This window comes from Paenibacillus sp. GCM10027627 (genome assembly GCF_042675505.1).
GTDB lineage: Bacteria > Bacillota > Bacilli > Paenibacillales > Paenibacillaceae > Pristimantibacillus.
Window position 1 is genome coordinate 173,014 of sequence record NZ_JBHTHB010000005.1, and the last position, 57,671, is coordinate 230,684.

Annotated in this window: 53 protein-coding genes, 1 tRNA gene, 2 riboswitches and 1 other annotated feature (2 of these 57 only partly in view); of the genes, 10 read left to right on the forward strand and 44 right to left on the reverse strand. The window is 48.9% G+C overall.

Translation table 11 applies throughout. From position 1 onward, the window contains the following. From ACFQZE_RS18210 to ACFQZE_RS18245, 8 genes are all read right to left on the reverse strand, one after another. On the reverse strand, positions 1 to 956 hold the 5' portion of the coding sequence (locus ACFQZE_RS18210; protein ID WP_379359606.1) for a TROVE domain-containing protein. 553 nt of this gene lie to the left of the window's left edge; the window shows 956 of its 1,509 coding nt (coding positions 1-956); its start codon is at positions 954 to 956; its stop codon lies beyond the left edge, outside the window. A 311-nt stretch (positions 957 to 1,267) separates the two neighbouring features. Next, positions 1,268 to 1,334 (reverse strand) — tRNA-Ser (locus ACFQZE_RS18215). A 200-nt stretch (positions 1,335 to 1,534) separates the two neighbouring features. Next, positions 1,535 to 1,939, reverse strand: coding sequence for a PH domain-containing protein (locus tag ACFQZE_RS18220; protein WP_379359608.1), 405 nt, complete (start codon positions 1,937 to 1,939; stop codon positions 1,535 to 1,537). A 190-nt stretch (positions 1,940 to 2,129) separates the two neighbouring features. Then, the gene (gene ligD / locus ACFQZE_RS18225) at positions 2,130 to 4,559 is read right to left on the reverse strand and encodes a DNA ligase D (protein WP_379359610.1); all 2,430 of its coding nucleotides are present in this window, start codon (positions 4,557 to 4,559) and stop codon (positions 2,130 to 2,132) included. 351 nt (positions 4,560 to 4,910) lie between these two features. Beyond that, entirely contained in the window at positions 4,911 to 5,240 is a 330-nt protein-coding gene (locus ACFQZE_RS18230) for a hypothetical protein (protein WP_379359612.1), read from the reverse strand. A 1-nt stretch (position 5,241) separates the two neighbouring features. Beyond that, positions 5,242 to 7,338, reverse strand: coding sequence for a PrsW family glutamic-type intramembrane protease (locus ACFQZE_RS18235; RefSeq protein WP_379359614.1), 2,097 nt, complete (start codon positions 7,336 to 7,338; stop codon positions 5,242 to 5,244). A gap of 258 nt (positions 7,339 to 7,596) precedes the next feature. Then, positions 7,597 to 8,274: a sensor domain-containing protein gene (locus tag ACFQZE_RS18240; protein WP_379359616.1), complete on the reverse strand. Its 678-nt coding sequence runs from the start codon at positions 8,272 to 8,274 to the stop codon at positions 7,597 to 7,599. A gap of 299 nt (positions 8,275 to 8,573) precedes the next feature. Beyond that, complete coding sequence (locus ACFQZE_RS18245; protein WP_379359618.1) at positions 8,574 to 9,143, reverse strand: SF0329 family protein; 570 nt, start codon at positions 9,141 to 9,143, stop codon at positions 8,574 to 8,576. Positions 9,144 to 9,435: 292 nt separating this feature from the next. Between ACFQZE_RS18245 and ACFQZE_RS18250 the strand changes: the two genes are divergently transcribed. Beyond that, a complete protein-coding gene (locus ACFQZE_RS18250) occupies positions 9,436 to 10,359 on the forward strand; it encodes a GNAT family N-acetyltransferase (protein ID WP_379359620.1) in 924 nt (307 codons plus the stop codon). 187 nt (positions 10,360 to 10,546) lie between these two features. Here ACFQZE_RS18250 and ACFQZE_RS18255 read toward each other — a convergent pair whose 3' ends face one another. The 4 genes from ACFQZE_RS18255 to ACFQZE_RS18270 form a co-directional block, all read right to left on the reverse strand. After that, positions 10,547 to 11,353, reverse strand: a complete 807-nt coding sequence (locus ACFQZE_RS18255; RefSeq protein WP_379359623.1) for a class I SAM-dependent methyltransferase — start codon at positions 11,351 to 11,353, stop codon at positions 10,547 to 10,549. A gap of 65 nt (positions 11,354 to 11,418) precedes the next feature. Next, positions 11,419 to 11,644 (reverse strand) — a binding site (T-box leader). 621 nt (positions 11,645 to 12,265) lie between these two features. Further along, on the reverse strand, positions 12,266 to 12,772 hold the full coding sequence (locus ACFQZE_RS18260; protein WP_379359625.1) for a hypothetical protein: 507 nt from the start codon (positions 12,770 to 12,772) through the stop codon (positions 12,266 to 12,268). Between the two features lie 274 nt (positions 12,773 to 13,046). Beyond that, positions 13,047 to 13,238 (reverse strand): helix-turn-helix domain-containing protein, encoded by a 192-nt coding sequence (locus ACFQZE_RS18265; RefSeq protein WP_379359627.1) that lies wholly within the window; start codon positions 13,236 to 13,238, stop codon positions 13,047 to 13,049. A gap of 11 nt (positions 13,239 to 13,249) precedes the next feature. Continuing rightward, positions 13,250 to 13,450 carry a helix-turn-helix domain-containing protein gene (locus tag ACFQZE_RS18270; RefSeq protein ID WP_379359629.1) on the reverse strand — a complete coding sequence of 67 codons (201 nt, stop codon included), beginning with the start codon at positions 13,448 to 13,450 and terminating at the stop codon, positions 13,250 to 13,252. A 462-nt stretch (positions 13,451 to 13,912) separates the two neighbouring features. On the opposite strand from ACFQZE_RS18270, the gene ACFQZE_RS18275 reads away from it, so the two are divergent. Continuing rightward, on the forward strand, positions 13,913 to 15,463 hold the full coding sequence (locus ACFQZE_RS18275) for a recombinase family protein (protein WP_379359631.1): 1,551 nt from the start codon (positions 13,913 to 13,915) through the stop codon (positions 15,461 to 15,463). On the opposite strand, the gene rlmD is transcribed toward ACFQZE_RS18275, so the two are convergent. From rlmD to ACFQZE_RS18295, 4 genes are all read right to left on the reverse strand, one after another. After that, on the reverse strand, positions 15,460 to 17,043 hold the full coding sequence (gene rlmD, locus ACFQZE_RS18280; protein WP_379359633.1) for a 23S rRNA (uracil(1939)-C(5))-methyltransferase RlmD: 1,584 nt from the start codon (positions 17,041 to 17,043) through the stop codon (positions 15,460 to 15,462). The genes ACFQZE_RS18275 and rlmD overlap by 4 nt on opposite strands. Before the next feature lie 190 nt (positions 17,044 to 17,233). After that, on the reverse strand, positions 17,234 to 18,142 hold the full coding sequence (locus ACFQZE_RS18285; protein WP_379359635.1) for a diacylglycerol kinase: 909 nt from the start codon (positions 18,140 to 18,142) through the stop codon (positions 17,234 to 17,236). Between the two features lie 119 nt (positions 18,143 to 18,261). Further along, positions 18,262 to 19,032: a sirohydrochlorin chelatase gene (locus ACFQZE_RS18290; protein ID WP_379359637.1), complete on the reverse strand. Its 771-nt coding sequence runs from the start codon at positions 19,030 to 19,032 to the stop codon at positions 18,262 to 18,264. Between the two features lie 12 nt (positions 19,033 to 19,044). Continuing rightward, entirely contained in the window at positions 19,045 to 19,335 is a 291-nt protein-coding gene (locus ACFQZE_RS18295; RefSeq protein WP_257445618.1) for a YerC/YecD family TrpR-related protein, read from the reverse strand. Positions 19,336 to 19,565: 230 nt separating this feature from the next. On the opposite strand from ACFQZE_RS18295, the gene ACFQZE_RS18300 reads away from it, so the two are divergent. After that, complete coding sequence (locus ACFQZE_RS18300) at positions 19,566 to 20,117, forward strand: hypothetical protein (RefSeq protein WP_379359640.1); 552 nt, start codon at positions 19,566 to 19,568, stop codon at positions 20,115 to 20,117. 113 nt (positions 20,118 to 20,230) lie between these two features. Here ACFQZE_RS18300 and ACFQZE_RS18305 read toward each other — a convergent pair whose 3' ends face one another. The 3 genes from ACFQZE_RS18305 to ACFQZE_RS18315 all read right to left on the reverse strand — a co-directional run bounded on the left by ACFQZE_RS18305 (position 20,231) and on the right by ACFQZE_RS18315 (position 23,212). Next, entirely contained in the window at positions 20,231 to 21,226 is a 996-nt protein-coding gene (locus ACFQZE_RS18305; protein WP_379359642.1) for an inorganic phosphate transporter, read from the reverse strand. A 25-nt stretch (positions 21,227 to 21,251) separates the two neighbouring features. Further along, complete coding sequence (locus ACFQZE_RS18310; RefSeq protein ID WP_379359644.1) at positions 21,252 to 21,863, reverse strand: DUF47 domain-containing protein; 612 nt, start codon at positions 21,861 to 21,863, stop codon at positions 21,252 to 21,254. Positions 21,864 to 22,126: 263 nt separating this feature from the next. Further along, positions 22,127 to 23,212 (reverse strand): DUF3048 domain-containing protein, encoded by a 1,086-nt coding sequence (locus ACFQZE_RS18315; protein ID WP_379359646.1) that lies wholly within the window; start codon positions 23,210 to 23,212, stop codon positions 22,127 to 22,129. A gap of 180 nt (positions 23,213 to 23,392) precedes the next feature. On the opposite strand from ACFQZE_RS18315, the gene ACFQZE_RS18320 reads away from it, so the two are divergent. From ACFQZE_RS18320 to ACFQZE_RS18330, 3 genes are read left to right on the forward strand one after another with little or no spacing between them, the layout of a single operon-like run. Beyond that, the gene (locus ACFQZE_RS18320) at positions 23,393 to 24,493 is read left to right on the forward strand and encodes a GerAB/ArcD/ProY family transporter (protein ID WP_379359648.1); all 1,101 of its coding nucleotides are present in this window, start codon (positions 23,393 to 23,395) and stop codon (positions 24,491 to 24,493) included. Further along, on the forward strand, positions 24,483 to 25,985 hold the full coding sequence (locus tag ACFQZE_RS18325) for a spore germination protein (RefSeq protein WP_379359650.1): 1,503 nt from the start codon (positions 24,483 to 24,485) through the stop codon (positions 25,983 to 25,985). The genes ACFQZE_RS18320 and ACFQZE_RS18325 overlap by 11 nt, the downstream gene beginning before the upstream one ends. Further along, positions 25,982 to 27,154: a Ger(x)C family spore germination protein gene (locus ACFQZE_RS18330; RefSeq protein ID WP_379359651.1), complete on the forward strand. Its 1,173-nt coding sequence runs from the start codon at positions 25,982 to 25,984 to the stop codon at positions 27,152 to 27,154. Before ACFQZE_RS18325 ends, ACFQZE_RS18330 begins: the two co-directional genes overlap by 4 nt. A gap of 45 nt (positions 27,155 to 27,199) precedes the next feature. On the opposite strand, the gene ACFQZE_RS18335 is transcribed toward ACFQZE_RS18330, so the two are convergent. Next, positions 27,200 to 28,030 carry an alpha/beta hydrolase gene (locus ACFQZE_RS18335; protein ID WP_379359652.1) on the reverse strand — a complete coding sequence of 277 codons (831 nt, stop codon included), beginning with the start codon at positions 28,028 to 28,030 and terminating at the stop codon, positions 27,200 to 27,202. Positions 28,031 to 28,238: 208 nt separating this feature from the next. Between ACFQZE_RS18335 and ACFQZE_RS18340 the strand changes: the two genes are divergently transcribed. After that, complete coding sequence (locus ACFQZE_RS18340) at positions 28,239 to 28,361, forward strand: hypothetical protein (protein WP_379359653.1); 123 nt, start codon at positions 28,239 to 28,241, stop codon at positions 28,359 to 28,361. A gap of 36 nt (positions 28,362 to 28,397) precedes the next feature. Here ACFQZE_RS18340 and ACFQZE_RS18345 read toward each other — a convergent pair whose 3' ends face one another. From ACFQZE_RS18345 to purE, 16 genes are all read right to left on the reverse strand, one after another. Beyond that, the gene (locus ACFQZE_RS18345) at positions 28,398 to 29,771 is read right to left on the reverse strand and encodes a sensor histidine kinase (RefSeq protein ID WP_379359655.1); all 1,374 of its coding nucleotides are present in this window, start codon (positions 29,769 to 29,771) and stop codon (positions 28,398 to 28,400) included. 17 nt (positions 29,772 to 29,788) lie between these two features. After that, positions 29,789 to 30,550 (reverse strand): response regulator transcription factor, encoded by a 762-nt coding sequence (locus tag ACFQZE_RS18350; RefSeq protein ID WP_379359657.1) that lies wholly within the window; start codon positions 30,548 to 30,550, stop codon positions 29,789 to 29,791. A 4-nt stretch (positions 30,551 to 30,554) separates the two neighbouring features. Next, complete coding sequence (locus ACFQZE_RS18355; protein ID WP_379359659.1) at positions 30,555 to 32,024, reverse strand: FG-GAP repeat domain-containing protein; 1,470 nt, start codon at positions 32,022 to 32,024, stop codon at positions 30,555 to 30,557. Between the two features lie 36 nt (positions 32,025 to 32,060). Continuing rightward, positions 32,061 to 33,083 (reverse strand): polysaccharide deacetylase family protein, encoded by a 1,023-nt coding sequence (locus ACFQZE_RS18360; RefSeq protein ID WP_379359661.1) that lies wholly within the window; start codon positions 33,081 to 33,083, stop codon positions 32,061 to 32,063. Positions 33,084 to 33,250: 167 nt separating this feature from the next. After that, a complete protein-coding gene (gene purD, locus ACFQZE_RS18365) occupies positions 33,251 to 34,516 on the reverse strand; it encodes a phosphoribosylamine--glycine ligase (protein ID WP_379359663.1) in 1,266 nt (421 codons plus the stop codon). 24 nt (positions 34,517 to 34,540) lie between these two features. Beyond that, positions 34,541 to 36,088, reverse strand: coding sequence for a bifunctional phosphoribosylaminoimidazolecarboxamide formyltransferase/IMP cyclohydrolase (gene purH, locus ACFQZE_RS18370; protein ID WP_379359665.1), 1,548 nt, complete (start codon positions 36,086 to 36,088; stop codon positions 34,541 to 34,543). A 103-nt stretch (positions 36,089 to 36,191) separates the two neighbouring features. After that, positions 36,192 to 36,803 (reverse strand): phosphoribosylglycinamide formyltransferase, encoded by a 612-nt coding sequence (gene purN, locus ACFQZE_RS18375; RefSeq protein ID WP_379359667.1) that lies wholly within the window; start codon positions 36,801 to 36,803, stop codon positions 36,192 to 36,194. Beyond that, complete coding sequence (purM, locus tag ACFQZE_RS18380) at positions 36,803 to 37,846, reverse strand: phosphoribosylformylglycinamidine cyclo-ligase (RefSeq protein ID WP_379359669.1); 1,044 nt, start codon at positions 37,844 to 37,846, stop codon at positions 36,803 to 36,805. The genes purN and purM overlap by 1 nt, the downstream gene beginning before the upstream one ends. A gap of 31 nt (positions 37,847 to 37,877) precedes the next feature. Further along, positions 37,878 to 39,362 carry an amidophosphoribosyltransferase gene (gene purF, locus ACFQZE_RS18385; RefSeq protein ID WP_379359671.1) on the reverse strand — a complete coding sequence of 495 codons (1,485 nt, stop codon included), beginning with the start codon at positions 39,360 to 39,362 and terminating at the stop codon, positions 37,878 to 37,880. Then, the gene (gene purL, locus ACFQZE_RS18390; protein WP_379359673.1) at positions 39,347 to 41,590 is read right to left on the reverse strand and encodes a phosphoribosylformylglycinamidine synthase subunit PurL; all 2,244 of its coding nucleotides are present in this window, start codon (positions 41,588 to 41,590) and stop codon (positions 39,347 to 39,349) included. Before purL ends, purF begins: the two co-directional genes overlap by 16 nt. Beyond that, complete coding sequence (purQ, locus tag ACFQZE_RS18395; protein WP_379359675.1) at positions 41,568 to 42,263, reverse strand: phosphoribosylformylglycinamidine synthase subunit PurQ; 696 nt, start codon at positions 42,261 to 42,263, stop codon at positions 41,568 to 41,570. Before purQ ends, purL begins: the two co-directional genes overlap by 23 nt. A 3-nt stretch (positions 42,264 to 42,266) precedes the next feature. Beyond that, positions 42,267 to 42,512, reverse strand: coding sequence for a phosphoribosylformylglycinamidine synthase subunit PurS (gene purS / locus ACFQZE_RS18400; RefSeq protein WP_379360111.1), 246 nt, complete (start codon positions 42,510 to 42,512; stop codon positions 42,267 to 42,269). Positions 42,513 to 42,544: 32 nt separating this feature from the next. Further along, positions 42,545 to 43,444 carry a phosphoribosylaminoimidazolesuccinocarboxamide synthase gene (locus ACFQZE_RS18405; protein WP_379359677.1) on the reverse strand — a complete coding sequence of 300 codons (900 nt, stop codon included), beginning with the start codon at positions 43,442 to 43,444 and terminating at the stop codon, positions 42,545 to 42,547. Between the two features lie 15 nt (positions 43,445 to 43,459). Beyond that, entirely contained in the window at positions 43,460 to 44,755 is a 1,296-nt protein-coding gene (purB, locus tag ACFQZE_RS18410; RefSeq protein ID WP_379359679.1) for an adenylosuccinate lyase, read from the reverse strand. Then, positions 44,755 to 45,948 (reverse strand): 5-(carboxyamino)imidazole ribonucleotide synthase, encoded by a 1,194-nt coding sequence (gene purK, locus ACFQZE_RS18415; protein WP_379359681.1) that lies wholly within the window; start codon positions 45,946 to 45,948, stop codon positions 44,755 to 44,757. Before purK ends, purB begins: the two co-directional genes overlap by 1 nt. Continuing rightward, positions 45,945 to 46,430: a 5-(carboxyamino)imidazole ribonucleotide mutase gene (gene purE / locus ACFQZE_RS18420; RefSeq protein WP_379359683.1), complete on the reverse strand. Its 486-nt coding sequence runs from the start codon at positions 46,428 to 46,430 to the stop codon at positions 45,945 to 45,947. Before purE ends, purK begins: the two co-directional genes overlap by 4 nt. Positions 46,431 to 46,757: 327 nt before the next feature. Continuing rightward, positions 46,758 to 46,856: riboswitch (purine riboswitch) on the reverse strand. Positions 46,857 to 47,133: 277 nt separating this feature from the next. On the opposite strand from purE, the gene ACFQZE_RS18425 reads away from it, so the two are divergent. Further along, positions 47,134 to 48,417: a LysM peptidoglycan-binding domain-containing protein gene (locus tag ACFQZE_RS18425; protein ID WP_379359685.1), complete on the forward strand. Its 1,284-nt coding sequence runs from the start codon at positions 47,134 to 47,136 to the stop codon at positions 48,415 to 48,417. A 156-nt stretch (positions 48,418 to 48,573) separates the two neighbouring features. Here the strand turns inward: ACFQZE_RS18425 and ACFQZE_RS18430 are convergent, their stop codons facing one another. The 3 genes from ACFQZE_RS18430 to ACFQZE_RS18440 all read right to left on the reverse strand — a co-directional run bounded on the left by ACFQZE_RS18430 (position 48,574) and on the right by ACFQZE_RS18440 (position 50,835). Next, positions 48,574 to 49,194 carry a nitroreductase family protein gene (locus ACFQZE_RS18430; RefSeq protein ID WP_379359687.1) on the reverse strand — a complete coding sequence of 207 codons (621 nt, stop codon included), beginning with the start codon at positions 49,192 to 49,194 and terminating at the stop codon, positions 48,574 to 48,576. 28 nt (positions 49,195 to 49,222) lie between these two features. Then, complete coding sequence (gene msrB, locus ACFQZE_RS18435; protein WP_379359690.1) at positions 49,223 to 50,197, reverse strand: peptide-methionine (R)-S-oxide reductase MsrB; 975 nt, start codon at positions 50,195 to 50,197, stop codon at positions 49,223 to 49,225. A 77-nt stretch (positions 50,198 to 50,274) separates the two neighbouring features. Further along, complete coding sequence (locus ACFQZE_RS18440; RefSeq protein ID WP_379359692.1) at positions 50,275 to 50,835, reverse strand: hypothetical protein; 561 nt, start codon at positions 50,833 to 50,835, stop codon at positions 50,275 to 50,277. Positions 50,836 to 51,181: 346 nt separating this feature from the next. Here ACFQZE_RS18440 and ACFQZE_RS18445 point away from each other — a divergent pair, with 346 nt between their 5' ends. Together ACFQZE_RS18445 and ACFQZE_RS18450 are read left to right on the forward strand one after the other, a co-directional pair. Next, positions 51,182 to 51,613, forward strand: a complete 432-nt coding sequence (locus ACFQZE_RS18445) for a hypothetical protein (protein WP_379359694.1) — start codon at positions 51,182 to 51,184, stop codon at positions 51,611 to 51,613. Then, positions 51,610 to 52,686: a phosphodiester glycosidase family protein gene (locus ACFQZE_RS18450; RefSeq protein ID WP_379359696.1), complete on the forward strand. Its 1,077-nt coding sequence runs from the start codon at positions 51,610 to 51,612 to the stop codon at positions 52,684 to 52,686. The genes ACFQZE_RS18445 and ACFQZE_RS18450 overlap by 4 nt, the downstream gene beginning before the upstream one ends. A gap of 93 nt (positions 52,687 to 52,779) precedes the next feature. Here the strand turns inward: ACFQZE_RS18450 and ACFQZE_RS18455 are convergent, their stop codons facing one another. The 5 genes from ACFQZE_RS18455 to ACFQZE_RS18475 all read right to left on the reverse strand — a co-directional run. After that, positions 52,780 to 53,811 (reverse strand): 5-oxoprolinase subunit C family protein, encoded by a 1,032-nt coding sequence (locus ACFQZE_RS18455; RefSeq protein WP_379359698.1) that lies wholly within the window; start codon positions 53,809 to 53,811, stop codon positions 52,780 to 52,782. 2 nt (positions 53,812 to 53,813) lie between these two features. Then, complete coding sequence (gene pxpB, locus ACFQZE_RS18460; RefSeq protein WP_379360113.1) at positions 53,814 to 54,587, reverse strand: 5-oxoprolinase subunit PxpB; 774 nt, start codon at positions 54,585 to 54,587, stop codon at positions 53,814 to 53,816. Between the two features lie 40 nt (positions 54,588 to 54,627). Further along, positions 54,628 to 55,392 (reverse strand): LamB/YcsF family protein, encoded by a 765-nt coding sequence (locus ACFQZE_RS18465; RefSeq protein ID WP_379359700.1) that lies wholly within the window; start codon positions 55,390 to 55,392, stop codon positions 54,628 to 54,630. Between the two features lie 158 nt (positions 55,393 to 55,550). Further along, on the reverse strand, positions 55,551 to 56,936 hold the full coding sequence (locus tag ACFQZE_RS18470; RefSeq protein ID WP_379359702.1) for an NCS2 family permease: 1,386 nt from the start codon (positions 56,934 to 56,936) through the stop codon (positions 55,551 to 55,553). 121 nt (positions 56,937 to 57,057) lie between these two features. Next, positions 57,058 to 57,158: riboswitch (purine riboswitch) on the reverse strand. 138 nt (positions 57,159 to 57,296) lie between these two features. Continuing rightward, positions 57,297 to 57,671, reverse strand: partial view of a DUF1648 domain-containing protein gene (locus ACFQZE_RS18475; protein WP_379359704.1) — the final stretch only. 741 nt of this gene lie beyond the right edge of the window; only the last 375 of its 1,116 coding nucleotides appear in the window; its start codon lies off the right edge, out of view; its stop codon occupies positions 57,297 to 57,299.

Sequence of the window (57,671 nt, forward strand, 5' to 3'; positions counted from 1 at the left end):
TCGAACGTAAGCTCGGCAGCTTCCCGCAGAGCATCTCGAAGCTCTGGATGATCCACCTGACGAAACGCTGTCGCCAACCGGAACGGTAAAATCTTTGCTTTTCTCAGCGCCTGCTCGTCTGTCATTCGGTTGATCACATAGTTTAGATTGTTCTTATTTTCCAACACTCCAGCCCGCTGAAGAGTGTTCATATTCCGGAGTAGCGCAAAGGTTGGCATCTGGTAAAGCAGCGCTTCCCAAACGCCTTTTGACGGCTTAATGGCACCCGTAACCGTTTCGTATGGCAGCTTGCCGCGGCCAATCCACGCCATCTGCTCCACTTCGGTTGCAGCCATCTTCAGCTTTTCCAAAGCCTCGACTTGAGGCAGCAAGTCAAGATTAGCCTCGTGGCCTCGCAAATATCGAAACAAGGCTTGCTGTTTTAAATCACCGGGCTTTGGATGAGCCGTGGCAATCGCATCTCCTAAGCTGTATCCGCGCCCGCTTCCGTTATATTTGATTGCCCAATATTCGGACACTCCGGATAAAAATCGATTGACCTGACGCTTGACGGCACGACCGCCTTCTCCACGTCCCATTTCTTTTAATATAGTTAGAAAATCGGACAAGTCAGAGGGAATTCGTACCACCTGCAAAAAAATCTTTGCAAACAAGTCAGGCCGATAAGTCGAAAGAATCGCTAGACCAAACAGCGGCTGCAATCTCATAAATCCTTCATTCCGAGCAAACACGATTGCTTTAGCCATAAAAGTTGGGTTGCTGCTGCCCATTTCATGATGGAGCTGCTCCGCATCTTTAAGCAATTCATTCTGATCCGCATAAAAGGTGTTGCTCATTGTATTGGTCAGAAGCGTCTGCAAATATTGTTCCTCAATGGATCTGTTAAAAGCCGGGTAAAGTTCTTTGTTATATGTATTTGCTCTAAACGAGCCGAACAGTTTTTTGGCTATACTCATTATTTATTGACCTCCTCTTTATTCAAAAAAAACGGTGAGGAAAAGGCGGGATAGGCTCATTGCAGGAGTCGAACCTGCCGTATTGCCCGGGTAAACGTTTGGTCGATTTTCAGTCGAAGTAACCCATCCCTGCGCCTCACCGGCCCCTTATGTTATGTAAAACGAAGCGAGGAAATAGGTTGAAAAGGTGGTCTTTGGATCGAAGTAACCCTTTCAGACGCCTCGCTTCACTGTTCATTTTTTAAAAGATCATCGAAGAAGTTGGGTCGGAGGGGTATATGCTGCTCTACCTGCTGAGCTATTCCTCCGTTTGGAGGAAGTTGGACTCGAACCAACGACAAGCCGATTAAAAGTCGAAGTAACCCTTCCATTCGCCTCGATGATCTCAGAAGCCGTTGTCATTGCGCTGGCTTCTGTGTCTATATTCGCTTATTTTTGCAGTAACGAACACGGCGAAAGTATTACGACTTGGCAAATGACTGTTGCTTTTAGAAACGTCAAAAGCCTGCCGTTGACCGGCAGGCTTCATGATTTTAGCTATGTATGAATAGTAAGTCCTTCGTACGATTCAGTTTCCTTTAACCATGCATCTCTTTAAGTTTTGCCAAATGCAGCTTGTGATTGGACAAGCCAATACAAATATTGTTCGGCTTAAATACGAGATAGGAGTCGTCCGGGAAAGTAACTTTTACCTTTGTTTTCAAAAAGCCTTTTTGCAGCGAAATATTTTTTACATCGTCCATGTTGACTTCCAAAGTTGCTCCAGTTAAATTTCCAGTCACTTGATTCATTTCACAGATTAAAATCCGCTTATTCGTTACGCACACAATGGTATGACTACCAAGAAAATTAGCAGCTCCCTGGAAAACTAAAAATTTAGTAAAGGAAGCTAGCTTCACTACATAAAAATAGTAATGATAAGACTCCCCAGGCTCAGCGTTTTGTTGAAAATATTCATCGAAATACCGGTTTCTATTAAACACTTATACACTTCCTTCAGATTTGAAGTTAATATCTTTATAGTTTTCTATTATATGCGTAAATAACAATTTACGACAAGTTTCTTCCTAATATTTAATATTTTTACCAAGCATCTTCACCGCCTGATAGAAAATATTTCTTTATTGTAATAGAGATAAAAAAGAAGCGGGATTTCTCCCGCTCCGCAAGTACCTAAATATGAAAAAAGGTTTTCCAAGGATCGCTGCCGCCCATCCTGGCAAGCGCATCTGCCATATTGACACCGTCCGGAGCCACCGTGTCGAGCTCATCCCACGAGATAGGCATGGACACTTTACCGCCTTTTCTCGCTCTTATGGAATAAGGGGCAATGCTCGTTGCACCTCTGCCGTTGCGAATCCAGTCGATGAATATTTTGCCGGTGCGACTCGCTTTTCGAACATTGCTTGTGTAGCGGTCAGGCCACTTATGCTCCATTACTTGAGCAACGCGCTTCGCAAAATCATGAAACTTATTCCAGGTCATAGCCGGTTTAAAAGGGACAACGACATGGTACCCTTTACCGCCGCTAGTCTTGAGATAGGAATGGAGCGAAAGCTCGGCAAGAATGCTTTTTATATCCCGCGCGCCTTGACGCACCCTTTCCAGATCCATCCCCTCATCCGGGTCCAAATCAAAAACCATCATATCCGGCTTTTCAAGCTCGCCAATACGGCTGCCCCAAATATGAAACTCCAGTGTGCCCATTTGCGCTTCGGATATAAGCCCGGTTAAGTTCTCGATGTAGAAGTAATCTTCTGTTTTTCCACTGCTGGTTGTAATAGGGATTGCGACAACACCTTTGTTGTCGGGGCCGGGATGCTTCTTATAAAAGCACGTCTGCGATATTCCTTTGGGGCAGCGTACAGCCGTCAAAATTCTTCGTCCAACATAGGGCAGCATCACTTCCGAAACTTTTGCATAATACCGAATGACGTCTTCTTTTGTAATGGCAGGGTTGTCGAACAACAGCTTGTCCGGATTCGTAATCTCAACCCCTTCGATTGTGACTCTGTTTGAGCTTGCGATTACCGATCTCTCCACTTCTATGGCGGGGGACTGAGACTGTAGAACATCTTCCGCTTTTTCCTTGTGGATCTCTATAGGTTCCTTATCCGTTCTTAATCCTTTGAAGCTTGCTTGCCTAAGCTGACTTTCCTTAGTCCATTCGGCAAATTTAATTTCGGCCACCAGCTGGGGTTCCAGCCAAGTTAGCTTTTCATTTGATCTGGGCTTTGGCACAAGCTTGAAAAGAGGGGCCTTCCTCTTTAGCCTTTCAAACTTTTGCTCAAGTTCCTTTTGGTCAGCTTCGCTCATGCCAGTTCCGGCACGTCCGGCGTAAACGAGCTGATCCTCTTCATAGTAGCCAAGCAGGAGCGAGCTGACCCCGCTCGTTTTTTTGTCTGAAAGGGAATAGCCTCCGATAACGAATTCTTGCCTATTGTCGCATTTTAATTTGATCCAGTCACCGTTTCTTGAGCCGCCGCTGTAGCTGGAATCGGCTTTTTTGCCGATAATCCCTTCCATGCCAGCTTTACAGGCCGCATCAAAGCTCTCTTGTCCGTTTCCTTTGATATGACGGCTGTAATAGAGATTTTTGGGAGCATTCTTCAGCAAAATTTCTAGTTTTTCTTTTCTATCCATCAGCCGGTTCTCTCGAATATCCGCGCCATCCAGCGCAAGGAGATCAAAGACGATATAAGTTAGGTTTGGGGCTTTGGGGTTTTTCAAATAGTTCTGCAAAGCCTGGAAATCCGTCCTCCCCGCTTCGTCCGTAATAGCAATTTCTCCGTCCAGAATCATCGCCCTTCCTGCAGCAAGATCAATGAGAGATGAGGCAATGGGATGAAACTTTTCCGTATAATTGTGTCCATTTCTAGTAATCAGCCGGACGTTGTTGCCCTCCACAAAAGCAATCATTCGATAGCCGTCGTATTTCAGCTCGTAGAGCCAACTCTCATCCTTAGGGATATTTTGAACGGAGACGGCAAGCTGCGCTTGGGCTTTGTTAAAGGGATTTTTGATGAGCTTCTCCTCTTCCCCCGCTTCGATTTCCGCCATGGTTCGGCCGGTTCTGATGCTAGTGCTGAATTCCGCTATCCCATTATCCGCTTTAACGAACTCATCTTTTTCCTTGATGAGCAACCAGTTATCCTGTTCGTCGCCGGACTTCGCATTCCATCGGACCAAAACCCACTTTCCTCTAAGCCGTCTTCCTTTCAAAATAAACTTGAGTTCGCCTCTCCGGAGACCCTCCTCCACATTTCCAAGCGGTTCCCATAAACCTTCATCCCACAGCATAACGACTCCGCCGCCGTACTGTCCCTTAGGAATGGTTCCTTCAAAGTTCCGATATTCCAATGGGTGGTCTTCCACCATAACTGAGAGCCTTTTGTCACGAGTATGATAAGAGGGTCCCTTAGGCACTGCCCAGCTCAAAAGAACTCCGTCCCATTCCAGACGCAGATCGTAGTGCTCCCTTCTGGCCATGTGGTGCTGGACGACGAATTTCAAACCCTCTTCCGGTGCTGTTACTTTGCCTTCGGGTTCCAACGTTTTTTCAAAATTTCTTTTTTGCTTGTACTCGCTTAATTTCTTAGCCATCCGATCACGCCGTTCCCTTATTCTCTTCACCTTGTTTGTATAGAGGGCTACGATGAAATGAACTTTTAAAGGGTATTGTTTCCAAGTGAGGTATTTGTATTCGGCGTTGTGTTTTAAGGATTTCGATATAAAGGATGTTGTTTACTGCGAACTATTTGTTTAAAAAAGCTTCAGTTGCATGATCTGAGGCCGTTCTTTTTCTTGCTCTCCTTTTAGTGAATACTGGAAAAATATCTTTTTGTACAACTACCAGCTTCCGAAGAGAAAATTAAAAAGCTGACGCCGATATAGAACCGGAGCCAGCTTGCAAAATTGGGGGTATTTCCTTTAAATGCACCAACGACTTACACGTCAGCCGATAAAGATGACACAATCGCCTTGCTCTAGAATCCGGGGCAGCTCGGTTTCCAGCAGCTCAATCCGGCTTAACAACTGATCCCGTTGATCGCTCGGCACCTGCTCCTGTCCCCATTGCTTCAGGCGAACAAGCTCCCTCAGAACGTCAGGCAGATCGACCGCTTCGATATCCACTCCAGTGGAAAACAAGGGAACCCATTGCAGTTTCAACTCCCCGGCTGCTGGCTGCCAGTATGTTGCGAAAAACGTTTCCGTCGCAACCGGCACATAGAACCGATGCTCCTCTTCCGTCTGCGCACCGGGAATAAATGCAGAAATCGACATATTACGGCTTCCCTCCAAACAAAATGTTGAATGTATAATCCGGATATTCCTGCCGCAGCCGGTTCAGACTGTTCTCCGCCGCATCGCGCAGCTCCGGCGTGTCGCCATCCATGCGGAATGTAAACTCGCGAATCGATCGAATTTCCTCCAAGGTCGGAACTTCCTTCGAGCCGTCTTTCGTTGGTCGCGTTTCAAGCGCTTCCTTCAGATTTTCGATGCGATTGCGCGTTTTTTCATACAGCTGTTTATCAGTAAACTGCTGCGTCGTTTGGGTGGGTAAACCCGTTCGGGGATTGACCCGGTCCAGTCCCATCGCGGTCTTATCTTCAAAAAAGACTTTGTTCTCTAGATCAACCCCGTCAAACTCGCCAATCGGCTTTCTCCTCTTATCCACAAATTCGACCCCCCGGTACACTTTCACCGGCGGTACCGGCCCACTTCCGTCATCCGGCTTATTCCGTTCCGGTTCGGAACCATCATGATAAGGCGGCTTCGGCTGTGAACTGTCGGGACGCGGACCATTAGGCTCCGGCGCGCGACGGAACAGTTTTTTGACTAGGCTCTCTGCATAATTTACCGCTTTTCGGGATATCCACCCCACAGTTTGACCGAAAGGAATGCGGCTAAGTACAATGCCCACAGCTACAGACAATGCGTTTGCCGGCGTCAGCAGCTTACGAGGATCGCGTATATATGAGGCAATCTCACGTCCACTCCCCGCTATGCTGGCTAACGTCAATGCAACACCAAGCGCCGGCCAAAACCCGACAAACAGTAAGGCAAGAGCAAACGCGCCGAGAACCAGCCCGAGCTGCTCATACCAGGTCAAATCATCCCACCAATTTTGCAATGAATCAAACATACAGGCGAAGCAAGAACCGTCCGCAGGAGGCGCGGCGGCGGCGGGGAACAGCAATGCCCCGGCGATAAGCAGCAGCACCAACGCGGCACCAGTGACCGCTCGGACAATTTCGGTAACCCGGTTGTGAACCTTCTCTACGCTGCGCTTCGTTTCCTCATTGCCATACAGGAGCAGAAATCCAAGCTTCCGCCGTTCCCGATAAAAGTCCATCCAATAAACGAAACGGCCCCGGTCCGTCAACAAAGCGTACGTCATCCGCCACCATTCGGTCAACGGATTAAGGAAGCTTTCCTTGTGGATGGCTGGTAACATTCCGCGAACGCGATTCAGTCCCCAATAATCGTATACAAGCGCAATGGCCAGCAGAAACAAGAAAAACGGCTTCGTCCAATAACCGTCGCCGGTCCAGCCATGAATCGTAAACACCCAGTCCGGCAACCGTCCTTGCCCGTTCCAAGCCATATGATTCAAGATCGCCCACAGTAGCAGCACAAGCGGGATCGACCACGAGAGATAACGAATTTTGCGCAAACGTATTGCAAATCCGCAGCCGAGCGCGATTAGTGCCGTATGAACCGGATGACCGACCATCATTAGCACCGGAACGTAACTGTCCTCAAACTGTCCGGTGAACAAACTCCAAATATCCCAATGAATGACCTTGCTGCCAAACAGAGTTTCCCCATAGCCGAAGCCGGATGACAGCCAGCGGCGGGTCATCTCCTCCATCAACTGGAAGCCAGCGCCAGATGCAGCTCCGATTAGTGCATAGTCACTCAAACCAAGCGCGGTTCCTCGCCGTGAAAAGAACAAAAATATGCTGAGGGGCAGCAACTTCCATAGCTCCTCCAAAATTGGCGTTAGCACAGCGACCGACCATGTGCTGGCCGGCGTGCCACCGAACACGTCATGAATAGAATTGACGGTAAATACGGTAAATGGAATAACGAGAGCAACGCCTGCAAGGACAAATAAGGAATACGCTCTCCAAGTAATCGTCTTACTGCGGCACAGCACCCAAAACTGGAGCAGCACATAGGACGACCATGCGTACTGGAGCAGCATCGTACGCGACTCTTCGAATCTAAACAGACTGTACAGCAGCATCAATAACGAAAACCAAGCAAAAACCGCATACATATAACCGATCCATCGGTATTTTTCCAGCAAGGAACGAACGGATAGGTACAAGTTCTCCGTGCCGTCCCGGATTGCGTTACGTAAGTTCCATATCATTTGCGAGGCGGTCACCTCCTCCTATCGCTATTTATTGGACTAGTACTAAAATTAGGTTTGTCGAAAATCCAAGCACATGTCGAATTGCAAACCTTACCATTATTATACATGTGACCAGCGGGACTTTGACGTGCCAATTCTCCTAATCGGGAGAGTGTGAAGAGGCCCATCGGCATAGGGCGGGGCCTTCTTCAACCTTGCGTAGTCAAGTAGAACTTTTCGTCGTAGGGAGCAAACAGAAAAAGAGGCGCAGCCTTTTTAGGCTCGCCTCTCATCCACTAACATCATTTTACGTTGTATTTGCATCAGCCCATTTACAATATGCAGCGAGATTAAGAAAAATACTATACCTAAGACTACATACAGTATGTATTGCTGATTATAGGTCCAATCGATTTGAAAATAACTAAACAAGCTATCTTCTAAAATATCGACCTGTATTTCTTTCATTAAAATAACATGTACAATTGGTAGAGAAAGAAGTCCTAGTCCTAATGATAATGCGGTGACCGTTATTACAAAAAATACGATACCAGTTACAAACTTGAGTAGTATGAGGAGCAGGTTTCGAATAAATAACCCACTTTTAAATCGTCTTGCCATTCGCTTCAGCCAGTTCTGTCCAGCTTCGGACTGTTGATTGTAGGTTGCTGAGGTAGTTGAAATCGGTAAACCTAAAAATAGTCTAACTAAGCTTTGTTCAAATTTCACAATCCCATCCAACAATTTAGCTACTCCAAAAAATAACGGTATCCCGATAAAAATTGGCATTAAACCGATTGATAAAGCAAGTCCCGTTACCATTACGGTAAAGTAGATAATCCCTAGCGGTAGAGATAACACAAAGTAGAGAATTGCTGCATAGGTTTTTGGATTAAAAAGCACCCCATTGTTTTTACCTGTTGACGCTGTTTTAATAGCATCCATGGTTCTCATTCAAACACTTCCTTTGGCTTCATTAGTTACGCTCTTAATGGTAAGTTCATTATATCTGCCTTATTTGCCTGTCATAACAGTCTTAGCGGGTATGTGAACCTAGACTTTAGGCTAGTTAACATAATACAAAAGTAGACGTAACAAAAAAAGAGGAGTTTTCCGCCCCTCTCTACAATTTCCGCCGCTACATCTCAAACACTAGCCTTCTCTAGCCAGCAAAGCCACGCTCCACACATGTGAAAAATGCCACGTATAGCGCGCTATACTTAAATCCAAAGCTATTCATGCTTGATACATTTTCATACTGTATCCAGCCGCAGCTCATAAAAAAACTTCACGCTCGGGTGCTTTTGCTTCATCGTTTCGCTAAGGTTCAAAATCCGCTTTTTCCCAACTCGCCGATCCACCAAAGCTAAAATATTCAATAAAATATCATCGCTCTCTAGGCTTTGATCTATAGATGTAGCTAGAAATTTATTTGCTGTAACGTCAAAGCTTGATTTGCTTAATTCTACCTGTGCCAACATAAGTCGCTTTGCATGCTCTGACGTTTTTTTACTTCTTGCTATAACGTGCAGCCGATCCTCCGGAACGGTTCCCTTGAAATTTGTTCGGACAGCTTCTATTTCTTCGTCGCTGATTGGAATTTGAATACTTGAATCATTCTTAATTTCCTGTTCGTTCTGATACCATCTGATCAAGGTCGTTTTATCCATCATATTGAGCACTTTCTTTTTATCTACTGCAATATAACAAATCCCTGCCTTATCGGGTAAGTAACGGTAGCTTGTTGCAATATATTCGACCTTTCCATGTAATGCGGGACAAAGAAAACTTTCCAACTGTTGCTTTAATTTGCTCCAAGACATGTAGTTCTCCTCGTTCGTATTAATATTTGCTAATCCTTATATTAACCATAATACAATAAATATCACTCAAACCTCTATGTTTGGAGGAAAAGACCTGGTGGAGAAAATAATTATAGCTGTATATTATGTTGATGCAATGATTGGGGTATCGTAATTTTAATAATAGCGATAGTAAAAGGTGGCGTTTTTTGAGAGCAACCAATTGTTAACAAAGGGCCATTTTATTAAGGGGATATTCGCATAGCTAGTCCATTAAACTGCGAAATCTCTCTATTTTGAGAGGAGTATTATTTTGAGTCAATCATCAACCAAATTTTTCATACGTAATTTCGAAAATGGCGACATGCCTATGCTTGGCGAATTGTACCATTCAGTAACAGCTAACGAAAATGCAACATTTTGGTGGGTCGGGGACGAAAATAATTGGAGTAACGTTTATTGCGCATTTGAAGATGGGAAAATGGTCGCTAAGGGGCAAGTTAGCATCATTAACATTGTCCCTCCCGGTCGTCCAAAAGAGAACAATCACTCCATATACGTCAATCTTAAAACGATTCCTGAAAGAGAAAATGATATTTCTTTGCTCGACAGCGTCTATCAATATCTTTTCATAAAAGCAAAACAATTAAAGGAGACATTGCCTGAAGGGTATAGAACAATACTTTGTGTTGGCAACGATGCATCAGAAATAGCAAATAATCAGTATTTTATTCAAAAAGGATACCTTCATCTGTATAGTTCATATGGCATGAATCGGGACTTAAATGAACCGATTTCTGAATTAAAGCTGCAAGAGGAGTTTCAACTTTCTTACTGGAAGATGGAGTCATCCCAGGAGGAAAGAGACTACCTAGCTGTGGAAGCTGAAATTTGGCCTGACACTCCACTAGGACATAATAGGTTATCTGAATATAAAAATAACAAACGATGGACATCCGTAGTGATACGTCAATCAGACGTTATTGTTGGGGGATTGATGGCATGGCAAGAAGCAAAACATGGTGTCATTGAGGATGTTTTTGTCCGCGAACCATGGAGAAACCGCGGTATTGCCAAGTATTTGCTTACACAAGCTTTAAAATATCTCAAATCTCATCAGCTACAAACCGCTAAACTCATGGTATTGCCTACAAATAAATCAGCTTTATCTCTATACGAATCCGTTGGATTCTATACAGATAGTGAAGAGATTCGGTACTTTACAAAACTAGATTAGACCACAAAAAGAGGGGCTCTTCGCCCCTCTTTACTATTTCCGCGAATATGTCTTCGAAATTAATTGTCCTTTCGCACCAACAGTGAGCAACACTCCACATGTGACGAGTAGACAGTGACAACAAACATGTATGTGTCCGCAGGATTGGTGTTTGCTCAATGTTAAACTGGTTCTATTCGGGGTTCGATTATTTCCTTTTGCCGATATACAACAAATGAGACGATATTCCCAAGACGGAAGGGTCCTTAGCGAGTTCAATAAGTAAGTTCATCAGACTCTGCGACTCACCTTTTTCTTCCCAAGATTGCCTTTGTTCATTACTTATCAACCCACCAATACTAGAAGAACCAATCAAATCAACTGTTTCAAATCCTTGGCTTTCCATAAAGGGCTTAATATCATTAATGTTGAAGTAATATGCTCCTGTAAATCGTCCCTTATCTACGTGATTAAAAATCCCAGTATCGCGGAACTCTTTTATTGAATCCATTGTGTCATTGGGCTTCCAGTGCTGTGGATATTGCAAGGAAGTTGTTGTCATTCTCATCCTACTTTGAAAAGCAACAAAAATGATGCCTCCCTTTTTTGTAACGCGGAACAACTCTCTTACAGCATTTATCCGTTCTTCTTCCCTTTGCAAATGGTAAAGAGGTCCTAACATCAAAGAAGCATCAAACACCTCATTGGGTAATCCGTCCAAATTTGTAGCATTTAACACATGAAAGCCGTTGAAGTGTTCCGTTAAGCCCAATTCGCTTGCCTTCTCCTTAGCCAATTCAACTAGTCTAGGTGTTAAGTCAGAAAGAGTTACATTAAATCCTAGCTTCGCTAACTCCATTGAATATTTTCCGGGTCCTGCCCCATTGTCAAATACTTTACCATTGGGAGGTAAATATTCTTTAATGTAATGCCAGTTAATGATAAACTCTAGCGGTTCCCTATCCAACCTGCCCCACTCGTCAAAACGGGAATAATAATCAATAACGTTTTCCATCTGATAACACCTACCTTAATAAATATTGTTTTGTTCAAAAATAAAATAAAAAAACCTATTGCCTACAAAGAGGCGATAGGTTTTCCTTCGCGGTACCACTCTTTTTGATTCGTTTGTTCGGTAAATGAACGAATCATCTTAAAACCTAATTACGGAGGTTTAACCGTTAAGACCTACTGGATTCAGCCTTACCGCTCATGGGTGAGTTGGGGAAGCTATTGACTGTCTCGCACCAAAACGACAGTTCTCTGAACAATAGTAATCCTTAATACTCCCAATCATTGCGTTTAACTTTTATTGAATTTAACTCAGTATACAGTTTCCAAATAATACCTGTCAATAAGGGCTTAATATTCAATAAATCTCTGTTCGTACAGCAAATTTGCAAAAATTCTAGCACTGAGAAAACAACACTAAACTTCAGCAGGACCACACAAAGTGATTTATTCGGCATCGGGTGGCAATCCTATGCATTACTTACATCATTCGAATAGTTTATGGAAACGGGCTTCATATCTAAGCAAAAGAGCATAAACTAGTTTATATCTCCGCCGATATACTGCATGAACAGAGTTCGCATATCAGGAACATGATTTGATACTGCCCCCCTTATCCGGTCTTTAGATGACCGCTCCAACTGCTTCCAATTCGATTTTCCAATTGTCAAATGCTTCAATTCCACTCTTAAGCCTGTTAGTGCCTTCGTGTCGGGAACATAATGATATCGGCTCATGGACACAAAATCCTTAAAGGTGTATTCCGACATCGGCTTTAATTTAGGCTTGAATCGAAATTCGACCCTTGACATCGGACTAACAGATTTCACTCCAAAAACGTCATTTAGTTGCTTTGCCTTGTCATATTGGCAAACAGTACATTTTGCCGTTGCCGCCCCGTAATAGAGTGTTGTCCCTACCCTTTGGATTCTTTGGCTTGTTGGCGGCGGTAGTAAAAAGCATGTAATGGCAATGGATAGTCAATTGCAATATCAAGCCGTTTGACCGCCCACCTTTCAGGAGAAATCATATTGAATATCTCCAATGCTTGGGGGGGGGCTAGACGGATTAAATGACAACATAGCGTTGTAGTGTCTCCATACATAGGTATTTTTGGGTACATTAGCAACGAAAAGAAGTTAGGTTTACGTTGGAAATAACTATACTGAAAGTAGGCATTTGACTTACTACTTGGATAGTGAGCCTTTAACCATTCAGCCTCCTCCTTGGTGAAATGGGTAACAAGTCTATATCCGTCCTTGACGATATTCATTTGCTTCACGTCCTTTCTTCGCCCTCCGCTCCTACGGAGGGTTTTCTGTTCATTGATTAGTTCGCTCCGCTTTGCTACGCTCACGAGGCTGTCGCCCATTTTTTCTATGATTTTCAGTTTAAAAAAACTAGGTACTATCAAGCTAAACATCGTTTTATCCCCTGCAATAGTTGCTGTTATTCTTATAAGGAAAGGGTGGAGCATTTCGCTCCACCCTTCTACTTCCTCAACTTGCGGAACTCTTCAATACTATCGCAATGAAAGAACTTCATTATTTCGCTTTCTTTGACCCGTCTTGGATACTTGGAATAGGTTCGGTCATTTTCAGGTGTAAAGGTCTCAAGCCCTTCGACAACCTCCCATCGTCTTACCGTATCACCTAGTATTCGAGCAATAGTCTCAAAGGTATAATGCTGTTCCATGATTATCGCCGCCCCTCCTCAAATGCTTGCATAACGAAGTATTTCAAGTCCTTCTCTGTGACCCTGTAAGTCGTTCCTGCCAGTTTCATGGCTATCAACTTACGTTGACTAATCCACTTGTAAACGGTATTAATGTCTACCTTTAGGATGACTGCGACTTCATCGACTGTATTGACGTTTCCTAGTAGTTCCATTATTAGTTTCCTCATTTCGTGTTATCGAGAATGAACTTCCGTAGGCTCTCTTGTGGGATTCGGATAGAACCACCCACTTTTACACTTGGCAAAGTGCCATTGTGACAGAAGTGGTAGACAGTGTTATAAGACAATTGAAGAACGTCCATTACTTCCTTAATTGTATAAAGTCGTTCCAAGCCAACCGCCCCTTTCTTGTGATTTACTTGCAATCACATTATAAGAAGGGGGCTGTAATGTTTAACAAAGCACTGTAACGAAATGGTGTCGTACATAAAAATTGAGTATTTACAAATCGGATTATTGTTACTAGGCCGGGAGAGAGCGAAGGATACCAATTTCAGCTATAGGGCACAAATTAACGCACATTAGAAAACACAATATGCCGAGTTTGTATCTTACTAAACTCGTGATTCATCAACCTCATTAAAACATTGAGGTAGGAGATAAAAATCAACTTCATCGCAACTATCCGCACACATGGAACGATGGCTAGCGTGGGGGGGCGATAGTATGAAAATCGAACGAACGTATATTTAACGGCAACAATGACCTAGAGGAAATTCTACTTCAACTTATCAAAGTCCACGTTGACAAGCTAAATAAGCCTTTCTACGATGAGAATAGAGCAAACACCATTCCTTCAACGGACACTGAAGGGATGGCGAGTTAATATGAGTTTGAAAGTAGCGATATATGCAAGAGTAAGTACAACTAAGGACGCTCAGAAGGACAGCATCGAAAATCAAATAGCCTACGCAATGGACATGATTTCAAGCAATGGTTGGACTGTGGCAGGAACTTATATCGACAACGGTATTAGTGGTCTGAGAATCAAGAATCGTGCCGAAATGCAACGGCTCCTTGCGGATTCTAAAAAGAAGAAGTTCGATGCCGTTATTGCTAAATCCGCTTCACGACTTGGACGCAATTTAGTTGAAAACCTACAGACAGCGGACACAATAGTCAATTGTAAAGTACGCTTAATTCTTCCTGAGGACAACTATGATTCAGCTACAAGTCAGAGTCGGTTTAACTTCAATATTAGGGCTTTGTTGGCTGAAGAGGATAATGTTACCTTTTCCCGTAGGATTAAACTAGGGAGACAAGGGAGTGCAAAACGGGGCAAGTATCATGCTTCTTTACCTGCATACGGATACAGAAGGGATGAGAATGGAAATCTTGTTCCTGATGAAGTGACCGCCCCGACTGTACAGTGCATCTTTCACTGGTATTTACATGACGGGTGGGGGATGCAGAAAATCAGCAACTACTTGACTGAGCATGGTTACCCTACTCCTAGGACAGTAGCTAATGCAGGTAATCAAGGAACAGTATGGCACCAGTCAAGCATTAAATGCATATTGACCAACGTGACCTACACTGGAACCCTATGCCAACATCGTGAAGAAGTAGTCAGCCACATGTCAAAGGAACGGGTAAAAGTTTCCGAAGATAAGCAAATTATTTTTGAGAACGCCCACCCTGCCCTGATTTCGAAGGAAGAGTTCCAAGCTGTACAAGACCTTATGAAATCAAAAGGAAAGAGCCACAGTAACGGTCAAGAGAGCCTATTTGCCCATCTCTTGATGTGCCCTGATTGTGGTCATGGAATGACTTTCCGTAAGGATAGGCTTAAAAAACAAAACGGGGCTTACCTCTGCTGTGGTTACGTAAAACGAGGGAAATCATTTTGCTCCTCCCATATCATTGGATACGAGGCATTACTTGCGGTGGTAACGAGAGACCTTAGGGAATTGATTGGCAGTAATGTTAGATTGGACAAACTATTCGATGCAGTAAAGGGCAATGTCGGTCTTAAACAATCTGCCTTAGTCAAGGAGTTGCACAAACTTAACAAACAACAAGAGCAACTAGAGAAGAATCTACACTCTCTTATAACCCTCTTCTCTAGTCAAGCTGTAACCCTTGAACAGTTTACCGCCCAAAATGAACGTATTTTGTCGGAGCAACAGGCACTCACTAAGCGGAAGGTCGAACTTGAGACCATTCTCGAAACGCAAAAAGACACGGAAGAACAATTCCGTGCCTTTCAGAAGCAAATCGCGTTGTTTACACAACTGAACATTGAGGATGAGCAAGTTCTGAAACAGTTGCTTCATCAGGTCATTCAAAAGATAGAAGTCCATCAAGAAGGCTCTATCAAGATTCATTACAATATCGCCCACCCTCAAGGAATGGGTGAATTATTGCAAGGGGCTTAATCTGAAGCCCCTTTCCATTTAAGTAACACTGTACACTCCACGTGAGTCGTATGAGGAAACATATCCACCGGAGTAACCTCCACTGTCCTGTACCCTCCGTCCTCCAAAATACGGAGGTCACGCGCCAGTGTCGAAGGGTTGCAGCTCACATAAACAACCCGTTCCGGCTGAAGCTCGAGAATTGTATCGAGCAGCGCAGGATCGCAGCCTTTGCGAGGCGGATCGACGACGATGATGTCAGCCTCGATGCCTTCTTTTCGCCAGCGCGGCATCACAACCTCCGCCGGACCCGCCTCGAAAGTAGTGTTTTCGATGCCGTTCAGCTCCGCATTTCGTTTTGCATCCTCAATAGCTTCCGGCACAATCTCTACCCCGTAAACATGGCCGGCCTTGCGCGCCAAAAACAAAGAAATGCTGCCAATGCCGCAATAAGCGTCAATGACGCGCTCTTTGCCGCTAAGCGCCGCATACTCTACCGCCTTGCGGTACAACGCTACCGTCTGCGACGGATTAACCTGATAGAAGGATCGCGCTGAGATTGCGAACCGAATTCCGTCCAGTTCATCATAGATCACATCGCTGCCCCACAAAACGCGAGTCTCATCGCCAAAAATCGCATTTGTATTGCGCTCGTTGACGTTTTGGACGATGCTCTTAAGTCCAGGCAGCGCAGCGCGCAAATGCTCGATCCACTCCGGCTGGCGTGGCAAACGTTTGCCGTTTGTTACAAGCACCACCATGAGCTCGCCCGTCACAACGCCGGTTCTCGCCATAATATGGCGCAATAGGCCCGTTCCAGTCGCTTCGTCATACGGCTGAATGCGAAGCTCTTTTGCAACGCGTTTCACGACTCTTACAACCTCGTCGTTACGATCATGTTGAATCAGGCAATCATCCATATCGATAATGCGATGGCTGCTTCGAGCGTAGAAGCCTGCGGCCAATTGCCCGCCGTCCCCCGCAGTTCCAACAGGAACAGCCGCTTTGTTGCGGTACCGCCACGGGTTGTCCATACCGACGGTAGGATGAACAATAATGTCGGCTGCCGCTTCGCCATCCGTTACAGCGCCCTTGCCTTCAGCATTTGCCGAATCAATCCGGCCTTCAGAAATTGCTGAATCAGTTCCACCTTGAACAGTAGCCGAAGCAGCTCCGCCTTCCCCAGCCACCTTCAACTTCCCGATCCGCACCAAATTGTCCACGACATGCTGCCGCTTCCATTCCAACTGCGCCTCGTAGTCAAAGTGCTGAAGCTGACAACCGCCGCACTCTTTATAAATATCGCAAGGTGGCTCTACGCGATCAGGACTCACCTGCTCCAGCTTCTCCAGCTTGGCATACCCATATTGCTTCTTCGTTTTCATGACGCGAACGCGAGCCTTCTCTCCCGGCAACCCGCCCTGCACAAAAAGGGTAAAGCCATCCGCTCGGCCTACCCCTTCACCGTCATGGGTTAAGCCGATCAAATCGAGCGTAACCTCATCATTTTTTTGAAACGGCGCATTAACCTCAGATGACTTTACCGCCGCTGCTTTATTTTTCCCTTTGCTCGGGCCTTTTCCATGAACCGGGCTGCTCATGCTTTTTGAGCTTTTATGGCTCTCAAGACCTTTTGCACCTTTATTGGTGTCAAATCCTTTAGCATTCTTATTGCCCTCAGATCCTTTTGAGCCCTTATTTCCCTCAAAACCTCTAGCGCCCTTCGTGCTCGCACTTTTCCCGTCACGCTTATTTCTTCTAGTCATAATATCTCCGTTCTTTCATTACCGATTACCGATAAGTCGATTCCCCGGTTTCGTCAGCAAAGATTTGCAAGTGAGACGGGAGCACCGAGAAGTGGCACGGCAGCACGCCGCCGTATTCTCCATCCAAGTTGATTTGCACATAATCCGGTGTCGTCACTTTCAAGCTGTTGGTGCGGAAGTGCATGACGTGAGGATCGTTTAAATGCTCTCCGCGCAGCGCCAAAGTGACAAGCCGAATAAACTCAGCCAGGTTCATTTTGCTGATAAGCAGCACGTCAAGCAAGCCGTCATCCAACTTGGATTCAGGAGCCAGCTTTTCGAATCCGCCTACAGAGTTGCTGTTGCAAATGAGGAACATCATAAATTCATCGTGAATTTCGCCGATGCCCTCCGCTTCAAACTTCAATTCCGTCGGCCGGAGGCGGGTCATTTTCTCCAGACCCTTCATATAATAAGCGAGCTGCCCAACCATCGTCTTCAGTTTGCTCGGCACATCGTAAGTCAATTCCGTCAAGGAACCGCCGCCAGCAATGTTGATAAAATACCGCTCGTTCGCCTTCCCGACATCGATGGGGCGCGTATACTGACCAATAATGAGGTCGCATGCGTACTCCCAATGCTTCGGAATACCAGTCGCCCGCGCGAAGTCGTTCGTCGTGCCAACAGGCAGGATGCCAAGCGGCGGACGATTCGGCTTATTCGCCAGCCCGTTGATCACTTCATATAACGTGCCGTCGCCGCCAGCAGCGATAATCATATCGTAACCGCGATCCGCCGCATCCGCTGCGGCAAGCGTAGCGTCTCCTTCGCCAATCGTCGCGTGGCAGGTTGCTTCAATGCCGCCTTGATCAAGCCGCTGCAAAATATCAGGCAACCGCCGCTTCATCTCTTCCCTGCCCGATGTCGGGTTGTAAATCAGTCTTGCGCGTTTCATCTTGCGTTCGCTCCTTTTCGTGGAACATTAAACCAATTGCCGCCAGTAATAAGCCAAGAGGCTCGTTTGTTAGCCAGAATCACCTGAACCGACCTTTGTGCCGAAAAGCTTCACATGCTTCACAAACATCTACTATCCAACCATTCAGTCATTCGCCGGGTCAACCACCGCTCAATCGCAGCATTCGGCAGCATAGCTAGGCCGTTATATTTATAATGTAACCCTTCCAGTCTCGAAGGAATAACCTTATTTGTGAAATAACCTTGACTTATAAAAACAGGAACGACAATGACCGTTTCATCCGGACGTTCCCCTACCATGCCATTCAATGCAGAATAAGCCTGGTCCGGCAAAAGCATCGCATATTGGGCTCTGGAGAAACCTCCAAGCACCCGAAGCTGCTCCGCTAGGCTTGAAAGCCCGAGCTGCCATCGTTCATGAAAGACTGGCTCCTTACTGCCATGCCCAATTAAAAGCAGCGCTTCCTTATCGGGCTCCTCAGACAATTCCAACACATGAGACAATAAAAGCTCCGCAATTTCGGGATCGTCGCCGATCGGCTCGCCGTAAGTGACATTCGCCCGAACACGGAACAAACCTAAGTCTCCTTCCAAATCCGTTAAGGGAGGGAAGCCAAAAGCTTGTCCTATTTCATCGACATGAGTACTGCCGGGAGAAACAAACAGCGGCAGCACAAACATTTCCGTTACGCCAAGCCGCTCCAATTCGTCGACGCCGTCTTGAATGAGCCGCCCTTCCACAATTTCCAGAAAAGAGGAAACGACGGGAACAGAAATTCCCTTGGAAGCGTTCCTGATTGCAACATCAACAAGCCCGACCCATTCCGCTTCTCTAGAGCCGTGGCTTATGACTAATATACCCGGCTTCATCGCAGGATACCCTTATCTTCCAATACGTTCTAATGCCATTTTATAACCATCGTTGCCATAATTCAAACAACGCTTGACTCTGGAAATGGTAGCCGTGCTTGCTCCTGTTTCCGCCTCAATTTGGTTATATGTACTTCCCTTGCCAAGCATACGCGCCACTTCAAGACGCTGAGACAGGGATTGAATTTCGTTCACCGTACACAAATCGTCAAAAAACACATAACATTCCTCAACGGATTTTAATGTCAAAATCGCTTCGAATAGCTGGTCTATTGCCTTATCGTTCAGCTTTTTCAGCTGCATGCGCATTCACTCCTATGATTACTAATGCTTTCATTGTAAAGGCTAAATGATTTTTTTTCAAACGTTACCGTTTTCACGCTTTACAGAATAGAAGGCAAAAGCCCCCTACATCCCCTATATCTTGGGCAAATCTGGACATCTAACTATAATTTTATTGCAAAATCGGGTCATTCGTCCAATCCGAACAATCGCCTATCCCATAGAATATGAAAAAAAGGGTTGTGATCTCTTTGAATCCAAATCAACACCCCGGCGCCGGCAACCATGCGAGCGCTGGGCAATACCAGGAAAATGCCCATCGGCAAGGTCAAAATCAACACCATTACGGCGGCTTGCACGGCAGCTTCGGTTATCAAGACGAGCAAAACGGTCAAAACGTTCATATTTCACAAAATAATGCGGGAACCAGCACCTTGCTGCCGGCTGTCATCCCTTCCATCGATCCCGTGCCAGAAACGCCCAAAAAGGGTTTTTCTCTAGCCAACTTAACCAACATGGCGAACATGAAAGAAATAAAAGGGTTTGTTGACCGGATGGGCGGTCTCGACGGCATTTTGGCTACGATGACGAAAGTGCAAAAGGTGGTCGGAAGCGTGTCGCAAATGGCCCCAATGGTAAAAGTGCTGTTCGGCTCCTTCGGGAAAAAGAAAAGTTCTAGCTCGGATGAAAACAACGGCGAATGGAAACCAAAACACCGGAAAAGAAGAAAGCCCGGCACGGGCAGCGGCAGACCAAAAGGATCGGCCGGCAGACGAAGAAGCGGCGCGAAGCGCAGACGGTAAAGAATCAACGAATCGCCGCTTGATTGACACAAGAAAGGACAGCTTTCCCTTGACTAGCTAACTTAAGGGATAAAGCTGTCCTTCTTTCTTCAATCGAAGCTATTGCTTTAGCTTTATAGGAAAAGCATCTTGATGATCCAGAAGAAAAGCATAGCAAGCAAAGCCGTGATCGGAATGGTAATGAACCAAGCGATCAAAATTCTTCCCGCTACTCCCCAGCGAACGGCCGAGAACCGTTTCGCACTGCCTACACCTAGAATCGACGATGTAATAACATGCGTTGTACTTACCGGAAGATGAATCATCGTAGCGGTCAAAATAACGACTGCGGAACCTATGTCTGCTGCAAAACCGTTAATTGGCTCGATTTTGAAAATTTTCGTACCCATCGTTTTAATAATTTTCCATCCGCCCATGGATGTTCCTAGCGCCATAGCGACAGCTGCGGAAATTTTAACCCAAAGCGGAACGTCCATATTATCTTGAACGCCTGCAGCAACCAAAGCGAATACGATAATGCCCATCGCTTTTTGTGCGTCGTTGGTACCGTGGGAGAACGATTGGAACATCGCCGTTACAACCTGACCGGCACGGAAACCTTTATTAATGGAATGCGGACTTGATTTAGCAAAAATTTTCTTAAGCAGCCACATGAGAAGGAAACCAATCGTAAACGCGATAATTGGCGAAAGCAGAAGCGCCTTCATAATGTTCGTGAAGCCAGAAGCGTTGATCGCATCCAAGCCAGCACCCGCGATAACCCCGCCCGCCAAAGCACCGATCAAGGCGTGAGAAGAGGACGACGGAATGCCGAACCACCACGTAATGAGGTTCCACGCAATGGCGGAGAGCAAAGCTGCAATAACAATTTCAACCCCAAATTCCAAATCGGCCGGGTTCGCTACGCCGCCGCCAATCGTTTTGGCAACGCCCGTAAACGTGATGGCACCGACAAAGTTCATGACAGCTGCCAGAAGTACGGCTACTCTCGGCTTAAGAGCGCGTGTCGATACAGAAGTGGCAATCGCATTGGCCGTATCGTGAAAGCCGTTAATAAAATCAAACGAAAGTGCAAAAAAAACGACGATCCAAAGCACATATAATTCCATGTTGACGAATCCCTACTCCCTCGCGTTAGCTGTTGCGCATAACAATCGATTCCAGCGTGTTGGCTACATCCTCGCAGTAGTCGGTCGTTTGCTCAAGCCTCTCGTAAATTTCCTTGCGTTTGATCAGTTCAATCGGATCTTTTACGTTTGCGAACAAAGTCGTAATGGAAACGCGCAAAATGTCGTCGCCTTGGTTCTCCAGTTCGTTAATGGCGATACAATGCTCGCGAATAGCAAGCAGTTTCTTTTGTGTAAGCAAATAAATTGCGTTTTTGATTTGTTGTGCAGAACGAACAATAATGTCGGCAAACAGCGTAATGTACTCGTCCTTCTCGTGAATTTGATACATTTCGAATCGGGAAGCGCATGCTTCAATGCCGTCAAGTACGTCGTCAAGCGACTTCGTAAGCGCCATAATATCTTCGCGCTCGATTGGCGTGATGAATGTTTTGTTCAGCTCTTTCAAAATGGTGTGAGTGTACTGGTCGCATTGGCTTTCCAATTCCTTCATCCGTTTTGCAAATGCCGATACGTCGGACAGGTTGGAAACGCCTTTAGAAAAATATTCGGCTGCTTCCACAATAGTGTCTGCCATTTCCTCGAGACTTTTGAAGAAAATATCCTTTTTCTTAAACATGTCAATCCCCTTATCGACTACATAGTTTGTTTACTGCTGTCTCTTGCCTGAATCAGTTTACTATGCATTTGTTAACGCAGTGTAAACATTCATGAAAAATTTAATCATATTTCTTGAACCTTAACAAGATGTTAATAAAAAAATGTCTTTTTTTGACGAAAAAAGAGCGATTCCATGAGGAACCGCTCCTCTGGGACTCTTTTCGGAACAATGTCGCCGCCAGTAAATCGACTGACGCTTCTTGTCCTAGTGTTGCCCGCAGATTAATTACTTACCCATGTTACATGCCCCGACAGAGAAGGTTTGTTCGGAACGATATGAATATACGTTTTGCCGGGCAGAAGCGGCAGCTCCGTCCCGTCTTTAGCGAACCGAATCATGCCGTCGGGACTGCGCACCCAATCCAGATCGATTTTTTTGCCCTTTTGGAACAAATAGCCCTTGCCCCCGGATTCCAAATCAACGCTCATCCTTCCTTCATTGTCGAGCGTTCGGTGAGCTGTTTCGAATACGATCAAGTTGGCTGCGTTTAGTTGCTCCCCATTGTTCAAATCAATATGAGGCTCTCCATTAATAGATCGTTTATATAGGCCGGTCGATTCGTCGAACACATAATTTACTTTATAATTGTCCATTAAAAATTTAATTGTAATGTCGGCCGCTTTTTCCGTTATAGCCTCCAAGCTTTCCGAGAGGGTACCGTCCGCAGAAAACGTATACTTCGGCACGTTCACCTCTTTTTCATAACCTCTCTTGTCGGCGCCTGCACGCAGCTTTTCTTGGCTGGAATACAAATTATGAGGGGCTTTCCGCTCTTTGCTTCTCCAGAAATAAGATCCCGCATTCGTGATTTCGTCTAAATAAGGCTTGCCTTGTTTTTTCAAAATGCTGTACGCTTCCGGACTTCCGCCCGCATGGGCCATTACCGCCCCATAACTATCCGCAATATCAATTAAATATGCCCGATTGCTTCGAATCGGCCCAATCGTATGGCTTAGTTGATCCGAGCTTTGAAAGATTGCGACGAGCCTAGTAATTCCGCCTTCCGCCAGCACCTCCCATACAACATCCGCGTCGGTCAAGCCCGATTGGGGACGCGCCGCAGAATAATTGTTGATCATAACGGCCAGCGGCCGGCTAGTTGGCGCCAGCTCCTTGCCGAGTCCCGTCAATGGAGCCGTATAGGGCATCGGGGTCGGTTCTGCGCTAGCCGTTGCCGTGGCGCCCGTTGCCCCAGGCGCTCCCGATTCCGCAGGCGCAGTCGCGGCTTTATCGCCGCTGCAAGCGGAGAGTGCGATAAGTGCTGCTGCAGCCGTTATTGCAAACGAAATTCGTAATCTTTTGCTCAAGACCATGGTCAACCCGCCTTTTTCCCGAATAATGGACTAGCCATTTCTTTCCGCCTTCTATTTTATTTAATCACATTGCCTAGCAGCTTGTCTCTTAAAAATCATTTAGCGTTATCTGGGACTAAAAAAACCAAATTTGGAACAAGTTATCATTATCTCCCATCGAATCGAGGTGCCTCCATGAACAAAGGGAGTGGACTTATCAGCATATGGCTTTCTTTTACGATACTCATATTGAGCGCTGGGCTGGTTTCGCATGTCATGTCGATCCCCGTTATTTTAGGAGTAGCTGAACGGGACTCTTGGCTTTCCGTCCTCGTGGCGGCGCCCTTGTTTCTGCTTTGGTTGAGTATGGTCTATTTCATAATAAACCGCATAAAGGGACAGCGGCTTCCCGATTGGATTAGAAGACAATACGGCATTGTCCCAGAGTGGATTTTTCGTATTTCGGCCGCTTTAGTCCTTTTTGCATCGGCAGCCTATACGCTTCAGGATACCTCGCTATGGACAGTGTCGACTTATATGCAGCAAACGCCCATGATCATCATTATCGTGACCTCCTTAGCCGTCGCATTGATGGCTGCTTATGGCGGGTTAAAATCGATTGCTTTAACAACCAGCATCTTGCTGCCGATTGTTATTTCGCTTGGATATTTCGTCATGATTGTCAATACAAGAAACAAAGACTACAGCTTGCTTCTACCCATTTTGGACAATGGCTGGAAGCCTGTTATGCATGGGAGCATTTATGCTTTGGCAGGACTTCTTGAAACATGGATTTTGCTCCTGTACCAGCATGAACTTAAGTCGAAAATCCGACTATGGCATCTTCTTTTGCTCGGCGTCTTCCTAATCAGTATGGCGATGGGACCTACCATAGGAGCCATTACGGAATTTGGACCGCAAGAAGCGGCCAAACAAAGGCAGACAGCATTCGAGCAATGGAGAATTTTGCAGCTTGGCGAGCTGCTTCAGCATGTTGACTTTTTATCTATTTACCAGTGGCTTTGCGGCTCCTTTGCCCGCATTTCCATAGCTTTATATTTAATAACAGATCAGCTTGACGTTCGAAAGCCAAGCCGCAGACTGATTACCCTCATTATCGTCGCAGCCTTGATGATCATTCCAGCAGTCAAGACGTGGCGGGACGACCAAACGCTTCACTATTTGCAAAACATCCACTTTCCAAGCGTGCTGTTGTTTGTAGTGTTTATTTCCTCCGTTCTTGCCATTGCAACAGTCTTCAAAAAGCGAAAGGAGAAACCGACCAATGACGCATAACGAAAATCAGAACGAACAAAACGAAAACAAGCCGTTTGACGAGCATCTTCTTCGCAAATGGTTCCAGCTTAGCAACGATGTATTTGTTTTTAACAACATATTTGGGACTCCGCCCGCTTCAGTGATGGGGGTTTTTATTTATTGCAGCGGCATGACGGAAATTCGCTCGATACACGATATCGTCATTCCCGAGCTTAGCGCTGTATTTCAAAGAACAAACTTTCAGCGAAAGGAAGAGATTAGCCGCGCCGCAGATCTCCAATGGACTTCGCTCGATTATAGGCGCGATCAATTAGATCCTTCCAAGCTTGCCTCCTATGTATACGAAGGACATCTATTGTTTTGCTTGCCCTCTTTACAGGCCATTTGGTCGATCGATATTGCCAAATTGCCGCTGCGCGCTCCAAGCGAGTCCTCTACCGAGGTTTCCATTCGCGGCCCCAAAGATGGGTTTATCGAGCAGCTATCTACTAACGTCGCTCTTATTCGCAAGCGTTTAAGAACGAATGAATTAGCTTGCGAGTACTACATCCTTGGAACTCGAACGTTAACGAAAACGGCGCTGCTTTATATTAGCGATATCGCGAATCCCGATACCATTGACCATATTAGACAAAAGATCAGCCGGATCAATGTCGAGCATGTCATCACAACAGGCAATTTGGAAGAACTGCTTACTCCCGGGATGATGATGATGTTTCCTCCGACACATTATACGGGCCGGCCCGACTTTGCAGTGGAATGTTTGCTGAATGGCCGGTTTATTATTTTGGTGGATGGCAACCCTAGCGCCATTATTGCCCCGGTCAATCTTTTTTTGCTGATGAAATCGCCTGAGGATTCCTATTTTCCGTTTATGTCGGCCAATATCGGGCGAACGCTTCGATTTGCCGGTTTGCTGACGACGATTTTTTTGCCTTCGTTTTATATTGCTCTAACCACTTTCCATGCCGATCAGGTTCCATTTCCGCTGCTCGCTACGATAGCAATGGGCAGACACGGCTTGCCGATGGAAGCCGCCGTAGAAATGTTTTTTATTATGTGTTTGATGGAGCTGTTCCGCGAGGCGGGAGTCAGGCTTCCCAGTTCCATCGGCCAGACGCTTACGGTCGTCGGCGGCCTTATTATTGGAGATGCCGCCATCCGGGCGGGACTAGTCTCTCCGCTCATGATCGTCGTTACGGCGGTAACGGTTGTATCCGGTTCTACGCTGGTCAACCAGTCGCTTACAAGTACAACGATTATTTTGCGCTTCTTTTCATTTGTTCTAGGAGCTGTGCTAGGGATGTACGGATTTATTACCTCCTTCATCATGTTTGTCATTTATTTGTCAAATACGAAGTCGTTTGGCGTCCCTTATCTCGCTCCAGTAGCCCCGCTTAGCATTAAAGAAATGTTCCTCTCCGTCTTCCGACTGCCTTTTCAATGGAGAAAACGCCGGCCTGAATATCTTCATACTCAATTGCCGACTAAGAAAGGGAATGAGCCTTGAAACATACTTGGAGACCCGTTCAGCTTCTTCTATTATTGTGCGGACTGTCGCTTGTGACTGGCGGCTGCTGGAGCGCGTCCGACGTAGATGGAAAAGGATACGTAAATGTTCTGGGGATTGATTTTAAAGACGGACAATTTATTGCATATGCGCAAATGATGGACTTTTCCAGCGTTGCCAAAAGCGAATCCGGAGGAAAAAGCGGATCCAACCCTACAAACTATGTCGGACGGGGAATTGGGAAATCGCTCAACAATGCAACGGACGATTTGTACCGTTCTTCCCAAGTGCAGTTGAACTGGGGGCAAATGTCGACGCTTATTGTGACGGAAAGCGCCTTGAAAGCGAAAGGGTTTAAAATTATCGATATGATCAATCGATATCCCGAAGTTCGCTACAACACTTGGCTTTACGTAACGAAAGAGTCGATTGAAGATTTGGTAATGGTGAATTCTTTGTTTAAGCTATCCACGCTTTATACGATTCTGCATGAGCCAAGGCCAAATTATTCGCAATACTCCATTTTGCCGCCCGTTACAATGTTTAAGTATGTGGCAAGCTTTAATGAAGACGCCAAATCGGCTTATTTGCCCTGCATCGGTTTAATTAAAGACCAATGGAAACAGTCGGACAAAAAACTTCCGATGCCCGCTTTCAAAGGCGCCTACTTTCAAAAACCGAACGGCGATACCGCCTTTTTAAACTGGCAGCAATTAAACGGCTTACATTGGATGCAAAAGGATATGAAAAGAGCCCCGCTCCTCGTTTCAAAAGACGGCGTCGATTACGCCAATTTGAACATCGGGCGGCCAAAAGTCAAAATTAAACCGATCTTGAAAGGCGACTCCGTAACCTTTAACATCACCGTAAAATTAACGGGATCGCTCTATGAGTACAATGAACCGATCGCATACAAAGATATGGCCGAAATCGCACAAGATATAGTGGCCAAACAAATTATGAAGGTTTATAAGGAAGGTTTCAAAAAAGGAATCGATATCTTCAGCCTTGGGCAAGTGCTCAGACATAAGCATCCCAGCGCCTGGCACCGATTATCGAAGGATGGGAACCAACTTGTAATCGACGCAAATTCGATTGAAAAAATCGAAGTGAAAATTGCGATTCCATACAACGGCAAATACAAACGGATAACATCGCCTTCCCGATAAAAACAAAAATACGCCTGCCATTTCCGCGGGCGCATTTCTATTACTTTAAATCGACCAATGATGCCATTCCTGCTGCTGGCGGTCGAGGCCGCCCAGCCATTCCGATGTCACGCGAATCGCTTCCTCCTGATGCGGCCGGCTTGAGTACGTATGATTGGCTTGAAAAATAATTTCTTTATCGCATAACCCTTCGTTCCGGGTCCAAAATACCTTTTGATACAAAAAGCTGTAGTCGGCTGGAATGAGATCGTCGCTTGTGCCATGAACGAGCAATACTTCCCCGCCAAACCGCGGGGCGGATTGAAACGGCTGATGCTGCATAAGCGATTCGAAAAAGACTGGCTGGAGCGTATAACCCGCGTGGTCGGTACTTCCGGTCGTAATCGCTTCATCGTAGCCGCTTCTGCCGACAATTCGTACGATATCGTTAAACGGATAACCAACTGGCGACCATAATACGAGGCGCTTAACCCGCTTGTCCTTAACCGAAGTCATAATGGCAACCGCTCCGCCGAGGCTATGGCCAAGCAGGACAATTCTGCGGGGATCTACACAATCCATGCCGGCAACATAATCGATTGCCGTCCGCGTCTGGTCTACCATAGAGTCGAAGCCTAAAGCGCCGTAATCTCCGCTGCTTTCGCCACAGCCGCCATAGTCGAAGCGCAAGACAAAGGAGCCTTGTGCGGCTAAAGCTCTTGCCGTTTTTACAAATAGACGATCAACGCCAATCCGGCTGCCAATAAAACCGTGACATATAATAATGGCCTGTTTCTTGCCCGTATCGCTCTGACCGTTATCCGCTTCCTGTGTCGGATAATGGAGCGTCGCCGTCAATTCCAACCCTTCATGCCTAAGCGTAAGCTGCTTTTCCATGCTAAACCCTCCAGATGCTTTCGATATATAATTAATCCTACCTGTATAGTATGAATTAGAATAAGTTAAAAATTATACTATCATCGTTGCCAGCCGCTGTCAATGGCGGCCTGACACATAATCTGCAATAGAGGCGGGCAACCTATTGGAAACCGCTCCATTTTTACAAAAACGGCTCCCGCAGGGAACCGCTGTCAAGGAGGTTGTTATGATGCCCGGTTGGATTGCTTGGCTGACGGAGCATTGGCTTTCCGTCATGTTGACCTTGGGCGCAATCGTTGCGATCCTTTACGTCATCATTAACCGCAAAATTCTTTTCTATAAAGAATAGGGAAGCTGAGTAACCAGCCTCCCTATTTTTATTCCCTTATGACCGACTGATCGGCAAAGTCAGCTTTACGATCGTACCAGCGCCTCGCTCGCTGTCAATGGCAATCTTTCCTCCATGCAATTCCACAATTTCTTTGCAAATCGCAAGTCCAAGGCCGGAACCTCCATGGCTGAAGCTCGCTTTATAAAACTTCTCCATCACATGCGGCAAATCTTCGGGTTCAATGCCCTCTCCCGTGTCGGCTATCGTCACAAACGCCGTCTCGTCTTCTATTCCCGTAGACACTCGAACGGTTCCTCCGGCAGGCGTAAATTTAAAGGCATTGTCGATCAAATTAATGATGACTTGCTTTAGCCGATTGGCATCCCCGTTCACGACGATAGGACCTGCCCCATAGGAAGACAACAACCGAACCTTCGTCCCTTCCTCCCGAACCGTCAACTGATCGACCGTTTCCTTGACGGGCCCGTTGAGGTCCAGCGTTTCCGTATGCAATTCCATCGTCCGCGCGGACAACTTGGAGAAATCGAGCAAATCTTCAACCAGGCCCGATAGCCTTTCCGTTTCTTTGCTTATAATAGACAGGCCTAGCTTCACTTCTTCTCCGTCATCCGCCGGCTCGCTTTCCTTTAACGTTTCACTCCAGCCTTTGATCGACGTAAGCGGGGTCCTAAGCTCATGCGAGATGGAAGATATAAAATCGCTTTTGAGCTTTTCCCGTTTATTCAGTTCACTAACCATAACGTTAAATGTTTCGGCTAGCTGCCCGATCTCATCATCGCTTCGTTTGCTGGCCCGTTTCGTCCAATCCCCTTCCGCCATATACCTTGCCGCTCTCGTCAGCTCCCTTATCGGCTTTACGATCCGCTGCGCCAAAAAGAGGCTGAGACCCAAAAAGAGCAAAATGACGGCAAAACCCACAATCATCGACATCTGGATTAATTGAGCGACCATGTCATCCACTTCCTCCAGCGAGGATGTATACCGGATCATGGACACAACTTTGGCATCGTTCCAAAGCGGCGCTGTAACGGACACGACTCTTTCTCCAAAATACGGATCGACCCCTGTCCAACTGCCGCTTTCCCCGCTCATCGCTTCTTTCACATCGCCCGTTGTATATCGAATGTCGGGGGAAAATCCGTCGGAGTCGATGCGCAGCTCTCCAGTGCTGGTCAGCAGCTGAATCCGGGTTGGCCCGCCTTCCGCCATATAAGACAACATATAATCGGCTTGATCTTGAAGCGTTAAAGAAGCTAAGGAGCGGCTATGTAAAGCCATGGCCGAATCGACGCGCTGCATAACCGAGCTTTTGGCGCTGCCATAATAGTAGTTCCACATCAAAGTGGCGAATGCGCCGCCGAGAACGCCAACGACCAAGACGATGAGCAGCAGATAGCTCCATACCATTCTGGTTTGGACGCTCCTCATTCCGGCACGCTCCGTTTCCACCTGTAGCCGAAGCCCCACACCGTTTCAAGGATGTTCGGCTCTGACGGCTTAGCCTCGATTTTTTGCCGGATTCTCCGGATATTGACGTCTACCACCTTCAAATCGCCCACATAATAACGGCCCCATACCTCCGTTAAAATATGGTCGCGGCTGATGCTCTCCCCTTCCCTCTCCATTAAGAGACGGACAAGCGACCATTCCGTCGGGGTTAAAATGACTTCCGTCCCGCTTTTCCAAAGGCGTCTCTCAGAAAGCGACAATCGGAACGGTCCGCTGACCAGCTCATCCTTAAAGCCTTGATGAACCGGCGAAGCCTGTTCCCCCTTCGGTTCCACATCCTGCGGGGCGATTGCCGTCTCCGTCAATGGCTCTACATACATCCGTCGATGAAGCGACTTGATTCTGGCAATCAGCTCGCCGGGACTAAACGGCTTTTGCACATAATCGTCTGCGCCCAGCTCCAGTCCGCGTATTTTGTCCTCTTCCTGAGATTTGGCTGTCAGCATAATGATGCCCATCCGCGGGTACTTCTCCCTCAGCTTCTCGCATACTTCAAAGCCGCTAATGGTAGGCAGCATTACATCCAGCAGCGCAATGTCGAAAGGACCTTCCGAATCCGCAAAAGCGAGCGCATCCTCCCCGTTTTCCGCTTCCGTCACTTCCATCTCGTTTCGTTTCAAATTAATCCGGACAAACCCCCGAATGGATTCCTCGTCCTCCAGCAATAGTATTCGCATAGTTTCACCGCCACTCGTTACTTTCATTATCTTCTACCGTGAAGTAGGAAGGAAACGGCTTCTCCGCCCCCATCAGTTCCTTAAACTCCTCTTGCTCCTCTGCGGATAGAGACGAAGGAATGTCCACTGCAAACGAAACCAAAAAGGCATTGCCGCTGGCGGAAGCCAACATCCGGTATTTGCGCCCTTCATCCTTCCAAGCTGCCTCTACATTGCCCCATTGCCTTAAAGGAACAACGTAGAGTGTCGCGAGCTCGGCCGTTTTGCCCGATTTGGCGCTCCAGTATTCAAAAGCGACGATGCCATATGACGAGGCGGACGGCTTCTTCATCGAATACCGCCCGCTCCATAGCTCAGGAATGTCTACTTTCACTCCGTACGTATAATCGAGGAATTGCTCCCCCGTTTTTTGAAAACCTTTTTTCCCGTCCCACTGCATCCATTCGTTGATCCAGATGGAGTCGGCATACGGCACGTCCGGATGGCCCGGAGCCTCATAAGTCCAATTAAGCTCCATAATGCCGTCCCCGTTCATATCAACGCTTTGCGTCGGCCTGCCGCTAAAGCCGTCCTGATTTTGCAACGGATCGGGGTAAACGAGCCTCAGCCCATTTTTCTCCCAAACATACATATAAGTCAGCATGCTGTGCGCCCCGGTCGAACCTTCCAGCACAATTCCGGCTTGTCTCTCCGACACTTTTCCGATTGCCATTCGTACAAAAGCATCTGCTCCCTCTGGCAAAGCCATATTGATCCGCTTGTTAAGCTGGCCTTTTTTCAGGCTGAACAATTGGAAGCGATGCTGAGGAATCTCTCCTTCCGTTTTCCCTTCTAGCGTCGTAATAACCGCCAGTTCGGTCAGCCCGTCGCCGTCCAAATCGCCGGTTTCCGCAAGACTGTACGGCAAGGAGTGAATCGGCTTTTGAATCCGGTCGCCTTTTTCGTTGCGCTCCGCTTTTTCTTGGAAAGAGTACAACTCCAGCATATTTGGACTGTCGAAAGCTCCTACCCAGCCCACCAGCATTTCCAAATGACCGTCCTTATCGAAATCGGCCAGCTTCAGCCACGCCATATCGCGGGCCAAAGGCTGCTCTACAATAACCGATTGGCGCCAGCCGTTTTCCGTCTCCTTAAGCACGATCACTTCCGGCGTGTTGTATTCATTGTAATAAGTGACGACCGCTTCTTCTTTCCCGTCGCCATCCATATCGACGAGCCGAATCGCTTCTTTGTAATCATCTTGATGCGGGAGCATTAGCATGCTGTAATTGGGCAGCGCCCTCTCTATGGCTGCGGCAAGCTGCTCCTTGTCCGCCGCGATGGCGGGCTTTTTTAGCAAGTCCGCCGGAGCGGCGGTATACCTGCATCCCGTAACAAGCAGCGACAAAGCAAGCAAACCAAGAAGGAAAAAGCTCCTTCTAGGCCCGCTCCCGCTCTCCGGCAGCCCTGTCCCGTCCCCGCCATGGCTCAGCATAAATGATGAGTTCCCCTTCCGCTCGTATAAAATAAATTACTCCACTATTTGACCCACGGGCACCATCTCGTACCCCATTTCATGCAAATCGTCGATGGCTCCGGGCAGCATTTTTACCGTATTGCTAATATGTTTACCTCCGAAGGAGTGCATTAATATTATACCATTTGGCTTGGTCTCGTTACGAATCATGGCGCGCATATCCGAAACGGAAGTTCCCGCCCAGTCTTTCGTGTCGACCGTCCAAAGCACATGGTGCTGGCCCATGTCGGACATCACTTTTTTCACTTTATCCGACAATGCGCCGTATGGAGCTCTAAACAAGTTAGTCGAAAATCCAAGCACCTGTTGAATCGCACGGTCCGTCTCTTTAATTTGGTTCTCAATTTCGCGGCTGCTTAGCTTTCTCAAATCTTTATGGTGTTGAGAATGGTTGCCTATTTCGTGACCTTCCTCGTGAATGCGCTTCATAATATCCGGATATTTCTCCACCTGAGTGCCGACTACAAAAAATGTCGCCTTCACCCCTTTTTCCTTCAAAATATCCAAAATCGCCGTTGTATAGTTAGGATCCGGTCCGTCGTCAAACGTTAACGCGACCAGCTTCTCTTTTTTGCCATGATGATTCAGCCCTCCATTGGAATCCGGCTTATGGCCTTTATCATCTCCATTACCGTGATGCCCATTGTTGCCGTTATGATTATGATTGCCTACTATTCCATTGTTGCCATCAATGCCGTTTGTTTCTCCACCGCCATTATGGCCATTTTTGTTGTTTCCGTTATTCAACCCTTCAGACTCGTTCTCATTCAATCCGGGTATCAGTACATTGGTGTCTTCTCCCGGTTCAAAGCCGGCCGTCGTTCCTTCTGTCTTGCCGTCTCCTGAACCGCCCAGCGGATGCTCCTCCACAACCGTCCCTTTTTCCTTCGATGGCAGGAATGCCGATAATCCCATCGATGCTCCCGAAGCGCAGCCGCCAATCCAAATGGCAACCGCCACTAGCAGCACTACCGCCGCCAGTCTCCGGCGACGAAATCGTTTTTTGTTACTTTCCATTTTGCTCACCTTCTCTATTCCGCTGATAGATTCATCTTAGTAGAATCTAAGGTTTAGAGAGTTACAAAAAAGTAACACCTTTCGGGAAGTTATGACAAAAAACCTCCTAACCCCATTACAGGGCAGGAGGCTGGTAAAATGTCCTAGTTTAAAACTGATTTCCTTTGTTATACCAAAGCTTTAGCCGCAATATCCGTCCGGTTTTGCTTGCCTTCAAACTCGATGACGCTTGCCGCTTCATACGCTCTTGCGCGCGCTTCCGCGATGTCGCGGCCGCGGCCGACGATGCCAAGCACGCGGCCGCCGCTTGTCACAAGCTCGCCGTCTTTCATCGCCGTGCCTGCATGGAACACAAGCGCCCCTTGCGCTTCCGCTTCCGTGATGCCGGTAATGACCCGGCCCTTTGGATAGGAGCCTGGATATCCTTCGGATGCCGCTACGACACATACAGCCGCATCGTTGCTCCACTCGATATCCAGTTCATGAAGACTGCCGTTCATCGCAGCCAGCACAATATCGACCAAATCCGTCTTTAGCCTTGGCAAAACGACTTGCGTTTCAGGATCGCCCATCCGCGCATTAAACTCAATCGTTTTTGGTCCATCCTTCGTAATCATCAAACCTGCAAACAGAACGCCGCGGAACGGTCTTCCTTCGCTCACCATCGCTTTGGCCGTCGGAATAATGATGTTCGCAATCGACTCATCGATAATGCTTTGCTCGATATGAGGCAAAGGAGAATAAGTTCCCATGCCGCCTGTGTTCGGTCCTTTGTCGCCGTCGAATACTGGCTTATGGTCCTGAGCAGGCACCATCGGCTTCACCGTTTCCCCGTCTACAAAAGCGAGAATGGACATCTCTTGACCTTCCAAAAACTCTTCTATGACAATTTGATTGCCCGCTTCCCCAAACACCTTGTCCACCATTGCTTCGCGCAACGCTTTTTCCGCTTCTTCGAGCGTAGCGGCTACCGTAACGCCTTTGCCCGCCGCAAGCCCGTCCGCCTTAATGACGATAGGCGCTTGCTGCTGGTGCAAATAGGCCAAAGCCGTTTCATAATCGGTAAACGTCTCGTATTTTGCAGTCGGGATATTGTATTTTTTCAGCAAGTTTTTCATAAAAATTTTGCTGCCTTCAATTTCCGCCGCCTTCTTGTCCGGTCCAAATGCCGGTATGCCCGCCGCTTCGAACGCGTCGACAATGCCATCCGCCAGCGGATCGTCAGGTCCGACAAACACAAGATCGATGGCCGATTCCTTCGCGAACCGGGTCAGCTCATCAAATTTCGAAACTGCAATCGGAACGCACTCCGCAATGGAGGCAATTCCCGCGTTGCCAGGGGCGCAAAACAGCTCTTTCACCTTTTCGCTTTTTTTCAGCGCCCAGCAGACAGCATGCTCGCGTCCGCCGCTTCCAATAACCAAAATACGCATCGCTTCAAATCCTCCTGCCGCTTCTTAATGTTTGAAATGGCGAACGCCCGTAAAGATCATTGCGATGTTGTTCGCATTCGCCGCCGCAATGGACTCTTCGTCCTTAATGGAGCCGCCCGGTTGGATAATCGCCGTAATGCCCGCTTTTGCCGCCAACTCAACGGTATCTCCCATTGGGAAAAAGGCATCGGAAGCGAGTATAGAGCCGATTGCTTTCTCGCCCGCTTGCTCGATGGCGATACGCGCCGCGCCAACCCGGTTCATCTGTCCGGCGCCAACGCCAACGGTCATATCGTCTTTCGCCAGCAAGATCGCGTTCGATTTCACATGCTTGACCACTTTCCAGCCAAATAGCAACTGCTTAAGCTCCTCTTCCGTCGGCTTACGGGTTGTGACAACCTGCAAATCGGCTTCCGCCAAGCTGTGCACATCGCTTTCCTGAACGAGCATGCCGCCGTCCACCGACGTCACCACCCACTCGCTCTTGCGCTCTGCCGCCGATTTGAATTCTCCCAGCTTAAGCAGGCGAATATTTTTCTTTTTCGTCAGCACTTCGAGCGCTTCCGGAGTAAAGCTTGGCGCAATAATAATTTCAAGGAAGATGCCGCCCAGCAATTCGGCGGTATCGGCGCCAATTTCACGGTTAGCCGCTACAATGCCGCCGAAGATGGAAGTCGGATCGGCCTCGTACGCTTTTTGATAGGCTTCGTGAATCGTAGTTCCAATGCCTACTCCGCATGGATTCATATGTTTGACCGCAACGACAGCCGGCTCTTCGAATTCTTTCAAAATAGCGAGCGCCGCGTTGGCATCGTTAATATTGTTGTAAGACAGCTCTTTGCCGTGCAGTTGCTCTGCCGTCGTTACATTGCCCTCAGAGGCAAGCGGCTTTTTGTAAAAGGCAGCCTTTTGATGCGGATTTTCCCCGTAGCGAAGATCCTGCACCTTTTCATAAGTAACGGTATACGACTCAGGCAGTGGTTCGCCGCCAAGCTTGGACAAATAATCGGAAATGAGAGCATCGTAAGAAGACGTATGACGGAATACTTTAGCTGCAAGCCGTTTGCGCGTCTCAAGCGTCGTATCGCCGCCAGCTTTTACTTCCTCCAAAATCGTGCCGTAATCGCCGGAATCGACGACGACCGTTACGAAAGCGTGGTTTTTCGCTGCGGAACGAAGCATCGTCGGACCGCCGATATCAATATTTTCGATAGCGTCCTCGTAAGTGACATCCGGTTTGGCAATCGTTTCTTTAAACGGATACAAGTTGACGACGACCAGATCGATATAGTCGAGACCAAGCTCCTGCATCGCCTTCTGGTGCTCTTCATCGTCGCGTACGGCAAGCAATCCGCTATGAACGGCGGGATGCAACGTTTTGACTCGTCCGTCCAAAATTTCAGGGAACCCTGTCACATCGGAAATACCGATAACCGGAACGCCTTCTTTTTGAAGAAGGTTAAACGTCCCCCCCGTCGAAATAATTTGCACTCCTTGGTTCGAAAGCTCTCTCGAAAATGCTACAATGCCCGTTTTGTCGGACACGCTGATTAACGCCCTGCGAATAGCCACGCAAACTGCCTCCTTAGTCGTTATAAGTGCTGTTTTATCGTATTAATCTCGTTTTGCTTAAGCAAATGATTGCCTATCCCTAAATGAATGCCGTTCTGGCCGCTTACACGCCGACTGATGTTTTTCTGCCGTTGATGGTCACTCTGCCCGCGGCAATCCATCCAATTACAGTCGGATAGAGCTCACGCTCCGCTATTTGTATGCGTTCCGACAACGTGTCCAGATCGTCGTTCGGCCTGACGATAACCGCCGATTGGGCGATAATAGGACCGCTGTCGAGCCCGCCGTCAACGTAATGAACCGTCACGCCCGTCATTTTTACGCCATGGTCCAAAGCTTGTCCGATTGCGTTGACTCCGGGGAATGAAGGCAGCAGCGACGGGTGAATATTGATCATTTTCCCGAAATACGGCTCCACCAGCACAGGGGTCAAAATCCGCATATACCCGGCAAGTACAATAAGATCAATCTCACGCTTCTCCAGCTCCGCCTTCACTTCACTTTCGTACGCTTCTCGGGAAGGGTAGTCTTTGGGGCTGAATACAAACGTATCCACTCCCGACTTGGCAGCCCGCTCGACAATCGGAGCGGAAGGTTTGTCACAAACAAGAAGCTCGACATGAACATCGAGCTCCCCCTCCCGCACAGCATCGACGATCGCCTGGAAGTTCGTTCCTTGTCCAGATGCGAATACTGCGATGCGTTGCTGTCTCATTATACTTCCGCTCCCGTGAAAGTTACGATCCGATTGCCTTCCGTAACTGTACCAATGCGGTATGCTTTCTCTCCCAGCTCGCTAGCGGCGTTCAAAGCTTGCTCCGCCTCGTCCGCCGGAACGACGACAACTAGGCCGATGCCCATGTTGAATGTCGTAAACATGTCGCGGTTGCTGATGTCGCCTTTCTTCTGCATAAGATCAAAAATAGGCAAAATCGGCCACGAGCCGAAAGTGATGTCTACGTTGACGCCATCCGGAAGAACGCGCGGAATATTTTCGATAAATCCGCCGCCCGTAATATGCGCCATCCCTTTGACGTTTACCTTTTCAATCAAAGCCAGCGCTTGCTTAACATAGATACGGGTTGGCTCAAGCAGCACATCGCCCAGCTTCGCTCCGCCAAGCTCCTCGAGCTGCTGATCCAGCGAGTAGCCCGCTTCTTCCAGCAACAAGCGGCGAACAAGCGAAAAGCCGTTGCTGTGAATGCCGCTTGAAGCAAAACCAAGCACAGCGTCTCCAGGCTTAATAGTGGAGCCGTCGATCATTTTTTTCCGGTCGACGATACCGACCGTAAAGCCGGCGATATCGTACTCATCTTCGGCGTACATGCCAGGCATCTCCGCCGTCTCCCCGCCAATCAGCGCACAGCCGGACTGCACACAGCCTTCGGAAATGCCTTTGACGATCGCTTCGATTTTTTCCGGCACCACTTTGCCGCATGCCAAGTAGTCAAGGAAAAAAAGCGGCTCCGCGCCTTGTACGATAATATCGTTAACGCACATAGCTACCGCGTCGATTCCGATCGTGTCGTGCTTGTCCATAGCGAACGCGAGCTTCAGCTTCGTGCCGACTCCGTCCGTGCCGGAGACGAGCACCGGCTCCTCATACTTGTCCTTGTTCAGGCTGAACAAGCCGCCGAAGCCGCCAAGCTCCGCCAAAACCTCCGGACGGTACGTTCTTTTTACATGCTTTTTCATCCGCTCAACGGCTTCGTTACCTGCCGCTATGTCGACGCCGGCTTTTTTGTACGCTTCTGACAAGTGGGTCCACTCCTTATTTCGTTTTGTTAGGCTAACAGCCGCAGCTTTTGTCGGACTCTTCATTCACGAAGGTCGGATAATCGTTATCGAAGCAGGCCAGGCACATGCCGCGTTTATATTGTCCGTCGTTGCCGCCGACGGAGTCGATAAATCCTTCGTCGGTTAAGAAAGCAAGCGAGTCGGCGTTAATTTCTTTGCAAATTTCGTCCACCGTTCTAAACGATGCGATCAGTTCCTTGCGGTCAGGCGTGTCGATGCCGTAATAACAAGGATTTTTGAACGGCGGTGATGTTATGCGAACATGGACCTCAGTCGCTCCCGCTTCCCGCAGCAGGTTGACGATGCGGCGGGACGTCGTTCCGCGCACGATGGAATCGTCAATCATGACGACGCGTTTGCCTTCCACCACTTTGCGCACGGCTGAAAGCTTCATCTTGACACCCTTTTCGCGCAGCTCTTGAGAAGGCTGGATGAATGTCCGTCCGGTATATTTGTTTTTAATAAGCCCAAGCTCGTAAGGAATGCCCGTTTGCTCAGCGTAGCCGATTGCGGCGGAAATGCTGGAATCCGGCACGCCGGTAACGACATCCGCATCGACAAACGATTCCGTCGCAAGCTGCTGCCCCATTCTTTTGCGGGCGGAGTGAATATTGATTCCGTTAATATCGCTGTCTGGGCGGGCAAAATAAATGTATTCCATAGCGCAGGTCGCCCGGCGTTCCACCGTTGCGTAACGGTCTTCCCGCATTCCGTTTTCGTCTAAAATAAGCAGCTCGCCCGGCTGAACGTCGCGGATATACTCCGCTCCGATCGTTTCAAATGCGCAAGTTTCGGAGGAGAAGACATATCCGTCGCCAAGCTTCGCCATCGCAAGCGGTCGCAAGCAATGCGGGTCGGATGCAACGAGCATCTTATCGTTCGTCATAATGAGGAAAGCGAAGCCGCCAACGATGCGCTGCAGCGCTTCCTTCGCAGCCGTAACAAAGTCTTTCGGCGAACGGGCGATCAAATGCGCGATTACTTCCGTGTCGCTGGAGGTTTGAAAAATAGAGCCGCCCATCTCGAGTTCCTTGCGGATTTCGGGGGCGTTTACGATATTTCCGTTCGTCGCCACAGCCAGATCGCCGTCGCGGTAGCGGAAGATAAGCGGCTGAGCGTTGCTCAGCCTGCTTTCGCCGGAGGTGGAGTAGCGGACATGGCCAATCGAGCGGTCGCCCGCCAGCATGTCCAGCTTCTCCTTGTCGAACACTTCTTTTACAAGACCCATCCCGCGGTGATAGTTGAACTTATTGCCGTTCAGCGTATCTACCGTGCAGATGCCCGCGCTCTCTTCCCCGCGATGCTGAAGGGCATGGAGGCCGTAATAGGAAAGGTCCGAAGCACCCTGATGCCCGAACACGCCGAACACCCCGCACTCCTCGCGCAGCTTGTCAAAAATATCGTCACGGCCGATGCCTTCGTTGTAATGGTCTCCCGTCCAAAGAAGGGGCCGCCGCTCTATTACTTCATAAGACATGGAATCGCATCCTTCCAAACCTTCTCCAGTTGCTCAACTGGCGCGTTAATGCCGGATTTTCCATTTACTCGGATGGACAGGTTATGGCCTGCTACTGTACCGATCACTTCATGTGCTGCGCCTTGCTCCGACAGCCAAGCAATCAAAGCATCCGCTTGCTCGCGTTTCGCCGACAGCAAAATGCGCGATTGCGATTCGCTGAACAACAAGTGATCCGCACGAAGGTCGCTCGTTAGCGACACGTCGGCGCCAAGTTTGCCGCTAATGCAGGACTCTGCGAGAGCAGCGGCGATGCCGCCTTCGGACAAGTCATGCGCAGAAGCGACAAGACCCTTTTGAATAGCGCCAAGAACCGCCCCTTGCACTTTTTTCTCCGTAGCTAGGTCAATAACCGGGGGACGGCCGGAAGGGGAGCCATTCAGCACATATTGCAGCTCGCTGCCGCCAAACTCCGCTTTGGTTTCCCCTACCAGCACAATAACGTCGCCTTCGGATTTAAACTTTTGAGTCGTAATATGATCAAGGTCGTGAACCAATCCCACCATGCCGATAACCGGCGTCGGGTAGATCGCGCCTTTTGCGTTTTCATTGTACAAGCTGACGTTGCCGCCGATAACCGGCGTATCCAGCGCGACGCAAGCCTCGGACATGCCGTCTGCGGATTTCTCCAGCTGCCAGAACACTTCCGGCTTCTCCGGGTTGCCGAAGTTCAAGTTGTCCGTAATCGCGAGCGGCTCGGCGCCAGAGCAAACGATATTGCGCGCCGCTTCCGCAACGGCGATTCGTCCGCCCATTTCAGGGTCGAGATATACATAACGTCCGTTGCAGTCTGTCGTCATAGCCAGCGCTTTGCGAGTGCCGTTGATCGTCACAACTGCCGCATCGGAGCCCGGCTGTACCGCCGTCGATGTGCGAACCATGTAGTCGTATTGGTTGTAAACCCATTCTTTGCTCGCTACAGTCGGGGAAGCAAGAACCTTCTCCAAAGCGCCGTTCAAATCGGAAATTTCCGCAAAATCGGCCGAATCAACAGACGCGTTGTCACGGTAATAAGCAGGCTCGGCGGATGGCTTGTTGTAAACCGGACACTCGTCTACAAGCGCTTTAACCGGCATGTCCGCCACTTCTTCTCCTTGATGGAACAGACGGAGGCGTCCGTCGTCCGTTACTTTGCCAACCTTGGCGCAAATGATGCCCCAACGGTCAAAAATTTCTTTCGCCTGCGCTTCATGCTGCGGCTCGATAACAAACAGCATGCGCTCTTGCGACTCGGACAGCATCATTTCATAAGGCGTCATGCCTGTTTCGCGCTGCGGCACCTCATCCAAATAAAGCTCAAGGCCATTGCCCGCCTTGGAAGCCATCTCCGCGCTGGAGCAAGTAAGACCCGCTGCGCCCATATCTTGAATGCCAAGCACGATGCCGGAGTTGATCAGCTCAAGCGTTGCTTCCATAACGAGCTTTTCCATGAAGGGATCGCCCACTTGAACGGCGGTGCGCTTCTCTTCCGACTCTTCAGACAATTCAACCGAAGCGAAGGTCGCTCCGTGAATGCCGTCGCGTCCTGTTGCAGGGCCAACGTAGAATACTGGGTTGCCTACCCCTTTAGCGACGCCGCGCTGAATTTTGTCATGGTCGATAAGACCTACGCACATCGCGTTGACGAGCGGGTTGCCTTCATAGCTCTCGTCGAACATCACTTCTCCCGCTACAGTCGGGATGCCGATGCAGTTGCCGTATCCGGCAATGCCGCTTACGACATTTTCGAACAGGTATTTCACCCGGTCGTTGTTCAGGTTGCCGAAGCGCAAGCTGTTAAGCAAGGCGACTGGGCGCGCGCCCATCGAAAAGATGTCGCGGATAATGCCGCCAACGCCTGTTGCCGCGCCTTGATACGGCTCAACCGCCGAAGGGTGGTTGTGGGATTCGATCTTGAACACAACAGCCTGATTGTCGCCGATATCGACGATGCCTGCGCCTTCGCCCGGGCCCATCAGAACGCGAGGTCCGGTAATCGGAAACTTTTTGAGAATAGGCTTAGAGTTCTTGTAAGAGCAATGCTCCGACCACATGACGCTGAATACGCCGATTTCCGTATAGTTCGGCTTGCGTCCGAGGAAGCCGCAGATGAGCTCATATTCGTGATCCGTTACGCCGAATTGGGTATAAATGCGTTGATCGGCGATCTGTTCCGCCGTCGGCTCCTTAGCTGTTAACTGCTGCGCCATGTTGTTCCCTCCATGCATTCAAAATCGATGTAAACATCCGTTTGCCGTCTTCCGAACCGAGCAATTGATCAACCGCGCGCTCCGGATGCGGCATCATGCCGACCACGTTGCCCGCTTTGTTGCTGACGCCCGCGATATCGCTCAGAGAGCCGTTTGGATTCGTACCGTCCGCATAGCGGAAAATGATTTGATTGTTCGCTTCCAGCTCGGCAAGCGTCTCTTCGTCGCAATAGTAGTTGCCTTCGCCGTGAGCGATCGGAATATTGATGATCTCGCCTTGCGAGAATTGGTTTGTAAAAGGATTTTGGTTGTTCACCACTTCAAGAGGCGTGCCATGGCAACGGAATTTCAGCCCGTTGTTGCGGATCAGCGCGCCAGGCAGAAGACCAGCTTCCGTCAACACTTGGAACCCGTTGCAAATGCCGAGAATGTACTTGCCTTGCTCGGCCGCTTTTTTCACTTCGTCCATTACGTTTGCAAATCGAGCGATCGCGCCGCAGCGCAAGTAGTCGCCGTAGGAGAAGCCGCCCGGCACCAGAATGGCGTCGTATGCGGACAGATCCGTTGCAGTGTGCCACACGTAATCAACCTGCTGGCCGACGGTGGACTCTACCGCCTTGTAGCAGTCGATGTCGCAGTTGGAGCCTGGAAATACGATTACGGCAAACTTCATCTCTTATCCCTCCAGCTCAAAACGGTAGTCTTCTACGACCGTGTTGGCCAGCAGCTTCTCGCACATTTCCTTCAGGCGAGCTTCCGCTTCCGCGCGATCGTTCGTGTCCAGCTCAACTTCAAGATATTTGCCGATGCGGACTTTGCCGACTTCCCCGAAACCCATGGAATGAAGCGCTCCTTGTACGGCTGTTCCTTGCGGGTCCAAAACGTTTTCTTTGATCGTGACGTAAACGGTTGCCTTCATAATTGCCTCCCGAATATGGTTGAATTTTGAATGATTTAGATAAGCTCTCCGCCGGTAAGGCGGCGGTAAATTTCACGGTAGCGCGCCGTTGTGGCAGCTACAACCGGCTCCGGCAACGGGTCCGGCATGCTGTCCCGGTCCCAATCGGAACCGAGCAAATATGTGCGCACAGGCTCTTTGTCCATGCTGTCGATTTCTACGTCGTAGGCGTAATTGCCCTCCGACCAGAAGCGCGAGGAATCCGGCGTAAAAATTTCATCAATGAGGACCACTTTGCCGTCGATGAGCCCGAACTCAAACTTGCAGTCGGCCAAAATAATGCCGCGCTCCTTGCAATAAGCATGGGCGAACCGGTACAGCTCGATGCTTCGGTCGCGCAGCTCTGCCGCGAGCTCATCGCCCACCATTTCCGCCATGCGCTCGAACGGGATGTCCTCGTCGTGCCCTACGTCGTTTTTGGCGGCGGGCGTAAAGATCGGCTCCGGGAACTTCTCGTTTTTGCGAAGTCCTTCCGGCAATTCGATGCCGTTAATGGCCGACGACTGTTGGTATTGCCTCCAGCCACCGCCGGTAATGTAGCCTCTCACTACGCACTCGATGTCGATCCGCTCTGCTTTTTTCGTCACCATAATGCGGTTTTTCAGCCGCTCCGGCTCCGTTACGAGCTCGCCCAGCAAGCCCACATCGGTATGGACGACGTGGTTGCGCTGCATATCTTTTGTGACGTCGAACCAATAAGCGGACAGACGGTTGAGTACGTTGCCCTTATCCGGAACAGCCGGCTCAAGCACGTAGTCGAACGCCGAAATCCGGTCCGTGACCACGATGAGGAAATGTTCGCCGAGATCGTACAGCTCGCGCACCTTGCCTTTGTAGACAAGGGGCGCTTTTACATAATCAACGGCTGTGGACAAAGCCTGCAATTGCACTGCCATACCTTTAGCTCCTCCTTAGTTCAAGCCTAAGCGTGTAAAAATGGTATCTACATGCTTCAAATGCCAAGCCGGATTGAAGCAATCTTCAATTTCTTCGGAAGTCAGCACAGCCGTAATGTCGGCTGTCTCTTCCACGATAGAGCGGAACTGGCGCTGCTCTTCCCATGCCTGCATCGCGCGAGGCTGAACGGTATCGTAAGCCTGCTCGCGGCTCATTCCTTTGTCGATCAGCTTCGTCATGACGCGGCCGGAGAACGGCACGCCGTATGTCGCGCTCATGTTGCGCTTCATGTTTTCCGGGAACACCGTCAAGTTTTGAATGATGTTGCCAAGTCTGTTCAACATATAGTTCAGCAGCATGGTGGCATCCGGAAGAATGACGCGTTCCGCAGAAGAATGGCTGATATCGCGCTCATGCCAGAGCGGAACGTTTTCGTATGCGGTCAGCATATGTCCGCGAATAACGCGAGACAGGCCGGACATATTTTCGCAGCCGATTGGATTGCGCTTGTGAGGCATCGCCGACGAACCTTTTTGGCCTTTGGCAAAAGGCTCTTCCACTTCGCGGAACTCGCTCTTTTGCAAAGCGCGGATTTCGGTAGCGAACTTGTCCATCGATGTCGCGATCAAAGCGATGGTAGCCATATATTCCGCATGGCGGTCGCGCTGTAGCGTCTGCGTAGAAATCGGAGCCGCTGTAATGCCAAGCTTCTGGCATACGAACTCTTCCACAAAAGGATCGATATTGGCGTAAGTGCCGACCGCTCCCGACATTTTGCCGAATTGGACTCCGTCCGCCGCACGGTGGAAACGCTCCAAATTCCGTTTCATTTCTTCATACCAAAGCGCCATCTTGAGGCCAAATGTCGTCGGCTCCGCATGAACGCCATGCGTCCGTCCCATCATCGGAGTATCTTTGTACTGAATCGCTTTTTCACGCAAAATGCCGACAAAACGTTCAATATCCTTCAACAAAATTTCGTTCGCCTGACGCAGCAGGTAGCCAAGAGCGGTATCCACAACGTCTGTAGAAGTCAGTCCGTAATGCACCCATTTGCGCTCGGGACCAACCGTCTCCGATACGGCGCGGGTAAACGCAATAACGTCATGACGCGTATCCTGCTCGATTTCGTAAATGCGGTCGATATCAAAGGTAGCCGACTTGCGAAGCGCCTCTACGTCTTCCTTCGGAATCACTCCAAGCTCCGCCCAAGCCTCGCATGCGCAAAGCTCAACTTCCAGCCATGCTTTGAACTTATTTTCCTCCGTCCAAATGGCTCTCATTTCCGGTCTGCTGTAACGCTCCAACATTAACGCTCATCCTTCCAAATCTTAGTTTCATTTATCCAATCAAGAGCCGTCTCCGTCGATGATGCCAGCACGTTGACGTGACCCATCTTTCTTTTGAATACGGCATCCTTTTTTCCGTACAAATGGAGCTTTGGCGCAACGCCGAGCCGGCTTGCAGCCTCATCCTGCACCGCCGCCCTCGCAAGCAGCGGCTCAACATGCTGGCCGAGCACATTCACCATGACGACGGGGCTCATTAAAGCCGTATCGCCAAGCGGCAGTCCGCATACAGCCCGGATATGCTGCTCGAATTGCGACGTCCGGCAAGCTTCCATCGTATAATGGCCGCTGTTGTGGGGCCGCGGCGCCAGTTCATTGACGTATAGCTCTCCGTCTGCCGTTACAAACATTTCCACGGCGATCAAACCTACAGCGCCAAGCCCTTCCGCTATTCGAATCGCAAGCCGCTCCGCATCCTGCCGCACCCTGTCCTCAATCCGTGCAGGCACGATAGACAGATGCAAAATATTGTCCACATGGACGTTTTCCGCAGGCGGGAACGCCTTGATTTCCCCGGTTGTGCTTCTAGCTGCAATAACCGATATTTCCATGTCGAAGTTGATAAACTTCTCCAGCACCAGCTCTGTGCCGGCCTTAGCCAACGTTTCGTACGCTTCCTCGGCTTCGGATGCATCGCGGATGACCCACTGCCCTTTGCCGTCATAACCGCCTGTCGCGGTTTTGAGCACGCAAGGCGTTCCGAAACGGTCGATCGCAGTCTTGAGCTCGTCCGCGCTGCCAATCTCGGAGTAGGGAGCTACTCGCGCTCCTGCCGCTACAATGGCCCGCTTCTCCCGCAGCCGATGCTGAGTCGTATACAGAAGCTCGCTTCCTTGCGGAACGTAAGCTTCCTCCATCAGCATGGAGGCGACTCCAGCATCCACATTTTCGAACTCGTAGGTAATGACATCCGCTCGTTCCGCCAACTGGCGAGCAGCTTCGCGGTCGCTGTACGCGGCCACAATCCCATCCGCAACTTGCCTCATCGGGGAATCCTCAGACGGGTCTAGCGTGACGAACCGATACCCCATTGCGCTGCCCGCATTCGCCAGCATCCGTCCAAGCTGTCCGCCGCCGAGAATGCCGACGGTAGAGCCGGGCAGTATCGTTTTGGCCGCCCCTTTAATCAGTACCTTGTCTACATCTCCGCTCATAACGTTTCACTGCTTTCCAGCACTTCTCGCTTGATCCGCTCACGGCGGGCCGCTACGTTAGCTGCAAGCTCGTCATCAAACGCTCCCAGCATCTGTGCCGCAAGCAAACCGGCGTTCGTTCCGCCGGCATGTCCGATCGCAACCGTTGCGACGGGAATGCCGCCAGGCATTTGAACGATGGACAGAAGCGAATCCAGTCCGTTCAGGCTGGACGATTTGACGGGAACGCCAATAACCGGCAAAATCGTTTTCGACGCGACCATGCCGGGCAAATGAGCGGCTCCGCCCGCACCCGCGATTATCACTTTAATTCCGCGCTCCGCCGCCGTTTCCGCATATTCAAACATGAGATCGGGCGTGCGATGCGCCGAAACGACCTTTTTTTCATACGGAATACCGAGCTCTTCCAAAACGTCGCAAGCCAGCTTCATAGTATCCCAATCCGACTTGCTGCCCATGATGACGCCTACCTTAGCAGACATGTGTTCCAACTCGCTTTCCATTATTAAATGTAAACAAGCAATGCAGGCACCTGAACAATAGAAAAGGCCCCGCAGCTATCCTTTTAGAAGATATGCCATAGGACCCGAGCGAAACCGGCGCGCTTTAAGCACAGAACCGACTTCAATTAATGAAACGCGATTGATTCCTTTCATACCCTGGCAAAATTGGACGAGGCCCCCATTTCAAAAAAGCGGGACGGATCGGCCAACTCCTTGAGCAGCCAAGCACAGCAGCTTGCAATAAAACGGAAGCCAGCTTGCCGCCTTGAATCGGCAAATTTCGCCATGGAGAGCCTAGGATACGGATCATCGGTTCATCAAGCTCGTAGTCCAGAAAATAAGGTTTCCGGGTAGAGACATTCGGGCCTATCCCAAATATATACGAGGATGCAGGAATGGGCGCAACTCTTCGCCTCAAACCTATTCTAGTTTATCGAAACCGCCAACCACTGTCAACAAAATACGAACATTCTTAGTGGATCAATTATGAAAGTTCGCTTTTTAGCCCTAATTGTGTTTGGAAACTAGACAATTCACCCTTTTGATCGCCATTGCTTGCCTTTGGACTTGCTAATGAGGTTATTTGACTAAGCGGAGGCATGACGGAATATAAATGAATATTCGGAAAAACGGATCGTACATGCTTTTCGGAAAGGAAATCGTTCGTGAAGGAGGGTTCTCCATGCAAATCCATACGGTCAAAAAAGGGGATACGCTATGGGATCTGTCGCAAGCATTCGGGGTGCCGCTTCAGCACATTTTTGTCGCCAACGGATTAAACGAACAAAGTCAGCTCGTGATCGGGCAAGCTGTCGTTATCCCGTCACCGCCTGGCGGAGGGGAGCATAAAGTTCTCGTCGGCGAATCGCTTTGGAAAATCGGGCAGCGTTACGGCGTGTCTATCGGTCAATTGGCACAGGCCAACAATCTGCGCAATCCCGCAGTCCTCTATCCTGGTCAGATTCTTAAAATCCCTACTATAGAGAAACCAATCACGGAAGTAAACGCCTATACGCAAAAGTTCGGCGACAACGGAGTCGGGCTCGTTAATGAAGTTGGAGGCTATTTGACTTACTTAAGTCCGTTCAGCTACCACGTTCAAAGGGACGGCTCCTTGACTCCGCTCGATGACGGAGCGATTATTTCAGCCGCTTATGAGAACCGGGCCGCGCCCATGGTGGTCATCACCAATTATGAAAACGGAAACTTTAGTCCCGATATCGCACATGCCATCGTAGCGGACGAGCGAAATCAAACGACGCTCATCAACAACATATTGACTGTCATGAGACAAAACGGATATGTTGCTCTAAACGTCGATTTTGAATATGTGCCGCCGCCCGACCGCGAGCTTTATAATGCTTTTTTACAGCGGCTTGTAGATAGCTTGCATCCTTTCGGGTATGCCGTTTCCTCCGCCCTCGCTCCAAAACTGACCGCCAGCCAAACCGGCACATTATATGAAGCGCATGATTACGCCGAGCAGGGACGAATCGTTGATTTTGTTATTTTAATGACTTACGAGTGGGGTTGGTCGGGAGGTCCGCCAAGGGCGGTAGCGCCGCTTAACGAGGTGGTCAAAGTGCTGAATTACGCGCTATCCGTCATCCCGGCTCACAAAATTGTAATGGGCATGCCTTTGTACGGATACGACTGGACACTGCCTTACGTTCAGGGCGGACCTTGGGCGCCGACTGTCAGTCCCGTGGAAGCGGTGAACCGCGCGGCTAAGTACGGAGCTGTCATTCGATACGACGAACAATCTCAGTCCCCCTATTACCACTACTATGACGAGGAAAAAAAGGAGCATGTCGTTTGGTTTGAGGATGCCAGAAGCGTTCAAGCGAAATACGATATCGTCAAGCAGTTTAAGCTGCGCGGCGTCAGCTTCTGGGTGCTTGGCGTCCCTTTCCCGCAAAACTGGTTTGTTCTCGGCGAAAACTTTACGATCAGGAAATTGGTCTAAACCGTTGACATCAAAAAAAGGCTGCTCATCCACAGTTCACAACTGTAGAAGAAGCAGCCTATTTACATGAACTAAATTCGAGTTACGGTATAGCCCTTTTGCTCAAGCAAAGCAACGAGCCCGTGCTGGCCTGCCAAATGCAGAGACCCCGCCATTCTACCCTTCCAGCCAAATGAGCTTGTCCTGCACGGGAGTACGCTTAGGCTCGGGAGCCGTCATGTCGGGATAACCCAAATATATAAATGCTACGATTTCTTCCTCACCTTGGAGGCCAAGCGACTCCTTCATCAACTTGTCGTACATCGGAGCGCCTGAGCGCCAAATGGCGCCAAGCCCGTATGCATGAGCGGCAAGAAGAGCGTTTTGCACGGCTGCTTGCGCAGCGGCAAGCTCCTCCGCGTAAACGGCTCTCGGATCATCCGAAGGCGAGCATATAGCGGCGATGACAACGGGCGAGCGATACGCTTTTGTCCGTTCTTTTTTCAGCTTTTCCTCCAGCTCATGGCCTTCGAGCTCCGGGCTTTGCGCAGCCGCAACACGCGCATACCCTTCGCCAAGTCTGCCTCTTCCATCGCCAGTCATAACGATAAACCGCCACGGCTGCGTATTATGATGGCTCGGAGCCCAGGACGCTGCGGAGAGCAGCTCCTCTACGATTTCGCGAGCGACGGGATCCGGCTTTACCCGTCCAATCGTCCGGCGGCTTTGAATAGCGTCTAGTACCCCTACCGTATTTGCTTGCTGCTGCAATTGCTTTATGTTCGTCAAAACTTCCACTAGAATCGCTTCCTCTCCGCTGCTTACTTTATTTAAACAAATGGGCGTAATCCCCGTAACCTTCCTCTACCAGCTTGTCCTTCGGCACAAATCTGAGCGATGCCGAGTTGATGCAATAGCGGAGACCTGTCGGCTGCGGACCGTCGTCAAACACATGGCCGAGATGGGAATCTCCCTCTTGGCTCCGCACCTCTACCCTCACCATAAAATGACTGTTGTCCATATGCTCCGTTACAGCCGACTTCACAAGCGGTTTCGTAAAGCTTGGCCAGCCGCAGCCCGCATCATATTTATCTTTAGAGCTGAACAAAGGCTCGCCGGAGACGATATCGACGTAAATGCCCTCTTCCTCGTGATCCCAATATTCGCCGGTAAAAGGCCGCTCCGTTCCGCTGTTTTGCGTCACTTCGTATTGGATGGGCGTCAGCTTCTTTTTCAGCTCGTCCTGGTCCTTTTTCATTTTCCAATGGGAGGAAATAAACGAATCGCGGCCGGAGCCTTTACGGTACATTTTGTATCGGTATGGATTTTTTTTATGATAATCCTGATGATAGTCTTCCGCCGGGTAAAAAGGAGCGGCAGGCTCTATCTCGGTTACGATCGGTTTGTCGAAGCGGCCGCTTTGCTCAAGAGCAACCTTTGAGGCTTCCGCCTGCACTCTTTGCTCTTCTGTATAATAATAAATGCCTGGACGGTAGGAGTCGCCGCGGTCATGGAATTGTCCGCCCGCATCGGTCGGGTCAATTTGCCGCCAAAATATATCGAGCAATCTCTCGTATGGGAACAACTCAGGGTCATAAGCGATTTGTACCGCTTCGGTATGGCCTGTCGTGTGCGAGCATACTTCCTCGTATGTCGGATTTTCCGTATGGCCGCCGGTATAGCCCGAAGTGACCGAATAAATGCCGGGCATCTCTTCAAAAGGTGTAACCATACACCAGAAGCAGCCACCCGCAAACATAGCTAAAGCTTTATTTGAAGCCGATTGATCGGTATTTTTCATATTTCCCACTCCCTTCTTTCGTCTATTATACACCTTTAAAATATGAAAAAAACCCTTGCGTTCAAGGGTCTTTGGCATTAGGGTCTTCTGCCTCCTATTTTCCACTCCCCATCTTCTTCGATCATCATATAAATATTTCTTTCCGATCTCACTTCATTCGCCTTGGAGTAAAAAGTTTGCTCATCAACTGCCACTTCCATATCCGAGGAGTATTCTGTTTTCTCCCAATTAAAAGATAGATTGGATCTAAAAATTACTTTAATTAACGATAAATAGTTTCCTGTATCCGTTTGGTGTTCGTGGTTTTTTGTAATTGTATTTCTATAGTCCTCTACATTACCTTCAATAGTTGCTTTCATCATTTTGTTCAACACTTTTACGATTTCAAGCTCTTCCTCCTTATATAGACTTTCATCAATATATTTTTCTGATGCAGAAGTGAAACTAGGTCCTTGATGCGTCGGCTTTGGTGTTGGAACAAAGCTTGGCACTGGACTGGCCGTTTCGCTAAGCTGTTTTGGCTCACTATTTTTTGTAGCGGTCGGTAACTGATTCATTTTACTGCCCGGGTTTGCGTTAGTGCATGAAACTAGTAATATTCCCGCCAAAGAAAGAAGAACGATAATCTTTTTTATCATTTTTCACCTTCCTTATCCAATTTCTCTTTAGACGGAATTAGCTACTATGTGGTTGCTATTTCATTTCCTTTTAAACGTGCATCCATTAAAGAAGCAGATCCTCAAACATAGCCAATGCTTTAATATTCCTGGCCATGCCTCTCCTCACAAAAAAATGACGAACCCATAATCTGCATGACGCCGAACTGCCGCAAAAGGGCGACAGGCCCTTGTCCGTTTGTTACAATAAGATGACATCCGCAACCTTTTTGACGCTTTTTGTCGTCAAAGTAGATGGACAAGTTTAATCCGTATTCGTTCATCCCCCGCGCCAAATGATCCACACAATAAAGAGGTGACGAACGAAATGAATCAACCAGGCATTGAAACGGCTGCTTCCAGCCGGCAAGAGACTAGTACCCGCAAAAAAAGAGGCTCAAGAGCGTTTCTCGTTTTTTTGGCCATTTGGGTGCTGCTGATCGGCGGAGGCATTTATGGAGCAAAAGCTTATACCGACAAGATGCAGCGTGAAATGACCGCCGACGTCGAGCGCCAGACGGCTGCTCAATTGGCCGACATGCAGAAGATATACGATGCGCGGCTAGCCGACTTGGATAAATCGTATAAGGCGGAAATGACGCAGCTGAAAGATAAAGTGGATGCGCTCAATGAATTGCTAACGTTTACGAAGGATAATGCGGATACGAAGACGGACAACAGCAACAAATTGTATACGCAGCTGAACGAAGTGAAAAAACAGCTCGAAGAGTTGAAAAAGAACTTGGATGTCCTCAAATGAACATGACCGTAAAAACGTTGAATCGTACCGCGCTGCTCGCTATTTCTCCTTTTATCGGAATTATGCTTTGGATGCTCCTATCGAGCTTGACCATCGAACTGTCGAAGGAGCCCCTTCCGGCTTCGGTCGCAGAAGACCGCTCCGCTTCGCAGGAGGCTTGGACCAAAGCGGCATCGGGACTCGAAGAAGCAAACGCCATTGCCGTACATACAGGGGCGTCATTAAAAAAGCAAATTGAGCTGTACAACAAAACGAATGCGGAAATGAACGCCATTTCAAAGACGGCAGCCGCGCAGGCGAAGCGGCCACTTGCCATCTACGACCGGAATATTACTTCGAAGCTGGGAAAACCGGCCTCGACCATTTCGTCCGACAAGCTGCGGGCACAGCTTTTTTATTTGAATAATGAACATTTCAGAAGCTACGCTGTCAAAATTCAGCTTAAATCCGACGATGCGATGTCCATGGCGCTGGGGGGCTCGGAAGTCGGAAAAGCGCAAACGACGCTGGAAGCTGTCAAGCGGAACAACGCTGCCGTTGGTATCAACGCCGGAGGTTACGCCGATGGCGGCGGCAAGCGGTATCCGCTTAGCACTACTATGCTAGGCGGCGATTATGTGACGGGGTTTGAACCGTCTTATGCGGATTTGTTTTTTGTAGGGATGAACGAAAACAACAAGCTGATCGGCGGAAACTTTTCGAGCAAAGAACAACTCGATGCCAAAAAGCCAAAATTCGGCGCTTCTTTTGTGCCCGTCCTGCTGAAGGGTGGAGTCGCTCAGGACATTCCTTCCAAATGGAAGACCAGTCCAAAAAGAGCTCCGCGAACCGTCATCGCCAACTACAAAGACGATCAGTTGCTGCTGCTCGTCGCGGATGGCTACAACGAAGCTGGAAGCTCCGGCGCAACGCTGGAGGAAATTCAAACGCTCTTGAAGCAATACGGAGCAAGAGACGGCTACAATTTGGACGGCGGAGGCTCATCCTCGCTCATCTTTGGCGGAAAGCTGATCAACAAGCCGTCGGACGGCGGATTGCGAAGGCTGCCGACCCACTTTTTGTTCCACAAATAAGCTGGCATAGTCCAGAAAAAGCTAAGACCGCTGCAAGCTTGACGGAAAACCGTCAACCGTTTGCAGCGGTCTTTTAATGTGCAGATCGTTGTGTCAACGCGTTAGTTTAAGCCGGATAGCTTCTTTAACGATCGCCATATCCTTTTCGGCTTGCAGCAGCAACAGCTCCGCCTCCCAAACCTCAATAAACTGAAACCGCACTCTGTCGCCGGGCTTTAATTGCGCCACAACGCCTCTATCGACTGTAGTGGCGTGAGCGATTCGGGGATAACCTCCCGTTGTCCCGCGATCGGCCAGAAGAACGATAGGGTGACCGTCGGGAGGCAATTGAACTGTACCGTGCGACACCGCTTCGGAAAGAAGCTGCCCTTGCATAGCTAAATCCGCTAGCTCCAGCTTGATCTCTCCTTGCAGCCTGCACCCCATCCGGTCCGATTGTGTCCCGACGAGAAAGCTCCGCTCATGCAAGCTTTGCTTGCTCTCTTCCGACAAAAACTTATAATGGACGCCCTCCAGCACTCGGACGACAACGGGATGACTTTGCATCGCCGCGAATGCTCCGGCATGCCATGGAACCGTCTTAGCCGCCCCACATTCAACCCCGGCATCGATAGGCGGCTCCTCCCAGTCCCACCCTGGCACCCTCTCGCCTTCTGAATCCGTGCCGCCCAGCTCAATCCGATCTCCGGCTACGAGCGCTCTTCCATTAAATCCGCCGTAACCGCCTTTCACATAGGTGCTGCGGCTGCCCATCACCTTATTTATGCGATATCCTCCCGCAATAGCCATATAAGCCCGGCTGCCGGAAATACAAGATCCAAAACGGATGGTCGCTCCGGCCGGGAGCAAAATGGGCCGCCACAGCGGAAGCGGGTGATCGCCATTTACAAGGGGCTGCATGTCTGCCCCGCATAAGGCGATCCAGACATTTCTCTCGATCCGGAACTCCGCGCCGCCCAGCGTCAGCTCCAACACCGCTTCCGACTCCTCATTGCCAACCAGCATATTCGCAATGCGCGCCGCTATCGGATCAAGCACTCCTCCGACTGTAACCCCGTATGTCTGAAAACCGGGTCTCCCTAAATCTTGAATGGTTGACATGATGCCAGCCCTAAGCACAGTCACGCTCAATCTCCCTGCACCTCCGTCTCCCCCCGCCCAACTCCAGTGCTGAGAGGGTCCCACTCTGCAAATTGCCGGGCGGAAATCGGCACAAACCGGATGCGATCCCCCGCCATCAGCAAAGTGGGCGGCTCCTGTTGCGGACGAAACAGCATAAGCGGCGTTCTACCGACAATATGCCACCCGCCCGGTGTTGCAACGGGGTAGATGCCCGTTTGCGCTCCTCCAATCGCCACACTTCCCGAAGGAATGCGGGTTCTTGGCGTACTTCTTCGCGGGACGGCAAGCGACTGAGGCATTCCGCCCAAATACGGGAAACCGGGCGCAAAGCCGATCATATACACGAGATAAGTTGCATCGCTATGACGTTTAATCGTTTCCTCTGGCCGCATTCCGCAATACTTCGCCACTTCCTCCAAATCGGGCCCAAATTCCCCTCCATAACAAACGGGAATCTCAACGATACGTCCTTCTGCCCCGCCACTCGTTCTTTCAATTGATAAATGAGCCAGCGGCCGCAGCCTTTCCGCGACTGTCTCTACAATCGTCTCATGCGCAATTTCTGCACCCGTTCTGCTTTTCCATACGATAAGAGGGTTATAATGAACGGCAACAGAAGCATATGCAGGCACGCATTCGATAAAACCGGCAAAAGGTTTTTGTTCAACAGAAGCGGCGAAGGCCATTACCCGTTTATGAAGTTCCTCGCTAATTCCTTCGCCAAGCCGGATGAGCACGCAGCTATCGCCAAGCGGCTCAACTTGTATTTGAACAGGCAAAGCCATCTAAAACCCTCCTTGCCTCAAACGATCTTTATGATTAACGCTGATCGGGATGGGCAATTTGAACTCCGGCATCCGCTAAAGCTTTTTTCAAAGAAAGGACATGCCCAAGCGCATCCGCCGTATCTCCGTGAACACATACCGTATCCGCTTTGAGCCGCACTATCGTTCCTTGGCGAGACTTCACTTCCCCCTGTATCAAAAGGGCTAAAACTTGCTTCGCCGCAGCACCTGGTTCCTCCAAAACGGAGCCTGCCAAACTTCTAGGCGTCAAAGAGCCGTCTTCCTCGTAGGTGCGATCCGCGAACACTTCATGCATCACTTGTATACCCAATTTTTCACCGGCTGCCGTAAGCTGACTGCCCGACAATCCATATAAACGCATGCTGCCATCTACCTTGTAAATCGCTTCGGCAATGGCTTCCGCGAGGCCCGCATCATTAGCCGCCATATTGTACAGCGCTCCATGTGGCTTCACATGGACGACCTTCCCGCCTTCCGATGCGGCGAAAGCCTGTACCGCCCCTATTTGGTAAACCATCATCTCGTAAGCTTCGCGAGGCGTTATGTCCATTTTTCTCCTGCCAAAACCTTGAAGATCCGGCAATCCTGGATGCGCTCCGACCGCAACTCCGTTTTCCAAAGCCCGTTTTACGGTTATTCGTATAGTGGCGGGATCGCCGGCATGAAAGCCGCAAGCAATGTTAGCCGAAGTAATATGCCGCATCAACTCTTCATCCTGCCCTAGTCGATAAGCGCCATAACTTTCTCCCATATCGCAGTTCAAATCTATTCGGTACACGGCTCTCCCCCTAGCTTTTGCTTCGTTTGAATCGCATTTCCAGCTTTCACCTCATTATAGCCTAACGCTAGTTGCTGTCGCCGAAAATACGCAAAAAAAGAAGACAGCGCCGGCCCAGCTCTGCCTTCTTCTCTATTTCATTTAGTTATGCTGTTTCCTTATTCGCCACCCATAAAAATGTAACGGCAAAGAATAAGAATAGCCAAAATCCACATGAGCGGATGAATCTTATATTTCCCTTTGCCCGAAACGTTTGCTACCGCAGCAAGCAGAACGTAGGACACGATGCCGAAGGAAATACCGTTAGCGATGCTGTACGTAAACGGCATAAGCGCCAGCGTCAGGAACGCAGGAATCGCATAAACCATATCGGAGAAATCGATTTCTTTGACGGACTGCATCATCAGAACGCCGACGATAATCAAAGCGGCTGCCGTAGCGGAGCCCGGTACTAATGCGACAAGCGGCGAAATGAAGATCGCAAGCAAGAAGCAAATACCTGTCGTTACCGCTGTAAGGCCGGAACGTCCGCCCTGAGCGATGCCTGCGGAGCTTTCTACATACGCAGTAACAGTGCTTGTGCCAAGGATTGCGCCGCCGCCAACGCCGATTGCGTCAATGAGCATCGCTTTACCGACGCGTTTTTTGCCCTGTTCAGGATTTTTCATAATGCCGGCGCGGTTAGCCGTACCAACCAATGTGCCGAATGTATCAAACAGTTCAACGAACGTAAATGTCAAAATAACGGTAATAAGTCCAACCTCGAACACTCCCGCAAAGTCGAAGTGCCAAACGTTCATTTTGCTGAAATCGGGAATCCATGTTTTGCCTGCGAATGCTTCTTTGGCATTGACATGGCCAGTCAAAAGGCCAATGACCGTTGTGCCCAAAATTCCGAACAAAATTGCGCCTGGAACGCGAAGCACCATCAAGATCGCAATCAAAGCGATGGCGATGATCGTAAACACAACCGTTTCATTATGGAAGCTGCCAAGCTGAATGACCGTTTCCGAGCCGCTAACCGGAGTAAACTGACCCTTTGGAATGTCGCTGAAGCTGGATACCGCAATCGTCATAAGACCGCTGTTCTTGAGGCCAATAATGGCGATAAACAAACCGATGCCGACTGTAATCGCATGTTTTAAGCTGTCTGGAACAGCTGTAATCAACATTTGGCGAACTTGCGTCACCGTAAGAATGATAAAAATAATACCGGAAATAAAAACGGCTGTAAGACCCATAGCCGGAGTAATCGGAGTATCGGAAGCGGCCGAAGCCAAAATGACGGAAGCAAAGTAGGCGTTAAGCCCCATTCCCGGTGCAAGTGCAACAGGGAAATTTATGAACAGCCCCATCGCGATGGAGAAAATGCCCGCCGCAAGCGCTGTCGCAAGAAAAACAGCCGTCCAGTCCAAACCTGTTGGCGTCAAAATAATCGGATTGACAGCCAAAATGTAGGCCATCGTCATAAACGTCGTCAGCCCCGCCATTACTTCAGTTCTGACATTTGTTCCTAGTTCCTTCAAACGAAAGAAACTTCTCATTTTGATAATACCCTCCCAAAATTGTCTTAGAACAAACAAAGAAGCCTAGCAAAAATGCAAATTACGCATTCTACTAGGCTCTGCAAAAAGGAGAAGAAGCCACACGCGGGGCCGCCGCGCATGGTTCTTCCACCCTTTTCGTAGCCTGATCATTTACGGTGACCGAGTAGAAACTCCCGGGCCGATTCCCGAGATTATACGAAAAGTTCCTATGCTGTTGTTGTTATCCGTCTTCAATTTTAAAGAGAATTTGAATCGTTTGTCAACTGTTTTCACGAATATTCGACATATTATTTGGTTCCAATATTCGTAAATGGAACGTTTTCAATCAAAAATATCCAGTATAACTTTCATTTGGGATTACGATTCGACAATGAACACGATGACAAACGGTGCCGCAAGCAGAGCAACCATGATCACCCATACGATCGGTTTTGCAAAATTCATCGTCCAGCCGATGCCAAACCTCTTTTCTACAAAGAGCGAAGGATCATGCGGGTTAAAATAAATTTGCCCCAGCTTCCAATATTGATCCTGATCGGCCATCGGTTTCGATTGCCCCGTTCCCTCGCCGGATGTCAATTTGATGCGGCTTCCTCCTTGCCCGGCAACTATTGACAGCACAATTGCATAAACGAGCATGAATAGCGCAATCGCAAGAATGGAATAAATGTTTGTATTTGCATGCCATTCGAGCAGCAAGCCGATCGGAATTAAGGCAAAACTAGCAATGAG

What these genes read in the sequence shown, in the direction of transcription:
- ligD (WP_379359610.1), bottom strand. Translation starts at nt 4,559, where the DNA reads ATGGCTAAGAAATTAAGCGAGTACAAGCAAAAAAGAAATTTTGAAAAA.
- ACFQZE_RS18230 (WP_379359612.1), bottom strand. Translation starts at nt 5,240, where the DNA reads ATGTCGATTTCTGCATTTATTCCCGGTGCGCAGACGGAAGAGGAGCAT.
- ACFQZE_RS18235 (WP_379359614.1), bottom strand. Translation starts at nt 7,338, where the DNA reads ATGATATGGAACTTACGTAACGCAATCCGGGACGGCACGGAGAACTTG.
- ACFQZE_RS18240 (WP_379359616.1), bottom strand. Translation starts at nt 8,274, where the DNA reads ATGAGAACCATGGATGCTATTAAAACAGCGTCAACAGGTAAAAACAAT.
- ACFQZE_RS18245 (WP_379359618.1), bottom strand. Translation starts at nt 9,143, where the DNA reads ATGTCTTGGAGCAAATTAAAGCAACAGTTGGAAAGTTTTCTTTGTCCC.
- ACFQZE_RS18255 (WP_379359623.1), bottom strand. Translation starts at nt 11,353, where the DNA reads ATGGAAAACGTTATTGATTATTATTCCCGTTTTGACGAGTGGGGCAGG.
- ACFQZE_RS18260 (WP_379359625.1), bottom strand. Translation starts at nt 12,772, where the DNA reads ATGTTTAGCTTGATAGTACCTAGTTTTTTTAAACTGAAAATCATAGAA.
- ACFQZE_RS18265 (WP_379359627.1), bottom strand. Translation starts at nt 13,238, where the DNA reads ATGGAACTACTAGGAAACGTCAATACAGTCGATGAAGTCGCAGTCATC.
- ACFQZE_RS18275 (WP_379359631.1), top strand. Translation starts at nt 13,913, where the DNA reads ATGAGTTTGAAAGTAGCGATATATGCAAGAGTAAGTACAACTAAGGAC.
- rlmD (WP_379359633.1), bottom strand. Translation starts at nt 17,043, where the DNA reads ATGAGCAGCCCGGTTCATGGAAAAGGCCCGAGCAAAGGGAAAAATAAA.
- ACFQZE_RS18285 (WP_379359635.1), bottom strand. Translation starts at nt 18,142, where the DNA reads ATGAAACGCGCAAGACTGATTTACAACCCGACATCGGGCAGGGAAGAG.
- ACFQZE_RS18290 (WP_379359637.1), bottom strand. Translation starts at nt 19,032, where the DNA reads ATGAAGCCGGGTATATTAGTCATAAGCCACGGCTCTAGAGAAGCGGAA.
- ACFQZE_RS18295 (WP_257445618.1), bottom strand. Translation starts at nt 19,335, where the DNA reads ATGCAGCTGAAAAAGCTGAACGATAAGGCAATAGACCAGCTATTCGAA.
- ACFQZE_RS18305 (WP_379359642.1), bottom strand. Translation starts at nt 21,226, where the DNA reads ATGGAATTATATGTGCTTTGGATCGTCGTTTTTTTTGCACTTTCGTTT.
- ACFQZE_RS18310 (WP_379359644.1), bottom strand. Translation starts at nt 21,863, where the DNA reads ATGTTTAAGAAAAAGGATATTTTCTTCAAAAGTCTCGAGGAAATGGCA.
- ACFQZE_RS18320 (WP_379359648.1), top strand. Translation starts at nt 23,393, where the DNA reads ATGAACAAAGGGAGTGGACTTATCAGCATATGGCTTTCTTTTACGATA.
- ACFQZE_RS18325 (WP_379359650.1), top strand. Translation starts at nt 24,483, where the DNA reads ATGACGCATAACGAAAATCAGAACGAACAAAACGAAAACAAGCCGTTT.
- ACFQZE_RS18335 (WP_379359652.1), bottom strand. Translation starts at nt 28,030, where the DNA reads ATGGAAAAGCAGCTTACGCTTAGGCATGAAGGGTTGGAATTGACGGCG.
- ACFQZE_RS18340 (WP_379359653.1), top strand. Translation starts at nt 28,239, where the DNA reads ATGATGCCCGGTTGGATTGCTTGGCTGACGGAGCATTGGCTTTCCGTC.
- ACFQZE_RS18345 (WP_379359655.1), bottom strand. Translation starts at nt 29,771, where the DNA reads ATGGTATGGAGCTATCTGCTGCTCATCGTCTTGGTCGTTGGCGTTCTC.
- ACFQZE_RS18350 (WP_379359657.1), bottom strand. Translation starts at nt 30,550, where the DNA reads ATGCGAATACTATTGCTGGAGGACGAGGAATCCATTCGGGGGTTTGTC.
- ACFQZE_RS18355 (WP_379359659.1), bottom strand. Translation starts at nt 32,024, where the DNA reads ATGCTGAGCCATGGCGGGGACGGGACAGGGCTGCCGGAGAGCGGGAGC.
- ACFQZE_RS18360 (WP_379359661.1), bottom strand. Translation starts at nt 33,083, where the DNA reads ATGGAAAGTAACAAAAAACGATTTCGTCGCCGGAGACTGGCGGCGGTA.
- purD (WP_379359663.1), bottom strand. Translation starts at nt 34,516, where the DNA reads ATGCGTATTTTGGTTATTGGAAGCGGCGGACGCGAGCATGCTGTCTGC.
- purN (WP_379359667.1), bottom strand. Translation starts at nt 36,803, where the DNA reads ATGAGACAGCAACGCATCGCAGTATTCGCATCTGGACAAGGAACGAAC.
- purF (WP_379359671.1), bottom strand. Translation starts at nt 39,362, where the DNA reads ATGTCTTATGAAGTAATAGAGCGGCGGCCCCTTCTTTGGACGGGAGAC.
- purL (WP_379359673.1), bottom strand. Translation starts at nt 41,590, where the DNA reads ATGGCGCAGCAGTTAACAGCTAAGGAGCCGACGGCGGAACAGATCGCC.
- purQ (WP_379359675.1), bottom strand. Translation starts at nt 42,263, where the DNA reads ATGAAGTTTGCCGTAATCGTATTTCCAGGCTCCAACTGCGACATCGAC.
- ACFQZE_RS18405 (WP_379359677.1), bottom strand. Translation starts at nt 43,444, where the DNA reads ATGGCAGTGCAATTGCAGGCTTTGTCCACAGCCGTTGATTATGTAAAA.
- purB (WP_379359679.1), bottom strand. Translation starts at nt 44,755, where the DNA reads ATGTTGGAGCGTTACAGCAGACCGGAAATGAGAGCCATTTGGACGGAG.
- purK (WP_379359681.1), bottom strand. Translation starts at nt 45,948, where the DNA reads ATGAGCGGAGATGTAGACAAGGTACTGATTAAAGGGGCGGCCAAAACG.
- purE (WP_379359683.1), bottom strand. Translation starts at nt 46,430, where the DNA reads ATGTCTGCTAAGGTAGGCGTCATCATGGGCAGCAAGTCGGATTGGGAT.
- ACFQZE_RS18425 (WP_379359685.1), top strand. Translation starts at nt 47,134, where the DNA reads ATGCAAATCCATACGGTCAAAAAAGGGGATACGCTATGGGATCTGTCG.
- msrB (WP_379359690.1), bottom strand. Translation starts at nt 50,197, where the DNA reads ATGAAAAATACCGATCAATCGGCTTCAAATAAAGCTTTAGCTATGTTT.
- ACFQZE_RS18440 (WP_379359692.1), bottom strand. Translation starts at nt 50,835, where the DNA reads ATGATAAAAAAGATTATCGTTCTTCTTTCTTTGGCGGGAATATTACTA.
- ACFQZE_RS18445 (WP_379359694.1), top strand. Translation starts at nt 51,182, where the DNA reads ATGAATCAACCAGGCATTGAAACGGCTGCTTCCAGCCGGCAAGAGACT.
- ACFQZE_RS18450 (WP_379359696.1), top strand. Translation starts at nt 51,610, where the DNA reads ATGAACATGACCGTAAAAACGTTGAATCGTACCGCGCTGCTCGCTATT.
- ACFQZE_RS18470 (WP_379359702.1), bottom strand. Translation starts at nt 56,936, where the DNA reads ATGAGAAGTTTCTTTCGTTTGAAGGAACTAGGAACAAATGTCAGAACT.